Source organism: Curtobacterium sp. ER1/6 (assembly GCF_001742745.1).
GTDB lineage: Bacteria > Actinomycetota > Actinomycetes > Actinomycetales > Microbacteriaceae > Curtobacterium > Curtobacterium citri.
On record NZ_MJAK01000001.1, the window covers coordinates 286460 to 344130 of the forward strand.

The 57671-nt window shown below is 71.2% G+C and carries 52 protein-coding genes and 1 tRNA gene (2 of these 53 running past the window's edge); 36 read left to right on the forward strand and 17 right to left on the reverse strand.

Features of this window, described 5'->3' with window-relative positions:
- Positions 1-335, forward strand: the 3' portion of a protein-coding gene (pyk, locus tag Cus16_RS01280; protein WP_069710813.1) for a pyruvate kinase. It extends 1111 nt beyond the left edge of the window; the window shows 335 of its 1446 coding nt (coding positions 1112-1446); the start codon falls outside the window, past its left edge; it ends in the stop codon at positions 333-335.
- A gap of 310 nt (positions 336-645) precedes the next feature.
- Positions 646-1731, forward strand: a complete 1086-nt coding sequence (locus Cus16_RS01285; protein ID WP_411266599.1) for a VIT1/CCC1 transporter family protein — start codon at positions 646-648, stop codon at positions 1729-1731.
- Positions 1732-1739: 8 nt separating this feature from the next.
- Here Cus16_RS01285 and Cus16_RS01290 read toward each other — a convergent pair whose 3' ends face one another.
- Positions 1740-2279 (reverse strand): HdeD family acid-resistance protein, encoded by a 540-nt coding sequence (locus Cus16_RS01290; RefSeq protein WP_189319503.1) that lies wholly within the window; start codon positions 2277-2279, stop codon positions 1740-1742.
- Positions 2280-2431: 152 nt separating this feature from the next.
- The gene (locus Cus16_RS01295) at positions 2432-2977 is read right to left on the reverse strand and encodes a hypothetical protein (protein WP_069710816.1); all 546 of its coding nucleotides are present in this window, start codon (positions 2975-2977) and stop codon (positions 2432-2434) included.
- A gap of 146 nt (positions 2978-3123) precedes the next feature.
- Between Cus16_RS01295 and Cus16_RS01300 the strand changes: the two genes are divergently transcribed.
- From Cus16_RS01300 to Cus16_RS01330, 7 genes are all read left to right on the forward strand, one after another.
- Complete coding sequence (locus Cus16_RS01300) at positions 3124-3807, forward strand: response regulator transcription factor (RefSeq protein WP_223246479.1); 684 nt, start codon at positions 3124-3126, stop codon at positions 3805-3807.
- Positions 3804-5351 carry a sensor histidine kinase gene (locus tag Cus16_RS01305; protein ID WP_083263605.1) on the forward strand — a complete coding sequence of 516 codons (1548 nt, stop codon included), beginning with the start codon at positions 3804-3806 and terminating at the stop codon, positions 5349-5351. The genes Cus16_RS01300 and Cus16_RS01305 overlap by 4 nt, the downstream gene beginning before the upstream one ends.
- A 60-nt stretch (positions 5352-5411) precedes the next feature.
- Positions 5412-5618 (forward strand): hypothetical protein, encoded by a 207-nt coding sequence (locus Cus16_RS01310; protein WP_069710818.1) that lies wholly within the window; start codon positions 5412-5414, stop codon positions 5616-5618.
- Complete coding sequence (locus Cus16_RS01315) at positions 5602-6159, forward strand: MOSC domain-containing protein (protein ID WP_069710819.1); 558 nt, start codon at positions 5602-5604, stop codon at positions 6157-6159. Before Cus16_RS01310 ends, Cus16_RS01315 begins: the two co-directional genes overlap by 17 nt.
- A 41-nt stretch (positions 6160-6200) precedes the next feature.
- Positions 6201-6281: transfer RNA gene (locus Cus16_RS01320), tRNA-Leu, on the forward strand.
- A gap of 71 nt (positions 6282-6352) precedes the next feature.
- Positions 6353-6958: an ANTAR domain-containing response regulator gene (locus Cus16_RS01325; protein ID WP_022903868.1), complete on the forward strand. Its 606-nt coding sequence runs from the start codon at positions 6353-6355 to the stop codon at positions 6956-6958.
- A gap of 297 nt (positions 6959-7255) precedes the next feature.
- On the forward strand, positions 7256-7726 hold the full coding sequence (locus Cus16_RS01330) for a GNAT family N-acetyltransferase (RefSeq protein ID WP_069711366.1): 471 nt from the start codon (positions 7256-7258) through the stop codon (positions 7724-7726).
- Between the two features lie 4 nt (positions 7727-7730).
- Here the strand turns inward: Cus16_RS01330 and Cus16_RS01335 are convergent, their stop codons facing one another.
- Positions 7731-8156 (reverse strand): PaaI family thioesterase, encoded by a 426-nt coding sequence (locus Cus16_RS01335; protein ID WP_069710820.1) that lies wholly within the window; start codon positions 8154-8156, stop codon positions 7731-7733.
- A gap of 43 nt (positions 8157-8199) precedes the next feature.
- Here Cus16_RS01335 and polA point away from each other — a divergent pair, with 43 nt between their 5' ends.
- The 15 genes from polA to Cus16_RS01410 all read left to right on the forward strand — a co-directional run bounded on the left by polA (position 8200) and on the right by Cus16_RS01410 (position 29408).
- Positions 8200-10872: a DNA polymerase I gene (gene polA, locus Cus16_RS01340; RefSeq protein WP_069710821.1), complete on the forward strand. Its 2673-nt coding sequence runs from the start codon at positions 8200-8202 to the stop codon at positions 10870-10872.
- Between the two features lie 146 nt (positions 10873-11018).
- Positions 11019-12698, forward strand: a complete 1680-nt coding sequence (locus Cus16_RS01345) for a DUF885 domain-containing protein (RefSeq protein WP_069710822.1) — start codon at positions 11019-11021, stop codon at positions 12696-12698.
- 185 nt (positions 12699-12883) lie between these two features.
- On the forward strand, positions 12884-14353 hold the full coding sequence (rpsA, locus tag Cus16_RS01350) for a 30S ribosomal protein S1 (RefSeq protein ID WP_069710823.1): 1470 nt from the start codon (positions 12884-12886) through the stop codon (positions 14351-14353).
- Between the two features lie 90 nt (positions 14354-14443).
- Entirely contained in the window at positions 14444-15046 is a 603-nt protein-coding gene (gene coaE, locus Cus16_RS01355; protein WP_069710824.1) for a dephospho-CoA kinase, read from the forward strand.
- A gap of 55 nt (positions 15047-15101) precedes the next feature.
- Positions 15102-17186 (forward strand): excinuclease ABC subunit UvrB, encoded by a 2085-nt coding sequence (gene uvrB, locus Cus16_RS01360; RefSeq protein ID WP_182047875.1) that lies wholly within the window; start codon positions 15102-15104, stop codon positions 17184-17186.
- Positions 17176-18090 carry an SDR family NAD(P)-dependent oxidoreductase gene (locus tag Cus16_RS01365; protein WP_069710825.1) on the forward strand — a complete coding sequence of 305 codons (915 nt, stop codon included), beginning with the start codon at positions 17176-17178 and terminating at the stop codon, positions 18088-18090. The genes uvrB and Cus16_RS01365 overlap by 11 nt, the downstream gene beginning before the upstream one ends.
- A gap of 59 nt (positions 18091-18149) precedes the next feature.
- A complete protein-coding gene (gene uvrA / locus Cus16_RS01370; protein ID WP_223246480.1) occupies positions 18150-21161 on the forward strand; it encodes an excinuclease ABC subunit UvrA in 3012 nt (1003 codons plus the stop codon).
- On the forward strand, positions 21162-23297 hold the full coding sequence (gene uvrC, locus Cus16_RS01375) for an excinuclease ABC subunit UvrC (protein ID WP_069710826.1): 2136 nt from the start codon (positions 21162-21164) through the stop codon (positions 23295-23297). It abuts the gene before it with no gap.
- Between the two features lie 116 nt (positions 23298-23413).
- On the forward strand, positions 23414-24331 hold the full coding sequence (gene rapZ / locus Cus16_RS01380; RefSeq protein ID WP_069710827.1) for an RNase adapter RapZ: 918 nt from the start codon (positions 23414-23416) through the stop codon (positions 24329-24331).
- Positions 24332-24407: 76 nt separating this feature from the next.
- A complete protein-coding gene (gene whiA / locus Cus16_RS01385) occupies positions 24408-25388 on the forward strand; it encodes a DNA-binding protein WhiA (RefSeq protein WP_069710828.1) in 981 nt (326 codons plus the stop codon).
- A gap of 211 nt (positions 25389-25599) precedes the next feature.
- Positions 25600-26610, forward strand: coding sequence for a type I glyceraldehyde-3-phosphate dehydrogenase (gene gap, locus Cus16_RS01390; RefSeq protein WP_069710829.1), 1011 nt, complete (start codon positions 25600-25602; stop codon positions 26608-26610).
- Entirely contained in the window at positions 26607-27824 is a 1218-nt protein-coding gene (locus Cus16_RS01395) for a phosphoglycerate kinase (protein WP_069710830.1), read from the forward strand. Before gap ends, Cus16_RS01395 begins: the two co-directional genes overlap by 4 nt.
- Positions 27825-27867: 43 nt before the next feature.
- Positions 27868-28647 carry a triose-phosphate isomerase gene (gene tpiA / locus Cus16_RS01400; protein WP_069710831.1) on the forward strand — a complete coding sequence of 260 codons (780 nt, stop codon included), beginning with the start codon at positions 27868-27870 and terminating at the stop codon, positions 28645-28647.
- A 147-nt stretch (positions 28648-28794) separates the two neighbouring features.
- Positions 28795-29046 carry a preprotein translocase subunit SecG gene (gene secG, locus Cus16_RS01405; RefSeq protein WP_058727797.1) on the forward strand — a complete coding sequence of 84 codons (252 nt, stop codon included), beginning with the start codon at positions 28795-28797 and terminating at the stop codon, positions 29044-29046.
- A gap of 2 nt (positions 29047-29048) precedes the next feature.
- On the forward strand, positions 29049-29408 hold the full coding sequence (locus Cus16_RS01410; protein ID WP_069710832.1) for an RNA polymerase-binding protein RbpA: 360 nt from the start codon (positions 29049-29051) through the stop codon (positions 29406-29408).
- Between the two features lie 472 nt (positions 29409-29880).
- Here Cus16_RS01410 and pgl read toward each other — a convergent pair whose 3' ends face one another.
- From pgl to tkt, 5 genes are all read right to left on the reverse strand, one after another.
- A complete protein-coding gene (gene pgl, locus Cus16_RS01415) occupies positions 29881-30651 on the reverse strand; it encodes a 6-phosphogluconolactonase (protein WP_069710833.1) in 771 nt (256 codons plus the stop codon).
- Positions 30652-30717: 66 nt separating this feature from the next.
- Positions 30718-31662, reverse strand: a complete 945-nt coding sequence (locus tag Cus16_RS01420; RefSeq protein WP_069710834.1) for a glucose-6-phosphate dehydrogenase assembly protein OpcA — start codon at positions 31660-31662, stop codon at positions 30718-30720.
- Entirely contained in the window at positions 31659-33197 is a 1539-nt protein-coding gene (zwf, locus tag Cus16_RS01425) for a glucose-6-phosphate dehydrogenase (protein ID WP_069710835.1), read from the reverse strand. The genes Cus16_RS01420 and zwf overlap by 4 nt, the downstream gene beginning before the upstream one ends.
- 196 nt (positions 33198-33393) lie before the next feature.
- The gene (tal, locus tag Cus16_RS01430; protein ID WP_069710836.1) at positions 33394-34506 is read right to left on the reverse strand and encodes a transaldolase; all 1113 of its coding nucleotides are present in this window, start codon (positions 34504-34506) and stop codon (positions 33394-33396) included.
- A 156-nt stretch (positions 34507-34662) separates the two neighbouring features.
- On the reverse strand, positions 34663-36756 hold the full coding sequence (gene tkt / locus Cus16_RS01435) for a transketolase (RefSeq protein ID WP_069710837.1): 2094 nt from the start codon (positions 36754-36756) through the stop codon (positions 34663-34665).
- A 371-nt stretch (positions 36757-37127) separates the two neighbouring features.
- Between tkt and Cus16_RS01440 the strand changes: the two genes are divergently transcribed.
- Positions 37128-38072 carry a heme o synthase gene (locus Cus16_RS01440; protein ID WP_069710838.1) on the forward strand — a complete coding sequence of 315 codons (945 nt, stop codon included), beginning with the start codon at positions 37128-37130 and terminating at the stop codon, positions 38070-38072.
- Between the two features lie 374 nt (positions 38073-38446).
- Here the strand turns inward: Cus16_RS01440 and Cus16_RS01445 are convergent, their stop codons facing one another.
- Entirely contained in the window at positions 38447-39433 is a 987-nt protein-coding gene (locus Cus16_RS01445; protein ID WP_083263606.1) for a COX15/CtaA family protein, read from the reverse strand.
- A 255-nt stretch (positions 39434-39688) separates the two neighbouring features.
- Between Cus16_RS01445 and sufB the strand changes: the two genes are divergently transcribed.
- The 5 genes from sufB to Cus16_RS01470 all read left to right on the forward strand — a co-directional run bounded on the left by sufB (position 39689) and on the right by Cus16_RS01470 (position 43893).
- Entirely contained in the window at positions 39689-41107 is a 1419-nt protein-coding gene (gene sufB, locus Cus16_RS01450; RefSeq protein WP_069710839.1) for a Fe-S cluster assembly protein SufB, read from the forward strand.
- Positions 41108-42409, forward strand: a complete 1302-nt coding sequence (gene sufD / locus Cus16_RS01455; protein WP_083263607.1) for a Fe-S cluster assembly protein SufD — start codon at positions 41108-41110, stop codon at positions 42407-42409.
- Positions 42409-42735 carry a non-heme iron oxygenase ferredoxin subunit gene (locus Cus16_RS01460; RefSeq protein WP_083263608.1) on the forward strand — a complete coding sequence of 109 codons (327 nt, stop codon included), beginning with the start codon at positions 42409-42411 and terminating at the stop codon, positions 42733-42735. The genes sufD and Cus16_RS01460 overlap by 1 nt, the downstream gene beginning before the upstream one ends.
- A gap of 61 nt (positions 42736-42796) precedes the next feature.
- Positions 42797-43564: a Fe-S cluster assembly ATPase SufC gene (sufC, locus tag Cus16_RS01465; protein ID WP_069710841.1), complete on the forward strand. Its 768-nt coding sequence runs from the start codon at positions 42797-42799 to the stop codon at positions 43562-43564.
- Positions 43564-43893, forward strand: coding sequence for a metal-sulfur cluster assembly factor (locus Cus16_RS01470; RefSeq protein WP_069710842.1), 330 nt, complete (start codon positions 43564-43566; stop codon positions 43891-43893). The genes sufC and Cus16_RS01470 overlap by 1 nt, the downstream gene beginning before the upstream one ends.
- 260 nt (positions 43894-44153) lie before the next feature.
- Here Cus16_RS01470 and Cus16_RS01475 read toward each other — a convergent pair whose 3' ends face one another.
- Complete coding sequence (locus Cus16_RS01475; RefSeq protein ID WP_069710843.1) at positions 44154-44753, reverse strand: biotin transporter BioY; 600 nt, start codon at positions 44751-44753, stop codon at positions 44154-44156.
- 116 nt (positions 44754-44869) lie between these two features.
- On the opposite strand from Cus16_RS01475, the gene Cus16_RS01480 reads away from it, so the two are divergent.
- Positions 44870-46468 carry an ABC-F family ATP-binding cassette domain-containing protein gene (locus Cus16_RS01480; protein ID WP_069710844.1) on the forward strand — a complete coding sequence of 533 codons (1599 nt, stop codon included), beginning with the start codon at positions 44870-44872 and terminating at the stop codon, positions 46466-46468.
- A 71-nt stretch (positions 46469-46539) separates the two neighbouring features.
- Here Cus16_RS01480 and Cus16_RS01485 read toward each other — a convergent pair whose 3' ends face one another.
- The 3 genes from Cus16_RS01485 to Cus16_RS01495 are packed head-to-tail and all read right to left on the reverse strand — an operon-like array spanning position 46540 to position 48313.
- The gene (locus Cus16_RS01485) at positions 46540-47532 is read right to left on the reverse strand and encodes an SURF1 family protein (protein WP_083263609.1); all 993 of its coding nucleotides are present in this window, start codon (positions 47530-47532) and stop codon (positions 46540-46542) included.
- On the reverse strand, positions 47529-47837 hold the full coding sequence (locus Cus16_RS01490; protein ID WP_069710845.1) for a hypothetical protein: 309 nt from the start codon (positions 47835-47837) through the stop codon (positions 47529-47531). The genes Cus16_RS01485 and Cus16_RS01490 overlap by 4 nt, the downstream gene beginning before the upstream one ends.
- A complete protein-coding gene (locus Cus16_RS01495) occupies positions 47837-48313 on the reverse strand; it encodes a DUF3099 domain-containing protein (protein ID WP_069710846.1) in 477 nt (158 codons plus the stop codon). Before Cus16_RS01495 ends, Cus16_RS01490 begins: the two co-directional genes overlap by 1 nt.
- A gap of 172 nt (positions 48314-48485) precedes the next feature.
- Between Cus16_RS01495 and fabG the strand changes: the two genes are divergently transcribed.
- Complete coding sequence (gene fabG, locus Cus16_RS01500; protein ID WP_069710847.1) at positions 48486-49199, forward strand: 3-oxoacyl-ACP reductase FabG; 714 nt, start codon at positions 48486-48488, stop codon at positions 49197-49199.
- Between the two features lie 25 nt (positions 49200-49224).
- Here the strand turns inward: fabG and serB are convergent, their stop codons facing one another.
- Both serB and Cus16_RS01510 read right to left on the reverse strand, forming a co-directional pair.
- Complete coding sequence (gene serB, locus Cus16_RS01505; protein ID WP_069710848.1) at positions 49225-49863, reverse strand: phosphoserine phosphatase SerB; 639 nt, start codon at positions 49861-49863, stop codon at positions 49225-49227.
- Between the two features lie 77 nt (positions 49864-49940).
- Entirely contained in the window at positions 49941-51182 is a 1242-nt protein-coding gene (locus Cus16_RS01510) for a glucose-1-phosphate adenylyltransferase (RefSeq protein ID WP_069711372.1), read from the reverse strand.
- A gap of 47 nt (positions 51183-51229) precedes the next feature.
- On the opposite strand from Cus16_RS01510, the gene glgA reads away from it, so the two are divergent.
- The 3 genes from glgA to Cus16_RS01525 all read left to right on the forward strand — a co-directional run bounded on the left by glgA (position 51230) and on the right by Cus16_RS01525 (position 53604).
- Positions 51230-52429, forward strand: coding sequence for a glycogen synthase (gene glgA, locus Cus16_RS01515; RefSeq protein WP_069710849.1), 1200 nt, complete (start codon positions 51230-51232; stop codon positions 52427-52429).
- A gap of 9 nt (positions 52430-52438) precedes the next feature.
- The gene (locus Cus16_RS01520) at positions 52439-53221 is read left to right on the forward strand and encodes an ABC transporter ATP-binding protein (protein ID WP_069710850.1); all 783 of its coding nucleotides are present in this window, start codon (positions 52439-52441) and stop codon (positions 53219-53221) included.
- A 134-nt stretch (positions 53222-53355) separates the two neighbouring features.
- Positions 53356-53604 (forward strand): type B 50S ribosomal protein L31, encoded by a 249-nt coding sequence (locus Cus16_RS01525; RefSeq protein ID WP_022905175.1) that lies wholly within the window; start codon positions 53356-53358, stop codon positions 53602-53604.
- A gap of 415 nt (positions 53605-54019) precedes the next feature.
- Here the strand turns inward: Cus16_RS01525 and Cus16_RS01530 are convergent, their stop codons facing one another.
- Positions 54020-54724 carry a 3'-5' exonuclease gene (locus tag Cus16_RS01530; protein ID WP_069710851.1) on the reverse strand — a complete coding sequence of 235 codons (705 nt, stop codon included), beginning with the start codon at positions 54722-54724 and terminating at the stop codon, positions 54020-54022.
- 160 nt (positions 54725-54884) lie between these two features.
- Positions 54885-56597 carry a maltose alpha-D-glucosyltransferase gene (gene treS, locus Cus16_RS01535; RefSeq protein WP_069710852.1) on the reverse strand — a complete coding sequence of 571 codons (1713 nt, stop codon included), beginning with the start codon at positions 56595-56597 and terminating at the stop codon, positions 54885-54887.
- A gap of 214 nt (positions 56598-56811) precedes the next feature.
- Between treS and Cus16_RS01540 the strand changes: the two genes are divergently transcribed.
- Positions 56812-57671, forward strand: partial view of an alpha/beta fold hydrolase gene (locus Cus16_RS01540; protein WP_083263611.1) — the 5' portion only. It continues 166 nt past the right edge of the window; the window shows 860 of its 1026 coding nt (coding positions 1-860); its start codon is at positions 56812-56814; its stop codon lies off the right edge, out of view.

The following is a 57671-nucleotide window of genomic DNA, read 5'->3' on the forward strand; positions in this document are numbered from 1 at the left end:
GCGTGTTCACCGAGTCCGGCGACTCCGCCCGCCGCATGTCGCGCCTGCGCCACGGCCTGCCGATCATCGCCTTCACGCCGAACGAGGCGACCCGTCGCCGCATGGCGCTCACCTGGGGCGTTCGCTCGTTCCTGGTCGACCGGAAGACGCACACCGACGAGCTGTTCTCGCAGGTCGACGACGTGCTGCTCGCCAACGGCCTCGCCGCTCCCGGCGACCGGGTGATCGTCACCGCGGGTTCCCCTCCCGGCATCGAGGGGTCGACGAACGACCTCCGCGTGCACCGCGTCGGTGACGCGCACGCCGAGGCCGCACCCGCGTACGTCCGGGACTGACACCCGGTCACCACGCCGACGGGGCGCGGACGGGAGGCACGGCGCAGCACCGCGCGCCGCCTCCGGTCCGCGCCCCGTCGCGTCGCGCCCCTGGCCCCGGCCGGCCGTTCGGACCGCGAGACGCCGCCGGCTTCGCGGAACGCCGCTCGCTCCGCGAGACGCACCCGGATCCGGGTGCGTCTCGTGCGCGCCGGGGCGTCTCGCGCGGACGCCCCCGTCTCGGGACCTGCCGCCCCGGCCCGGTCCGCCGGTCGCCGCGGAGCGACCACCGCGCCGTGCCGGTGACCGGCCGTCGGACGGAACGGGCAGGATTGCCGGTGTGAGCCTCCAGGACGACCCCCGCACCGCCCCGACCGCAGCCGACGTCCGTCGCTGGCGCCGCTACCTGGCCGACGAGCGCGCGGAGGCGGCGGTCTACCGGAACCTCGCCGCGCGTCGGACCGGCGAGGAGCGCGAGATCCTCGCGTCCCTCGCCGAGGCCGAGGGCCGCCACGAGCAGCACTGGCTCGACCTGCTCGGCGACGACGTGGGACGACCGCTCCGCGGGAGCCTCCGGACGCGCGTGCTCGCCACCCTGGCGAAGCGGTTCGGCTCGGTCTTCGTGCTCGCGCTCATGCAGCGCGCCGAGGACCGCTCGCCCTACGCCGACGACGACGACGCGACGGCCCGCATGGCGGCGGACGAGCGCATCCACGGCGAGGTCGTGCGCGGGCTCGCGAACCGAGGGCGCATGCGGCTGTCCGGCACCTTCCGCGCGGCGGTGTTCGGGGCGAACGACGGCCTCGTGTCGAACCTCGCGCTCATCATCGGCATCAGCGCCTCCGGGGCGGACCGCCACTTCGTCCTGCTGAGCGGCGTCGCCGGGTTGCTCGCCGGCGCACTCTCGATGGGCGCGGGGGAGTACGTGTCGGTGCGGTCACAGCGCGAGCTGCTCGACGCCTCCGCCCCGCACCCCGAGGCCGGTCGGGCGGTCGCCGACCTCGACGTCGACGCGAACGAGCTCGCGCTGGTCTACCGGGCGCGCGGGATGACCGAGGCGGACGCGCAGGCGCACGCGGACGAGGTCCTCGGCGGTCGGACGATCACCGCGGCCACGGCGGTCGATGACCACGAGGCGGTCGGCAACGGCACGAGTGCGGCGGTCTCGAGCTTCCTGTTCTTCGCCTCGGGCGCGATCATCCCGGTGCTGCCGTACCTGTTCGGACTCGAGGGGTGGCCGGCGATCGTCCTGGCCGCGGTCCTCGTCGGCATCGCGCTCCTCGGCACCGGCGCCGTCGTCGGCGTGCTCAGCGGGGCGTCCCCGCTCCGGCGCGCGCTGCGACAGCTCGGGATCGGGTTCGGCGCCGCGGTCGTGACGTACGGTCTCGGACTGCTGTTCGGGACCGGCTCGGCCTAGCGCGCCCGTCAGCGGCGCATCGCGGCCCGCGGCGGCAGGAGCAGCAGCGTCGCGGACCCGACCACGACGAGCGCGATGCCGGAGAAGACGGTGAAGACCGTCAGGGCGAGGCCGGGAGCCGTGAGGACCACCACGCCGCCGATGAGCGAGAGGACGCCGCTCACCGCCGACGGCAGCCGCGAGGATCCCGGGTGCCCGACGAACGCACCCACCAGGGCGGCGATGCCCTCGATGAGGAAGGCGACCCCGGCGAGCACCGCGTAGACGAGCAGCGGGACCGCCGGGTCGAGCAGCGTGACGAGTCCGGCGAGCCCGACGAGCCCGCCGACCACGCCGGAGGTCCACCGCCACACCGGTGCCGTCCCGTGCCCCCGCACCGAGGCGACGACGCGCAGCACCCCGGCGACCACGAGGTACACGCCGAACACCAGGGCGACGAGGACCAGGGACGGTCGTGGCCAGACGACCGCGACGATGCCGAGGCCGATCGCGACCACGGCCGTCACCACGACGAACACGCGGAACGTGCGCACGGCACGAGAGTCCACGGGCGCTCCTCCCACTCGGTCCCGCGAGGACACCGACGGTACCCGGCGGGACGGGCCGGTGTCCGGCGTCGCACCGGGCAGTGGCCGGGAGGCGCGACACCCGTCGACCGGTCGGCCGACGGACGCGCGCCTCCCGCGCACCATCCCGCGGCTCAGGATCCCGAGGTCGGTGCCGGGGTCGGGATCGGCGAGGCGGTGCCGTCGGCACCGCCGTCCGCCGGCGGCGTGGGCTTCGCACCGTCGGCCGGCGGCGTGGGCTTGGTGCCGTCCTTCGGCGGCGTGGGCTGGGTGCCGTCCTTCGGCGGCGTGGGCTTCGCGCCGTCCTCGGGCGGGATGGGCTTCGCGCCGTCCTCCGGCTGCGGCGGGTGCACGCCGTCGGCCGGGGGCATCGCGACGCAGCCGGGCGCGGGCGCCGCACCCGGTCCGGAGCCGCCGGCAGCCGGCCCGTGCCCGGGTCCTCCGGAGGGCGCTCCGCTCGGCGCGCCGGAGGGTGCGCCGCTCGGAGCACCGGACGGAGCGCTGGTCGGTGCGCTCGTCGGCGCACCCGGCGTGCCGGACCCGTCGGCGACCGCGGCGGTCACCCCGATGCCGCCGAGCAGCAGCGCGGCCGCGGCCGCCGAGCCGATCCCCACGCGGCGGAGGGTGCGGCGGCGGTCGCCCGTGCGGTCCGTGGTCTCGTCGTGTCGTTCGTCCTGCATGGTGGTCCTCCTCTGTCGGTCGCGGAGCCGTCTGCTCCGGCGACGAGGACGACGCTCGGATCCGTACCTGAAGCAGGACTGAAGCACAGCGGTCTTCCAGCCGGCTCCCTGCTCCGTGCATGCACCACCGACCTACGGTGTCCGCCGTGACCGCTCCCGCACGCATCCTCGTGGTCGAGGACGACGACTCCCTCCGCACCTCCGTCGCGGCGACCCTCCGCGCCGAGGGGTTCCTCGTCGCCGAGGCCCCCGACGGTCGGGCGATCGTCGAGGACCTCGACCGGGCCGCCCCCGACCTCGTCCTGCTCGACTGGATGCTGCCCGGTCCGAGCGGCATCCTGCTCGCCGCTCGCATCCGCACGCGTTCCGACGCCGCCGTGGTCATGATGACCGCGCGCGACGAGCTCGACAACCGCCTGCGCGGGTTCGCCGAGGGCGCCGACGACTACGTCGTGAAGCCGTTCGCGATGGCCGAGCTCGTGGCGCGGGTCACCGCGGTGCTCCGCCGACGCGGTCGGGTGCCGTCGGTGATCGAGGTCGCCGACCTGGTCCTCGACCCGGACGCGGCGACCGTCCGACGCGCCGGCGTGCTGCTCGACCTGACCGCGACCGAGTTCCGGTTGCTGCGCTTCCTCGCCGAGAGTCGTGGGCGGACGGTGTCGAAGGGGCAGATCACCACGCAGGTGTGGGGCTACGAGGACATCGCGCCGAACCTCGTCGAGGTGCACCTCAGCGCCCTGCGCCGCAAGATGGAGGCGCACGGTCCGCGGCTCGTGCACACGGTCCGCGGACTCGGCTACCGGCTCGCGGTCGACCGGGGTGCCGCGTGAGCGCCGCGACGGGTCGGCTCCGCACGACCTCCCTGCGGTTGCGGACGGTCGTCGCGGTGCTCGTCCTGCTCGCCGTCCTGCTCGCCGCGCTCGTCGTCGCGGTCGAGGCGGCGCTCGGCGCACGACTCCGCGCCCAGGTCGAGGACCGGCTGCGCGACCGGGCGGCGGCCGCGGCAGCGCTCGTCGGGGTGCTCGACGCGGACGACCTGGCCGACCGGCTGTCGGCGCAGGGGCTCTCGGTGCGCATCGTCCAGCCCGACGGAGCCGCGGTCGAGGCCGGTCCGACACCGGACCAGCTGCGGTCCGGTCCGCCCGACCCGGCCGGGTTGCCCGGTCCGGCGGCACGGGACCGCGACGGTGCCGCGCGCGGGGGATCGTCGGGTGCGTCGGACGCGACGGGGACGCCGTCCGGTGGCGCGGGGTCCGGCGCGACCGTCGTGTCCTCGAGCACGCAGGAGGACGACGGGGTGCTGACGCTGCGGTCCGAGCTCGACGACGGCACGCGGATCACGCTCACCGCCGGCACGCGCGACGTCCAGGAGACCCTGACGCAGCTCGGCTGGGTGATGGGCGGAGCGTCGGCGGCGTTCCTCGGGGTGGCCGTCGTCGGTGTCGTGCTGGTCGTCCGCTGCGCGCTCCGCCCGCTCGACGAGGTCACGGCGACGGCGCGCTCCATCGCCGACGGGGACCGCGGGCGCCGCCTCCGGCCGTCGCGCACCGACACCGAGATCGGTCGGGTGGCCGCCGCGTTCGACCAGATGCTCGACGCCGTCGAGGGCGCCGAGGCCCAGGCCGTGGCCGCGGAGGAGCGCGTCCGCACCTTCCTCTCCGACGCGGCGCACGAACTGCGGACGCCCGTCGCCGGGGTACGGGCCGCGGCGGACACGCTCGTCCGGAGCGGCGGCGACGACCGGGCGACCGACGAGGTCCTCGCCGTGCACGTCGTGCGGCAGGCCGACCGGGCGGCACGGCTCGTCGACGACATGCTCACCATGGCGCGCCTGGACCGGGGCATCGCGCTCGACCGGCACCGGACCGACCTGGTCGCGTGGCTCCGGACGGAGGTCGACCGGCTCGAGCTGCGGCTGCCGGGGATCGCCCTGCTGCCCGTCCTGCCTGACGGGCCGGTGCCCGCCGAGGTCGACCCCGACCGTCTGGCGCAGGTCCTCGGCAACCTCGTCGACAACGCCGCCCGGGCGACCGCGGGCACCGGCACCGTCCGGGTCGCCCTGTCGACCGCGTCCGGGTCGGCGGTGCTGACCGTCGAGGACGACGGGCCCGGCATCCCGTCCGCCGAGCGCGAGCGGGTGTTCGACCGGCTCGTGCGACTGGAGGACGCCCGCGACGTGCGCTCCGGTGGGGCGGGCCTCGGGCTCCCCATCGCACGGGGCATCGCCGTCGCGCACGGCGGCACGCTCGTCCACGGCGCAGAGGGTGACCTCGGTGGTGCGGTGTTCGTCCTCGTGGTCCCGCGGTGTGCCGCCGTCGATGCCGGACCGGTGGAGGTCGACCTGCACGAGGTCGTGGTCGGGCGACCCGCCTGAGGCCGGGTCCCGGCGACCGGCCCCCTGGTGCCCGGCCGCCGAGGTCGCTAGCGTCGGACCATGGACCCCGTCATCCTCCTCACGATCGCCGGCATCGTCGTCGCGGTGCTCGGGTGGACCGCGCGCTTCCTCGGCTGGACGTCCGTGGGCCGTCGGCACGACGTCCCGGACCCGAGCGGCACGATGCAGGGGAGCACGACCCCGTCGGACGGCACGACGCACGGGCACCACTCCGGCGCCGACCTCGGGGGTGGGCACCACGGCTGAGGCAGCGCGGGTCGTCGCCGTCGGTCGCGACGACGAGCACCGGTTCAGCAAGCCGGTGGTCGACGAGGTCACCCTGGTCACGGGGTGGGGGATCGAGGGCGACGCGCACGCCGGGACCACCGTGCAGCACCGCTCCCGGGTCGCGCGGGACCCGTCGCAGCCGAACCTCCGGCAGGTGCACCTGCTGCACGCCGAGGTGTTCGACGAGGTCGCCCGGTCGGGGCACCGCGTCGCGCCCGGCGACATGGGCGAGAACGTCACCACCCGCGGCGTCGACCTGCTCGGGCTGCCGACCGGCACGCTGCTGCACCTCGGCGACGACGCCTGCGTCCGGGTCACCGGTCTGCGGAACCCCTGCCAGCAGATCAACGACTTCGAACCCGGGCTGCTCCGCGCCGTGCTCGGACGGGCCGAGGACGGTTCGGTCGAGCGGAAGGGCGGGGTGATGGCGGTCGTGGTGACCGGCGGTGTCGTGCGCGCCGGTGACCTGATCCGCGTCGAGCTCCCGGCGGGCGAGCGGCAGCCGCTCGTGCCGGTGTGACGACCCGGGCGGGGGTGCGTCCCTGCTAGCCTGGTGTCCTCGCGAGTGTGGTGGAACGGTAGACACGGGGCACTCAAAATGCTCTGCCTCACGGCGTGCGGGTTCGAGTCCCGCCACTCGTACGAACGATGCTCACGGCGCGCGGTCCGACACCAGTGCGACCCGTCCTGCTCCGTCTAGTAGGCTCTCGCTCGTGAGTGACACAGAAGCAACCCCAGCAGCACCGCGTCGCGTCGTCGTCGCCGAGGACGAGTCGCTCATCCGTCTCGACATCGTCGAGATCCTCCGCGACAACGGGTTCGACGTGGTCGGCGAGGCCGGCGACGGTGAGACCGCCGTCCAGCTCGCGACCGACCTCCGCCCGGACCTCGTCGTCATGGACGTCAAGATGCCCCAGCTCGACGGCATCTCCGCGGCCGAGAAGCTCTCCAAGAACCACATCGCTCCGGTGGTCCTCCTCACGGCGTTCAGCCAGAAGGACCTCGTCGAGCGTGCGACCGAGGCCGGCGCCCTCGCCTACGTCGTCAAGCCGTTCACCCCGAACGACCTGCTGCCCGCGATCGAGATCGCCCTCTCCCGGCACCAGCAGATCATCACGCTCGAGGCCGAGGTCGCCGACCTGGTCGAGCGCTTCGAGACCCGCAAGCTCGTCGACCGTGCCAAGGGTCTGCTCAACGAGAAGATGGGCCTGACCGAGCCCGAGGCGTTCCGCTGGATCCAGAAGGCCTCGATGGACCGCCGCCTGACCATGCACGACGTCGCGAAGGCGATCATCGAGCAGCTCAGCGCCAAGAAGTAACGAGCACCCGCTCGCTCACGCGGCAGCGCCGTCGGACCTCGTCCGGCGGCGCTGTTGCGTCCCGGCCGCGGACGGCATCGGATGCGCACGAATCGTGCGACAACGCACCGGTCGATCGACGCGCGTGACGTCGGACGATGCGCCGGCATCAGATGCACACGCATCGTGCGACATCGCACCGGTCGATCAACGCGTGTCGTGTCGCAGACTGCGCGCGGCGGCAGTGCCGCGGCAGGTGCCGGACGGGAGGCGCGGGTCGGCCCCGCCGCCGAGCCCGCCACCTGGCAGGGTGGGGGCATGGACGACGTGGTGATCCGTTCCTCCCGGCCGGAGGACATGACGGCGGTGGCCGACCTGCGGTGGCGCTGGAGCGTCGGGGAGGACGGCGCCGTCCCGACGGTGACCCCCGACGAGTACCGCGAGGCGATGTCGGCCTTCGCCGCCGAGCACGCCGACTCGCACCGGTGCGTGGTCGCCGAGCGCGACGGGGAGGTGCTGGGGATGGCGTGGCTCGCCGTGCACCCGCGGCCGCCGGCGCCGCATCGGCCGCGCGGACGCGTGACCGCCGAGTTGCAGACCGTCTACGTGCACCCCGACCTGCGCGGCGGGGGCGTCGCCGGGCGTCTCGTCACGGCCCTGCTCGACCTCGCCGACGAGCTCGGCGCGGAGCGCACCGCGGTGCACTCGAGCGTCGTCGGCGAGACGCTCTACCGGCGGCTCGGCTTCGGGGACGCGCGCCTGCTGCTGCAGCGACCGCCCGAGGACTGAACCGTCAGCGCCGCTCGCGGATCATGTTCGTGATGCGGACGGTCGAGCAGCGGCGGCCCTCGTCGTCGGTCAGCACGATCTCGTGCGTCGTGAGCGTGCCGCCCAGGTGGATCGCGGTGCAGGTGCCGGTGACCCGGCCGCTCGTCGCGCTGCGCGAGTGCGAGGCGCTGAGCTCGATGCCGACGGCGTAGCGGCCCGGTCCGGCGTGCACGTTCGCGGCCATGGACCCGAGGCTCTCGGCGAGGACCACGTAGGCGCCGCCGTGCAGGAGTCCGACCGGCTGACGGTTGCCCTCGACGGGGATCGACCCGACGGCACGCTCGGCCGTGAGCTCGGTGACGACCATGCCCATCTTCTCGGCGAGCTCCCCGAGACCCCGGTCCGCGAGGCGGGGGTCGACGGCGTCGGTCGTGGTCGCTTCGTCGGTCACGCTCGAGGACTCCCGTGTCGGATCGCGTCGGTAGGCTGTCCTGGTGTCGGACTCCGCAAAGCCTACCCTCATGGTCATCGACGGCCACTCGCTCGCGTTCCGGGCGTTCTACGCGCTCCCGGTCGACAGCTTCGTGAACCGCGAGGGGCAGCACACGAACGCCATCCACGGCTTCATCTCGATGCTGCTCATGCTCCTCCAGCGCGAGAAGCCGACCCACCTCGCGGTCGCGTTCGACATCTCCCGGTTCTCCTTCCGCACGCGGGAGTACGAGGACTACAAGGGCACCCGGTCCGAGACCCCGGCGGAGTTCAAGGGCCAGATCCCGCTCCTGCAGCAGGCGCTCGAGGCGATGGGCATCACGACGGTGACCAAGGAGGACTACGAGGCCGACGACATCCTCGCGACCCTCGCCCGGCAGGGTTCCGAGCAGGGCTACCAGGTGTACGTGGTGTCCGGCGACCGTGACTCGATCCAGCTCGTGAACGACGACGTCACGCTGCTCTACCCGTCGGTCCGCGGTGTCTCCGAGCTCACCCGCTACGACCGCGACAAGGTGTACGAGCGGTACGGCATCGAGCCGCACCAGTACCCCGACATCGCGGCGCTCGTGGGGGAGACGAGCGACAACCTGGTCGGCATCGACAAGGTCGGCGAGAAGACCGCCGTCAAGTGGATCACCGCGTACGGCTCGCTCGACGGGGTGCTCGAGCACGCCGACGAGATCAAGGGCGTCGTCGGCAACAACCTCCGCGAGCAGCGGGACCGCGCCATCCGGAACCGGAAGCTCAACCGGCTCGTCAACGACGTCGAGCTGCCGGTCGGTCCGGGCGACGTCGCCCTGCGACCGCTCGACGAACAGGCCGTGCGCGACCTCTTCGCGAAGCTGCAGTTCCGCACCCTGCTCGACCGTGTCTTCAAGGTCGCGGGCACCGGGGAGCCGAGCGAGGCGGGTGACGCTCCCGGCACGGTCGACAGCGGCGCCCCGACCCCGCCGAAGGTCACGACGATCATCGACGAAGAGCTCGGCCACTGGCTCGAGCGCAAGGGCGCGAACGACGCCGAGAACGGCTTCGGGGTCGCGGTCGAGGTCATCGACGGTCGGCTCAGCGCGATCGGCATCGCCACCCACGACGACGCCGTGCTCGTGCCGGGCGGGAGCGGCGCGAAGGACTACGAGCAGCTCGCCGCGTGGTTCGCCTCCGACGCCCCGAAGCACTTCCACGACGCCAAGACCGCGATCAAGGCACTCGCCACCGTCGACATCACGGTGCGCGGGATCGCGGGCGATGCCCGACTCACCGGGTGGCTCGCGCAGCCCGGCAAGCAGGGCCAGCCCCTCGCCGACCTCGTGTACCAGGAGCTCGGCGAGGAACTCCCCACCGCCGACCCGAACCAGCTCGTCCCCGAGACCGACCCGGTGAACATCGGCGTGCACGCCTGGTACGTGCTCCGGGTCGACACCGCGCTGCGCGCCCGGGTCGACGAGTCCTCGCTCCGGGTGCTCGACACCATCGAGCTCCCGCTGGTCCCGGTCCTCGCGGGCATGGAGACCGTCGGCGTCGGCATCGACCGGCCGGTGCTCACCGGGCTGTCGCACGACCTGGGGGAGCGTGCCGCCGAGCTCGCGCAGCAGGCCTTCGCGGAGATCGGGCACGAGGTGAACCTGGGGTCGCCGAAGCAGCTGCAGGAGGTCCTGTTCACCGAGCTCGCGATGCCGAAGACCCGCAAGACGAAGACCGGCTTCTCCACCGACGCCGCGAGCCTGGCGGACCTGCAGGAGCAGCACCCGCACCCGTTCCTCGGTCTGCTGCTGCAGCACCGCGACGCCACGAAGCTCCGGCAGATCGTCGACACCCTCGACGCCGCGGTCGTCGAGGGCCGCATCCACACGAGCTACGAGCAGACCGGCAGCAGCACGGGCCGCATCTCGTCGAACGACCCGAACCTGCAGAACATCCCCGTCAAGACCGCGGTCGGGCGGCGGGTCCGCTCGGCCTTCGCGGTCGCGGAGCCGTACACGACGCTCGTCACCGCCGACTACTCGCAGATCGAGATGCGCATCATGGCGCACCTGTCCGGCGACCCGGGGCTCATCCAGGCGTTCAACGAGGGCGAGGACCTGCACCGCTTCGTCGGCGCGCGCGTCTTCGGTGTCGAGCCGGCGGACGTCAGCCCCGAGATGCGCACGAAGGTCAAGGCCATGTCCTACGGCCTGGCGTACGGCCTGAGCCCGTTCGGGCTGTCAAAGCAGCTCCGGATCGAGCAGTCCGAGGCTCGGACGCTGATGAACGAGTACTTCGCCCGCTTCGGCTCGGTCCGCGACTACCTGCGCGGTGTCGTCGAGCAGGCGCGCGAGGACGGCTACACCGAGACGATCTTCGGTCGCCGGCGCCCCTTCCCAGACCTCAAGAGCCCGAACCGCGTGCTCCGCGAGAACGCCGAGCGCGCGGCGCTGAACGCGCCGATCCAGGGCTCGGCGGCGGACATCATGAAGATCGCGATGCTCGGTGTCGACGAGGACCTCCGCGAGGGCGGCATGGCGTCGCGCCTGCTGCTGCAGGTGCACGACGAGCTCATCCTCGAGGTCGCGCCCGGCGAACAGGAGCGGGTCGAGGAGGTCCTGCGGACCCGGATGGGCGGAGCCGCCGATCTGAGCGTGCCGCTCGACGTGTCCGTCGGCGTCGGTCCGAACTGGGAGGCCGCGGCGCACTGACGCGCGCGGACCCGCGACGCGGCCACGTCACGGACGGGAGGCACGGTGCCGGCCGGCACCGTGCCTCCCGTCCGTGCCGTGGTGCCGCCGGCCCCGACGCGCGGGACCGCACCGGCGCACGCCCGACCCGTGGGTAGGGTCGGGGCATGAGCGACAACCGACCCGTCCGCCAGCCCTCCGCCGTCGACCGCGTCGCCGAGGACTGGGTCACCACCCTCGTCGACCTCGACCCGACCGTCGCGACGTACATCGGCGCTCCGGGTCGCACCGACGGGTACGGCGACACGTCCCCCGCGGGTGCCGACGCCCTCGCCGACGCGGCCCGTGCAGCGCGCCGGACGCTCGACGCGACGGACGCCGTGGACGCCGTCGACCGCGTGACGAAGACCGACCTCGGCGCCGAGCTCGACCTCGTCGTGGAGTCGTACGACCGTCGACTGCACCTGCGCGACCTCAACGTCATCCAGAGCCCCGCCCAGGAGCTCCGCGACGTGCTCGACCTCATGCCGACGGCGACGACGGACGACTGGCAGGACGTCGCCGGACGGCTGCACGCGCTGCCCGAGGCACTGGAAGGACACCGCGAGACCCTGCTGCAGGGCACCCGCGAGCAGGTCACGCCGGCACGTCGCCAGGTCGCGCTCGTCGCCGAGCAGGCCGCCCGCAACGGCGCCGAGGACGGCTTCTTCCGGCAGCTCGTCGACGGCGCGACGCTCGAGGGCGGTGGTCCGCTGCCCGAGTCGCTCCGCTCCGAGCTCGCCCGGGGCGCCGAGGCCGCGGCGGCCGCGTACCGCTCGTTCGGCGGGTTCCTCGAGCACGAGCTCCTGCCGCTGGCCACACCGGTCGACGCCGTCGGGCGCGAGGACTACGAGCTGCACTCCCGCCGCTTCCTCGGTGCCGTCGTGGACCTCGACGAGACGTACGAGTGGGGGATCGAGGAGCTCGCCCGGATGCGCGACGAGCAGGAGCGCATCGCCGACCGCATCGAGTCCGGCGCGTCGGTGGCCCGGGCGATCGAGGTCCTCGACGCCGACCCGGCCCGGATCCTGCACGGCACGGACGCCCTGCAGCGGTGGATGCAGGAGACGAGCGACGCCTCGATCCGCGCGATGGACGGCACCTACTTCGACATCGCCGACCCGATCAAGCGCCTCGAGTGCCGGATCGCCCCCACCCAGGAAGGCGGCATCTACTACACCGGCCCGTCCGACGACTTCTCGCGTGCCGGCCGGATGTGGTGGTCGGTGCCGCAGGGCGTGACCGAGTTCGGCACGTGGCGCGAGAAGACCACGGTCTACCACGAGGGCGTCCCGGGTCACCACCTGCAGATCAGCCAGGCGGTGCACAACCGCGGGGAGCTCAACACCTGGCGGCGTCAGCTCGCCGGACCGTCCGGTCACGTGGAGGGCTGGGCGCTCTACGCCGAGCGACTCATGGAGCAGCTCGGGTTCCTCGACGACGACGGCGACCGGCTCGGCATGCTCGACGGACAGCGCATGCGAGCCGCCCGCGTCGTGCTCGACATCGGTGTGCACCTGCAGAAGACGAACCCGGACGGCGGCGGCTGGACGTGGGAGTACGCGCTCGACTTCATGGGGCAGAACGTCAACATGGCGCCCGAGTTCGTGCAGTTCGAGGTCGCCCGGTACTTCGGGTGGCCGGGGCAGGCGCCGTCCTACAAGGTCGGGCAGCGCGTCTGGGAGTCGATCCGCGACGAGCTCGCCGCCCGCGAGGGTGCCGCGTTCGACCTCAAGGCCTTCCACCACCGCGCACTCGCGCTCGGTGGCGTCGGACTCGACACGCTGCGGAGTGCGCTGCTGGCCTGACACGCTGACCCCCGACACGCGACACGCCCGGTTGTGGGGCCGACGGCCCTGCGGCTAGACTCAATCGGCGCAATCCGCGCCAACCAACCACTGCCATGACGGCTCGCACCGACGTTCGGTGCGGACCAGGGGGTCGCTCCCTCGCCGTCACGGCCCGACTCATGTCCGTTCGGAGCAATCTCTACATGACAACCACCACGACCAAGGCTCCCAAGCAGGTCGCCATCAACGACATCGGCTCGGCTGATGACTTCCTGGCCGAGGTCGAGAAGACCCTCAAGTTCTTCAACGACGGCGATCTGATCTCCGGAACCGTCGTGAAGATCGACCGCGACGAGGTCCTCCTCGACGTCGGCTACAAGACCGAGGGTGTCATCCCCTCGCGCGAACTCTCGATCAAGCACGACGTCGACCCCAACGAGGTCGTCGAGGTCGGCGACGAGGTCGAGGCCCTGGTCCTCCAGAAGGAGGACAAGGAAGGTCGCCTCATCCTGTCGAAGAAGCGTGCGCAGTACGAGCGCGCGTGGGGCGACGTCGAGAAGATCAAGGAGTCCGACGGCGTCGTGACCGGCACGGTCATCGAGGTCGTCAAGGGCGGCCTGATCGTCGACATCGGTCTCCGCGGCTTCCTCCCCGCCTCGCTCATCGAGCTGCGTCGCGTCCGCGACCTGACCCCGTACCTGGGCCAGGAGCTCGAGGCGAAGATCCTCGAACTCGACAAGAACCGCAACAACGTGGTCCTCTCGCGCCGCGCCCTGCTCGAGCAGACGCAGTCCGAGTCGCGCACCACCTTCCTCAACAACCTCCACAAGGGCCAGGTCCGCAAGGGCATCGTGTCGTCGATCGTCAACTTCGGTGCGTTCGTCGACCTGGGTGGCGTCGACGGTCTCGTCCACGTCTCCGAGCTCTCCTGGAAGCACATCGAGCACGCCAGCGAGGTCGTCGAGGTCGGTCAGGAAGTCACCGTCGAGATCCTCGAGGTGGACCTGGACCGCGAGCGCGTGTCGCTCTCGCTCAAGGCCACGCAGGAGGACCCGTGGCAGGTCTTCGCCCGCACCCACGCGATCGGTCAGATCGCGCCGGGCAAGGTCACGAAGCTCGTGCCGTTCGGTGCCTTCGTCCGCGTCGCGGACGGCATCGAGGGTCTCGTCCACATCTCGGAGCTCTCGAACAAGCACGTCGAGCTCGCCGAGCAGGTCGTCTCCGTCGGTGACGAGGTCTTCGTCAAGATCATCGACATCGACCTCGACCGTCGCCGCATCTCGCTCAGCCTCAAGCAGGCGAACGAGGGCGTGGACCCGGAGGGCACCGAGTTCGACCCGGCGCTCTACGGCATGCCGACCGAGTACGACGACCAGGGCAACTACAAGTACCCGGACGGCTTCGACCCGGAGACGAACGAGTGGCTCGAGGGCTACGACACCCAGCGCACCGAGTGGGAGGGCCAGTACGCGGCCGCCCAGTCGCGCTGGGAGGCCCACAAGGCGCAGGTCGCGAAGACCATCGCCGACGAGGCGCAGGGCAACTTCGACCTGCCGGCCAGCGCGTCGACCTCCTCGTCGTCGTCGTTCACGAGCGAGACGAACGGTCAGGGCACCCTGGCCGACGACGCTTCGCTCGCGGCGCTCCGCGAGAAGCTCAGCTCGAACAACTGATCGAGCGGGTCGCACCGTCCCGGAAGCCCGGCACCCCTCACGGGGTGCCGGGCTTCCGGCGTTCCACGGCGTGCTGGGTAGCCTGGGGCGGTGCGCATCATCGGTCTGACAGGCGGCATCGCCGCGGGCAAGTCCACCGTCTCCCGTCGTTGGGCGGAGCACGGTGCCGTCGTGGTCGACGCGGACCGGCTGGCGCGGGAGGCGGTCGCACCCGGCAGCCCCGGGCTCGCCCGTGTGGCGGAGCGGTTCGGGCCGGGCGTGCTCGCAGCCGACGGCTCGCTCGACCGCCCGGCGCTCGGCAGCATCGTGTTCGCGGACGCCGACGCCCGGCGGGACCTCGAGGCGATCACGCACCCGGAGGTCTGGCGGCTGGCGCAGCAGGCCTTCGACGCGGCCGAGGCCGCAGACCCGGAGGCGCTCGTCGTCTACGACGTCCCGCTGCTGGCCGAGGCCCGCGGCCGGCGTCCGATCGCCTTCGACGCCGTCGTCGTGGTGGACGCACCGGCCGCGCAGCGGGTCGAGCGGCTGGTGGCGTTCCGCGGCGCCACGCGGGACGAGGCCGAGCGGCGGGTCGGGGCACAGGCGTCCGACGCCGAGCGGCTGGCCCTCGCCGACCACGTCGTCGACGCCTCGGGGACGGTCGACGAGACGATCCGGTCCGCCGACGACGTCTGGGCACGCCTGACCCGCTGACGCTGTGGGCGATCAGGGCCGTCCGGTGTCGGCGGCGCCGACTACCGTTGCAGGCATGGCAGTGTCGATCGAGCCCACGCGGGCGATCCGTCCGTTCGAGGTCATCAGCGAGTACTCGCCGAGCGGCGACCAGCCGGCGGCGATCGCCGAACTCGCCGGCCGCATCAACGCCGGTGAGACCGACGTCGTGCTGCTCGGTGCCACCGGTACCGGCAAGTCCGCCACGACGGCCTGGCTCATCGAGCAGGTCCAGCGCCCGACGCTCGTCCTCGCGCACAACAAGACCCTCGCGGCGCAGCTCGCGAACGAGTTCCGTGGTCTGCTGCCGAACAACGCCGTCGAGTACTTCGTCTCGTACTACGACTACTACCAGCCCGAGGCCTACGTCCCGCAGACGGACACGTTCATCGAGAAGGACTCCTCGGTCAACGCCGAGGTCGAGCGCCTCCGGCACTCGACGACCAACTCGCTGCTGAGTCGCCGCGACGTCGTCGTGGTCTCGACCGTGTCCTGCATCTACGGCCTCGGGACGCCGGAGCAGTACATGAACGCGTCGATCGCGTTGCACGTCGGCCAGACCATCTCGCGCGATCAGCTCGTCCGGAAGTTCGTCGGGATGCAGTACCAGCGCAACGACGTCGACTTCGCGCGCGGCACCTTCCGGGTGCGCGGCGACACCATCGAGATCATCCCGATGTACGAGGAGCACGCGATCCGCATCGAGATGTTCGGTGACGAGATCGAGGCGCTCTCGTCACTGCACCCGCTCACCGGCAACGTGATCGCCGACCTGCCGGGCGTCTCGATCTTCCCGGCGTCGCACTACGTCGCCGACACCGACGTCATGCACCGCGCGATCGAGCGGATCAAGGACGAACTGGCCGACCGTCTCGCCGAGCTGGAGGGCCAGGGCAAGCTGCTCGAGGCCCAGCGGCTCCGGATGCGCACGACCTTCGACATCGAGATGATGGAGCAGATCGGCTTCTGCTCGGGCATCGAGAACTACTCGCGCCACATGGACGGCCGCGACGCCGGCGAGGCCCCGCACTGCCTCATCGACTACTTCCCGGACGACTTCCTCATCGTCATCGACGAGTCGCACGTCACGGTGCCGCAGATCGGCGCGATGTACGAGGGCGACGCCTCGCGCAAGCGCACCCTCGTCGAGCACGGCTTCCGCCTGCCGAGCGCCCTCGACAACCGCCCGCTGACGTGGGAGGAGTTCCTCGAGCGCGTCGGGCAGAAGGTGTACCTGTCCGCCACCCCCGGCAAGTACGAGCTCGGGGTCACGGACAGCGTCGTCGAGCAGATCATCCGCCCGACGGGCCTGGTCGACCCCGAGATCGTCGTCAAGCCGAGCGACGGCCAGATCGATGACCTGCTCGAGGAGATCAAGCTGCGCTCCGAGCGTGACGAGCGCGTGCTCGTCACGACGCTCACGAAGCGCATGGCCGAGGAGCTCACCGACTTCCTCGGCAACGCGGGGGTGCGGGTCCGGTACCTCCACTCCGACGTCGACACCCTCAAGCGCGTCGAGCTCCTCACCGAGCTGCGGCAGGGCGTGTACGACGTGCTGATCGGCATCAACCTGCTCCGCGAGGGGCTCGACCTGCCCGAGGTCTCGCTCGTCGCGATCCTCGACGCCGACAAGGAGGGCTTCCTGCGGTCCTCGACGTCGCTCATCCAGACCATCGGTCGCGCCGCCCGCAACGTGTCCGGCCAGGTGCTCATGTACGCGGACAAGATCACGGACTCGATGCGGCAGGCGATCGACGAGACCGACCGGCGTCGCGAGAAGCAGGTCGCGTACAACCTGGAGCACGGCATCGACCCGCAGCCGCTCCGCAAGAAGATCGCGGACATCACCGAGGTCCTACAGCGCGAGAGCGACGACACCAAGGCGCTGCTCCAGGGTCGCCCGGGTGCCGACGGACGTCGCTCGCCGACGCCGAACCTGCGACGCGAGGGCATCGCCGGCGAGGGCGCGACCCAGCTCGAGGCGACCATCGGCGACCTCAACGACCAGATGCTCCAGGCGGCGGCGGAGCTGAAGTTCGAGCTCGCGGCCCGCCTGCGCGACGAGGTCCAGGACCTCAAGAAGGCCCTGCGGCAGATGGAGTCGGCCGGCCATGTCCGGTGACGCCGGCCGTCGCACCGTCGTCGTCACCGGCGCCAGTGCGGGCCTGGGGTACCACGCCGCGGAGCAGCTCGCGGCGCAGGGTCACCGCGTCGTGCTGGCGACCCGGAACCCCGAGCGCGGTCTCGCGGCCGAGCGGAGCATCCGGGCGCACGTGGACGACGCCGACCTGGTGCACCTCCACCTCGACCTCGCCGACCTGGACAGCGTCCACGCCGCCGCCGCGACCCTCGCGGAGCTCGGACCGGTGCACGCGCTGCTCAACAACGCGGGTGTCGTGGGGTCGTCCGAGCAGCGGTCGACCGCTCAGGGACTCGAACTGCAGGTCGGCACGAACCACCTCGGGCACTTCGCCTGGACCGCGCTGGTGCTGCCCCTGCTCGACCAGGACGACGGCCGCGTGGTGCACCTCGGGTCGATCGCGCACCGCTTCGTCACCCTCGACCGGCGCGACCCCCTGGCGGTCGGTCGGTACGACGGCCACCGGCAGTACGCCCGGAGCAAGCTCGCCGTGATGCTGTTCGGCTTCGAGCTCGCGCAGCGGCTCGGCGACGCGGGTTCTGCGGTCCGGAGCGTCGTCGCGCACCCGGGGCTCGCGCTCGAAGCCGCCGGGCCCGCGCGTCCGGACGTCGCGCCGACCCGGTCCGAGCCCGCTTGGATGCGCGCCGGATCCGGGTGGATCGCCCAGGGCAAGGACGCCGGTGCCCGCCCGCTCGTGCACGCGGCCGTCGGCGACGGGGTCCGGTCGGGGGAGTACTGGGGACCGGACGGGCCGCTGCAGCTCGCGGGTGCGCCGGCGATCGTGCCGGCGCGGTCGCGGGCGCACGACCGCACGACGGCGGCACGGCTCTGGACCGCGAGCGAGCGGGCCACGGGCGTCGCGTTCGCTCTCGACGCACTCGTCTGAGTCGATCCGGTCCGCCACGCCGGGACGGATGTCGGTCGGGCTTCGTACAATCGTCTGCGATGACCATCACTTCTGACCGCGGAACCGCGACCCCGGGCGGGAGCGCCTTCGGCGAGCCCGCCGACCTCCACCTCCCCGGCGGGACCGCGCCGCACAGCACCTCGACGCTCAGCGTGCGCGGTGCCCGTGTCCACAACCTCCGCGACGTCGACCTCGAGATCCCCCGCGACTCGCTCGTGGTCTTCACCGGGCTCTCGGGCTCCGGCAAGTCCTCGCTCGCGTTCGACACGATCTTCGCCGAGGGCCAGCGCCGCTACGTCGAGTCGCTGTCCGCGTACGCGCGGCAGTTCCTCGGTCAGGTGGACCGTCCGGACGTCGACTTCATCGAGGGCCTGTCGCCCGCGGTGTCGATCGACCAGAAGTCGACGAACCGCAACCCGCGGTCGACCGTGGGCACGATCACCGAGGTCTACGACTACATGCGCCTGCTGTGGGCGCGCATCGGCGTCCCGCACTGCCCCGTCTGCGGCGAGGTGATCAGCAAGCAGAGCGTGCAGCAGATCGCCGACCAGCTCATGGCGTTCGAGTCGGGCACGCGGTTCCAGGTCCTGGCGCCCGTCGTCTCAAAGAAGAAGGGCGAGTTCGTCGACCTCTTCCAAGAGCTCGCAGCGTCCGGCTACGCCCGCGCGATCGTCGACGGGGAGCGCGTGCAGCTGAGCGACCCGCCGAAGCTCAAGAAGCAGGTCAAGCACGACATCGCGGTGATCGTCGACCGGCTCGTGGCGAGCGACGACATCCTCGGCCGGCTGACGGACTCGCTCGAGACCGCGCTGCGCCTGACGAACGGCACGGTGGCGATCGACCTCGTCGACCACGAGGGCCCCGGCGCGGTCCGGACGTACTCCGAGAACCTGTCCTGCCCGAACAACCACCCGCTCGCGCTGACCGAGATCGAGCCCCGCACGTTCTCGTTCAACGCGCCCTTCGGCGCGTGCCCCGAGTGCTCCGGCCTCGGGACCCGGATGTCCGTCGACCCGGACCTCGTGCTCGGCGACCCCGAGGCATCGCTCCGCGACGGCGTGCTGCTGCCGTGGACGGGCACGAGCGGGCTGTACTCGTACTTCGAGAAGCTCCTCTCCGGTCTGGGCAAGGACCTCGGGTTCGACCTGGACACCCCGTGGAACCGGCTCGACCCGACCGTGCAGGCGGCGATCCTGACCGGCAAGGACTTCCAGGTGTCGGTCTCGTGGAAGAACCGCTTCGGACGCGAGATGCGCTACACGAGCGGGTTCGAGGGCGTCATGCCCTACATCGAGCGCAAGTTCGCCGAGGCCGAGTCGGACTCGCAGCGACAGCGGTTCCAGGGCTACCTGCGCGAGGTCCCGTGCCCGGTGTGCGACGGCACGCGGCTGAAGCCCGAGGTCCTGGCCGTGACGGTCGACGGCCGCAGCATCGCCGACGTCACCGATATGTCCCTCGACCAGGCCTACGGGTTCATGGACGAGCTGACGCTCACCGACCGCGAGGCCCACATCGCCGCCGCGGTGCTCCGCGAGATCCGCGCCCGCCTCGAGTTCCTGCTCGAGGTCGGGCTCAACTACCTGACGCTGGCCCGCGGCGCGGGCGGCCTCTCCGGCGGCGAGGCCCAGCGCATCCGGCTCGCGACGCAGATCGGCTCCGGTCTGACCGGCGTGCTCTACGTCCTCGACGAGCCGAGCATCGGCCTCCACCAGCGGGACAACCGTCGGCTCATCGACACGCTCGTCAAGCTGAAGGACCTCGGCAACACGCTCATCGTCGTCGAGCACGACGAGGACACCATCCGCACGGCCGACTGGGTCGTCGACATCGGACCGGGCGCCGGCGTGAACGGCGGCAAGGTCGTGCACTCCGGGTCGTACGAGGGGATCATCGCCAACCACGAGTCCGTGACCGGTGACTACCTCGCCGGCCGCCGTGCGATCGAGGTGCCGTCCGAGCGTCGGAAGATCAACCCGAAGCGCGTCATCAGCGTGCAGGGCGCCCGCGCGAACAACCTCAAGCAGGTGGACGTCGACTTCCCGCTCGGCGTCTTCACCGCGGTCACCGGCGTCAGCGGGTCGGGCAAGTCGACGCTGGTCAACGACATCCTCTACAAGGTGCTCGCCAACCAGCTCAACGGCGCCCGGCACATCGCGGGCAAGCACACGCGTGTGAAGGGCCTCGACCAGCTCGACAAGGTCGTGCACGTCGACCAGGCGCCGATCGGCCGCACCCCGCGGTCCAACCCGGCGACCTACACCGGCGTCTTCGACCGCATCCGACAGCTCTTCGCCGAGACGCCCGAGGCGCAGGCACGCGGCTACCAGCCCGGGCGATTCAGCTTCAACGTCAAGGGCGGCCGCTGCGAGAACTGCTCGGGCGACGGCACGATCAAGATCGAGATGAACTTCCTGCCCGACGTCTACGTGGCGTGCGAGGTCTGCGGTGGTGCCCGGTACAACCGCGAGACGCTGCAGGTGCACTACAAGGGCAAGGACATCTCCGAGGTCCTCGACATGCCCATCAGCGAGGCAGCCGAGTTCTTCGAGCCGATCTCCGCCATCCACCGCTACATGGCGACGCTCGTCGACGTCGGGCTCGGCTACGTCCGGCTCGGACAGAGCGCCACCACGCTCTCCGGTGGCGAGGCGCAGCGCGTCAAGCTCGCGACCGAGCTCCAGCGTCGGTCGAACGGCCGCACGGTCTACGTGCTCGACGAGCCGACGACCGGTCTGCACTTCGAGGACGTCCGGAAGCTCCTGCTCGTCCTGCAGAGCCTGGTCGACAAGGGCAACACCGTCATCACCATCGAGCACAACCTCGACGTCATCAAGTCGGCCGACTGGCTCGTCGACATGGGTCCCGAGGGCGGCGCGGGCGGCGGCACGGTCCTGGCGGTCGGCACCCCCGAGCACGTCGCCGACGTGCCGGAGAGCCACACGGGCGTGTTCCTGCGCGAGATCTTCGACGCCCAGGACGCCCGCGTCGGCAAGCAGCAGGCCGTCGGTGCGCGCCAGGCGACGCAGCAGCAGAAGGCGGGTGCTCGGTAGGTGGCGGACACCGTCTCCTGGCGGCCGAAGGCGGGGGAGATCCCGACCGACCCCGGTGTGTACCGGTGGCGTGACGAGGCCGGTCGGGTGCTCTACGTCGGCAAGGCGAAGAACCTCCGTGCGCGGCTGAGCAACTACTTCGCACCGCTGCCGACGCTGCACGAGCGCACGCGCCGCATGGTCCTGACGGCGCGCAGCGTCGAGTGGACCACGGTCGGCTCCGAGATCGAGGCGCTCCAGCTCGAGTACACGTGGATCAAGGAGTTCGACCCGCCCTTCAACGTCAAGTTCCGGGACGACAAGTCGTACCCGTACATGGCGATCACCCTGGGCGAGGAGGCGCCCCGGGTGATGGTGACGCGGAACCGGAAGATCAAGGGCGCCAAGTACTTCGGGCCGTACCCGAAGATCTGGGCGGTGCACGACACCATCGACCTGATGATCAAGGTCTTCCCGATCCGGACCTGTTCGGACTCTTCGTACAAGAAGGCCATGCAGACCGGCAAGCCGTGCTTCCCGGGGCAGATCGGCAAGTGCGGCGGCCCCTGCTCGCAGAAGGTCACGATCGCCGAGCACCGTGCGGTGGTCGAGGAGTTCGTGCGGTTCATGGGCAGCTACGACCGGCGTGTGATCACCACGCTGCGGCAGCGCATGGGGGCCGCGGCCGACGCCATGGACTACGAGCAGGCCGCGAAGTACCGCGACCAGGTCGGTGCGCTCGAGGCGGTCCTCGAGAAGTCCGCGGTCGTGCTGCGCGACTCGGTCGACCTCGACCTGTTCGGTGTCGCGGAGGACGAGCTCGCGGCCGCGGTGCAGCTGTTCTCCGTGCGGGGCGGGCGCATCCGCGGTGTGCGGGGCTGGGTGGTCGACAAGGAGCTCGACATCAGCACCGGCGACCTCGTCGAGCAGATCGTGCAGGGCCAGTACGCCACGAGCGACGACGTCCCGCGCGAGATCGTCGTGCCGGAGCTCCCGGAGGACGCCGAGGCGCTGCAGCAGTGGCTCAGCGAACGCCGGGGCGGCCGCGGGACGAAGCTGAGCACCGCGCAGCGCGGGGACCGTGCCGGACTCGCCCGCACCGCCGCCCAGAACGCGGCGCAGGCGCTGATGCTCTACAAGACGAAGCGGAGTGCCGACTACACGACCCGCTCGGCGGCGCTGGCCGACATCCAGGACGCCCTCGGCATGACCGAGGCACCCCTGCGCATGGAGTGCTACGACATCTCGCACCTCCAGGGCACGAACGTCGTCGCCTCGATGGTGGTGTTCGAGGACGGGCTCCCGCGGAAGGACCAGTACCGGCGGTACACGATCGCGGAGACGACCGACGACACCGACAGCATGTACCAGGTGCTCTCACGGCGGCTGGCGCGTCTCGACGAGGACGCCGCCGCACCCGACGTCCCGAATGCGACGAGCGACGAGGTCGTCGAGGGGACGAAGCCGACGAAGCGGTTCGCCTACCGTCCGCAGTTGCTCATCGTCGACGGCGGGCAACCGCAGGTGCAGGCGGCGAAGCGGGCGATGGACGAGGCCGGCGTGCACGACATCGCGCTCGTCGGCATCGCGAAGCGCCTCGAGGAGCTCTGGCTGCCCGACGACGACTTCCCGGTGATCATGCCGCGGAACTCGGAGGCGCTGTTCCTGATCCAGCGGATCCGCGACGAGGCGCACCGGTTCGCGATCACGCACCAGCGGACGCGACGGAAGCGCGACGTGCGGTCGCAGCTGTCGGAGATCCCGGGCCTCGGCCCGACGCGGGTCAACGCGCTGCTGAAGCACTTCGGGTCGGTGGCGCGCCTCCGCGAGGCGACGGCCGACCAGATCGCCGAGGTGAACGGCGTCGGACCGGCGACGGCCGCCGCGGTCGTCACGAAGCTGGCGCAGACGCCGCAGAGCGCCCCGACCGGGAGCGCACCGACCGGGAGCGCACCGACGGCCAGCGCCCCGACCGCCAGTGCCCGAACCGCCGGCGACCCGACCGACGCGGCCCCGCCGACCGACGCGGCCCCGCCGACCGACGCGACCCCGCCGACCGACGTGACCGGCGGGACGGACCCGACCGGTGCCTCCCGTCCGACCGGTCCCGTCCGCGTCCCCGACGTCACGGCGGACGGTCCGCACCGCCCGCTGTGACCGTCTCCGGGACGACCGGGCCCCGGCCCGGCCCGCGCCGCGGGCGATAGCCTGGACCAGCAGCCGAGACCTCCCCGGGCCGACGCCCGGGCCGCCACGACGGAGCCCTCCCACACATGAGCGACACGAGCGACACGAGCACCCCGACCGAGACGGCCCGCGCGCAGCAGCAGCACGACATCCTGATCGTCACCGGCATGTCCGGCGCCGGCCGGTCGACGGTCGGCAAGGCGCTCGAGGACCTCGGCTGGTACGTCGTCGACAACCTGCCCACGCAGATGCTCGGTCCGCTCACCGAGCTCGCCGACCGCGCGGGCGAGAAGATCCCGAAGATCGCCACGGTGGTCGACGTCCGCGGCGGCCGGTTCTTCACCGACCCCGAGCAGGCCGTCGAGCAGGTCCGGACGAGTGCGTCGGCGCGGGTCCGGGTGCTCTTCCTCGAGGCGACCGACGCCGTGCTCGTCCGCCGCTTCGAGCAGGTCCGGCGACCGCACCCGCTGCAGGGGGACGGCACGCTCCTCGACGGCATCGGGCTCGAACGGTCGCGGCTGTCCGGGCTCCGCGAGGCCGCCGACGTCGTCATCGACACCTCGGACCTCAACATCCACCAGCTCGCGAACACCGTGACCGACCGGTTCGCCGACGACCACTTCGTCGGCGTCCAGGTCACGCTGATGAGCTTCGGCTTCAAGTACGGACTCCCGGCCGACGCCGACATGGTGGCCGACGTGCGCTTCATCCCGAATCCCTACTGGGTGCCGGAACTCCGCCCGCACACCGGCCTCGACGCGCCCGTCTCGGAGTACGTCCTGGCGCAGCCGGGAGCCCGGTCGTTCGTCGAGCGGTACGCCGCCGTGCTCGAGCCGGTGCTGGCCGGCTACCAGCGCGAGAACAAAAGACACGCTACGATCGCCATCGGCTGTACCGGCGGCAAGCACCGCTCGGTCGCCGTCGTCGCCGAGTTGGCGAACCTCCTCCGCGGGATGCCCGACGTCGCCGTGCGTGTGAAGAACCGAGATCTCGGCCGGGAGTGACCGTCCCTCCGGCCGCTCCACACGGACGTGCGCCGGAGCCGCGGACCCCACCAGAAGAAACGTTAGGAATGATGCTGTGCCGTTGACTGCCGAGGTCAAGGACGAACTGGCCAGGGTCGTCGTGAACCGCAACACGGTCCGCGCCGCCGAACTCGCGACCATCCTGCGGTTCGCGGGCGGCCTGCACGTCATCTCGGGCAGGATCGCGGTCGAGGTCGAACTCGACACCCGGATCATCGTCCACCGCGTGCGCAAGGACCTGGCGGAGCTGTACGGCGTGCGGAGCGAGGCGTCGGTGGGGTCGTCCGCCTCCTCCCGTCGCGGCACCCGCTACCTGGTCCGCGTGCTCGAGGCGGGGGAGACGCTCGCCCGCCAGACCGGTCTGATGGACGCCCGTCGTCGCCCCGTCCGCGGGCTGCCGAACCGGCTCACCACGGGCAACCGCGAGGACCTCGCCGCCATCTGGCGCGGCGCCTTCCTCGCCTCCGGCACGCTGACCGACCCGGGTCGTGCCGCGGCCCTGGAGGTCACGTGCCCCGGGAACGAGGCCGCCATGGCACTCGTCGGCGCCGCGTCGCGACTCGGCATCGCGGCGAAGGGTCGCGAGGTCCGGGGCGTCCACCGCGTCGTCATCCGCGACGGCGAGGCGATCGGGCAGATGCTCACCGTGATGGGTGCCGCCCGCACCACCGCCGAGTGGGAGGAGATGCGCCAGCGCCGCGAGGTCCGCGCCACCGCCAACCGCCTCGTGAACTTCGACGACGCGAACCTCCGTCGTTCGGCGCAGGCCGCCGTCGCCGCGTGTGCCCGGGTCGAGCGCGCGCTCGAGATCCTCGGCGACGAGGTCCCGGACCACCTGAAGTACGCCGGCTCCCTGCGCCTCGAGCACCGCGACGCGTCGCTCGACGAGCTCGGCCAGCACGCCGACCCGCCCATGACGAAGGACGCCATCGCCGGTCGCATCCGCCGACTCCTCGCGATGGCCGACAAGAAGGCCGTCGACGACGGCATCCCGGGTACCGAGGCGAGCGTGCCGGAGGAGCTCGAGGGCGTCTGATCGCGGCTCTGACGACCGGTGCGGACGGGAGGCGCGGTGCCAGCTGGCACCGCGCCTCCCGTCCGTCACACGGCGGTGGTCCGCAGCGTCCGACTGCTAGGGTCGTTACGGCGACGTTACGGGGCGTATCGTCCACCACACGTGGGCCCGACGGGCCCACGACCTCCGAAAGCAGCGCCCCCGGGGCGCTCCACACCCACCAGGAGATCCATTGACCGTCAAGATCGGCATCAACGGCTTCGGCCGCATCGGCCGTAACTTCTTCCGGGCCGCCCTCGCGAAGGGCTCCGACCTCGAGATCGTGGCGGTGAACGACCTCACCGACAACGCGGCCCTCGCGAACCTCCTGAAGTTCGACTCCGTCACCGGTCGTCTCGGCGTCTCCGTCGAGCTCGACGGCGACAGCATCGTCGTCGACGGCAAGCCGATCAAGGTCCTCGCGGAGCGCGACCCCGCCAACCTCCCCTGGGGCGAGCTGGGCGTCGACATCGTCATCGAGTCGACCGGCTTCTTCACCAAGGCCGCCGACGCGCAGAAGCACATCGACGCCGGCGCCAAGAAGGTCATCATCTCGGCCCCCGCCACCGGCGACGACGTCACCATCGTCCTCGGCGTGAACGAGGGCGAGTACGACCCGGCGAACCACAACATCATCTCGAACGCCTCGTGCACCACGAACAGCCTCGCGCCGCTCGCCAAGGTGTTCCACGACAAGTTCGGCATCGAGCGCGGTCTCATGACGACGGTGCACGCCTACACCGCCGACCAGAACCTGCAGGACGGCCCGCACAAGGACCCGCGTCGTGCCCGTGCCGCCGCGCTGAACATCGTCCCGACCTCGACCGGCGCCGCGAAGGCCATCGGCCAGGTCATGCCGGAGCTCGCCGGCAAGCTCGACGGCTACGCCCTGCGCGTGCCGGTCCCGACCGGTTCGATCACCGACCTCACCCTCGAGACGAAGTCCCCGGTCACGGTCGACGAGATCAACGCCGCGTACAAGGAGGCCGCCGAGGGCCCGCTCAAGGGCATCCTGCTCTACAGCGAGGACCCGCTGGTGTCGACCGACATCACGACGGACCCGCACTCCTCGATCTACGACTCCGGTCTCACCAAGGTCATCGGTGGCCTCGTGAAGATCACCTCGTGGTACGACAACGAGTGGGGCTACTCGAACCGCCTCGTCGACCTCACCGAGTACGTGGGCGAGCGACTCTCGGCATGAGCCTCCGCACCCTCGAGGACCTCGGCGACCTCGCCGGCAAGCGCGTCGTCGTCCGCTGCGACCTGAACGTCCCGCTCAAGGACGGCCGGATCACGGACGACGGACGCGTACGGGCGTCGCTCGGCACGCTGAACACCCTGGTCAACGCCGGCGCGCGGGTCATCGTGATCTCGCACCTCGGTCGGCCCGACGGGTCGCCGGCACCGGAGTACTCGCTCGCCCCCGTGGCGCAGCGCCTCTCCGAGCTGCTGGGCAAGGAGGTCACCTTCGTCGGCGAGACCGTCGGCGACGAGGCGACCGCCGCTGCCGAGGCCCTCGGGGACGGCGACGTCCTGCTGCTCGAGAACCTCCGGTTCAACCCGGAGGAGACCTCGAAGGACGCGTCGGAACGCCAGGCGTTCGCGGAGCGCATCGCGACGCTGGGCGACGCGTTCGTGTCCGACGGCTTCGGTGTCGTGCACCGCAAGCAGGCCTCGGTGTACGAGCTGGCCGCGGCGCTCCCCAGCGCCGCCGGCTCGCTCATCGAGTCCGAGCTCACGGTGCTCGAGCGCCTGACGAAGGACCCGGAGCGGCCGTACACGGTCGTGCTCGGCGGGTCGAAGGTCAGCGACAAGCTCGGCGTCATCGAGCACCTGCTCCCGCAGGTCGACACGCTCTGCATCGGCGGCGGCATGCTCTTCACCTTCCTCGCGGCCCAGGGCCACGGGGTGGCGAAGTCGCTGCTCGAGCAGGACCAGCTCGACACCGTCCGCGCCTACCTGTCGAAGGCCGACGAGCTCGGCGTCACGATCGACCTGCCGACCGACGTCGTGGTGGCCTCCGGGTTCGCCGCGGACGCGCAGCACGAGACGGTGGCGGCCGACGCGATCGAGTCCTCGTCGTTCGGCACGGACGGCATCGGTCTCGACATCGGCCCGGAGACGGCGACGCGCTTCGCGTCGGCGGTGTCCGGTTCGAAGACCGTGTTCTGGAACGGCCCGATGGGCGTGTTCGAGTTCCCGGCGTTCGCGGCCGGCACGAAGACCGTCGCGCAGGCCCTGACCGAGGTCGACGGCCTCGGCGTGGTCGGCGGTGGTGACTCCGCGGCGGCCGTCCGGTCGCTCGGGTTCTCGGACGACCGGTTCGGGCACATCTCGACCGGCGGCGGTGCCAGCCTCGAGTTCCTCGAGGGCAAGTCGCTGCCCGGTCTCGAAGCACTGGGGTGGTCCCGATGAGCCGTACGCCCTTCATCGCCGGCAACTCCGGGAAGGACGCAGCATGAACCGCCGTCCGTTCATCGCCGGCAACTGGAAGATGAACCTGGACCACCTCCAGGCCATCGCCACCGTGCAGAAGCTTGCGTGGACGTTGAAGGACGCCCGCCACGACCACGACGACGTCGAGGTCGCGGTGTTCCCGCCCTTCACCGACCTCCGCAGCGTGCAGACGCTCATCTCGGCGGACAAGCTGTCGATCCGCTTCGGCGCGCAGGACCTCTCGCAGTACGACTCCGGCGCCTACACCGGTGACGTCTCGGGGGCCTTCCTCGCCGCGCTCGACGCGCAGTACGTCATCGTCGGGCACTCCGAGCGTCGCACGATGCACGGGGAGACCGACGAGGTCGTCGCCGCGAAGACCGCCGCCGCCGTCAAGCACGGCATCGTGCCGGTCGTCTGCGTCGGGGAGACCGGCGAGGAGCGCGAGCAGCGCGGGGCGGGCGTCGTCCCGGTCGAGCAGCTGAACGTGGTCCTCGGTGCGGTGAAGCCGTCCGAGATCGTCGTGGCGTACGAGCCCGTCTGGGCCATCGGCTCCGGCCAGGCCGCCACGCCCGAGCAGGCGCAGGACGACTGCGCCGCCCTCCGTCGGGCCGTCGCCGCGGCGTGGGGCGACGAGGCCGCTGCGGCCACGCGGGTGCTCTACGGCGGTTCGGTGAAGTCGGGCAACATCGCCGGCTTCCTCCGCGAGCCCGACATCGACGGCGCGCTCGTCGGTGGTGCCTCGCTCGACGTGCAGGAGTTCGCGGCCATCGCGCGCTTCCGACAGCACGTCGGACTCTGATCCACCCCGTCCAGGCCGGTCGCGTCCGCGTGACCGGCCTGGACCACGTCCGGCCCGCGTCGACTGCGGGCCACACCCGTGCCGGTGGCCCCGGTCGCTCCGGCGGCCCGGTACACTTGCAAGGCTGACTGACACGAAAGGTACGTCGTGGCGATTCTCTCCGTCGTGCTGCAGGTCCTGCTCGCGATCACGAGCCTCCTGCTCACGCTCCTCATCCTCCTGCACAAGGGCCGCGGTGGCGGCCTCTCCGACATGTTCGGCGGCGGCGTGACGAGCAACCTCGGGGCGTCCGGCGTCGCCGAGCGCAACCTCAACCGCATCACGGTGATCCTCGGTCTGGTCTGGATCGTGTCGATCATCGTGCTCGGTCTCATCAACAAGTTCACAGCGGGGAGCTGAACATGGCATCCGGAGGCAGTGCAATCCGAGGGTCGCGCGTCGGCGCAGGCCCCATGGGGGAGCAGGACCGCGGGGTCCAGGCAGAGCGTGTGGCGGTCTCGTACTGGGACGCACTCGGCAACGAGGTCGTGCGGTACTTCGCCGCGAACCTGCCCGACGACGAGATCCCGGAGACGGTTGACTCGCCGTCCACGGGCCTCCCGGCCGGTCGCGACAAGGAGAACCCTCCCGTCGTCGCGAAGACCGAGCCGTACAAGACGCACCTCGCGTACGTGAAGGAGCGCCGCACCGAGGAAGAGGCAGCGCAGCTCCTCGAGGACGCGCTGCAGCAGCTCCGCCAGCGTCGCGGTACCGCGAAGTAGCACCAGACGTCACGAAGGCCCCCGCACCGATCGGTGCGGGGGCCTTCGTCGTCCGCGGGAGGCGGCGCCGCGCTCGGCGCTGCGCCCGCTCGGACGCACCCGATCCCGCGCCCGAGCGGGCAGGACACGCCGTGCGTCGTCCGTCGGGCGGGCACGATCCGTCGTCGGTCGGCTGCGACCGTGACGGATACGGCCCGCTCGGCGGGGGCTCGGCGGAGGCTCGGCGGGGGCGCGACGGGCGTCCGGCGGGCGCACGCCCGGGCGACCGCCCCGGCCTGCCGGGCGGCCGCGAAGCGGCCGAGCGGGCAGGACATGCCGTGCGTCGTCCGTCGAGCGGGCACGACCCGTCGTCGGACGGCGCCGACCGTGACGGATCCGGCCCGCTCGGCGGGCGGGCACTGCCGGCACCGACGACGGACGGGAGGCGCGGTGCCAGCCGGCACCGCGCCTCCCGTCCGTCAGGGGGTCGCGATCAGTAGGTCGACGCGATGAGGTTCTCGGGGACCTCGCGCGCGGCGTCCTGGTCGACGAAGAACACCGTGCGCTTGCGGCCCTGCACGCCGCCGACGGGGACCTCGTCCACCGCGGCGCCGGCCAGGGCGAGCCCGAGGACGGAGGCCTTCTCGGCGCCGGACAGGATCACCCAGACGCGCTGCGAGGCGTTGATCACCGGGAACGAGAGCGTAAGGCGCTGCGGCGGCGGCTTGGGGGAGTCGTCGACCGTCAGGACGGCACGGTCCGTGACGGACAGCTGCGGGAACTCCGGGAAGAGCGACGCCGTGTGGCCGTCCGGCCCGACACCGAGCAGCGAGATGTCGAAGCGCGGCGCGACGGCACCCTCGGGGGCGGCGTCCTGCAGTTCGCGCTCGTACTGCGCGGCGGCCTCGTCGATGGTGAGGCCGGCGTCCGACGGCGCCATCGGGTGGATGTTCGCCTGCGGGATGTCGACGTGGTCGAAGAAGTCGGTCTGCGTGCCCGTGACGTTGCGGTCCGCGTCGCCCTCGGCGACCCAGCGCTCGTCGACCCACCAGACGTGGACCTTCGACCAGTCGACGCTCTCGCGAGCCGGCGACTGACCGATGGCGGCGAGCACCAGGGACGACACCGAGCCACCGCTGATCGCGATGTCGGCACGCTCCTGCTCGTCGAGCACGTCGATGATCTTCGTGATGAAGCGAGCGGCGACCGATGCGCCGAGGGCCTGCTTGTCCGGGTGTACGAGCACCCGTCGTTCGTTGGTCACGTGACTCCCGTGTTGGTGGGCCGGCCGGTCGGACGCCGGGTGACGTCCGACCGGCCGGGAGGGTGGTCAGCCCGCGATCGACTCGCGGATCTGGGGCACCCCGTGCTTGACGACGTCTCCGAAGAGGACGTCCGGGTCGAGTCTACGGAGTTCCTCTGCGAGGCAGTCACGCAGGTTGCGCCGCGGGAGCGACAGGTCGTGCGTGGGCTGCCCCGGCATCGACAGCGTGGCGACGTCGACGAGCGAGCGCTCGAGGTCGATCGGACCCGACGCCCGCTCGAGCTTCACGCCGTGGATGCCGCTCGAGCCCGTCGCACGGGGCGACGTGACGACGGCGACGGGGACCTGCAGCTGCAGCCGGAGCCACGCGGCGAGGAGGATCGTGGACGGGCTGTCGCTCGCCCCCGAGACCTCGACGGACGTGATCGACTCGTACGGCGGCTGGTCGAGCGCCGCGGCGAGCTGGTTCCGCCAGAGCGTCAGACGGGTCCAGGCGAAGTCGGTGTCGCCGGGGACGTACGAGCGGCCGAGCGCCTCGATCGCGCCGTTCGGGTCCTTCTGCGCGGCGGCGTCGGTGATGCGGCGCTGCGCGATCCGGCCCAGCGCGGACGCCGCGGGCTGCTCGGGCGCGGTCTGCGGCCACCACGCGACGACGGGCGCGTCGGGGAGGAGCAGGCCGGTGACCAGGCTCTCCTCGTCCGTGGCGGTCTCGCCGTAGGCGCGGAGGACGATGACCTCGCTGGCGCCCGCGTCGCTGCCGACGCGGATCTGCGCGTCGAGGCGACCGGGGGACTTCGTGTCGCCGTCGTTCTTCGACACGATGATCACGCGCATCGGGTGCTCGCGCGAGGCCTCGTTCGCCGCCGAGATCGCCTCTTCCTCGTGGCCGAGGCCGGTCGAGATGATCAGCGTCAGGACGCGACCGAGGGCGACGGCGCCGCCCTCCTCGCGGATGTGGACGAGCTTCTTCTGGATCTTCGAGACCGTGGTGTTCGGCAGGTCGATCTTCATGGACGCCTCCAGGTACGGCCGTCGCGGGCGAGGAGGTCGTCGGCGGACGACGGCCCCCACGTGCCGGGACGGTACTGCTCGGGCTGGCCCTGCGTGGCCCAGAACTCCTCGATCGGGTCGAGGATCTTCCACGACAGTTCCACCTCTTGGTGACGGGGGAACAGGGGCGGGTCGCCGAGGAGCACGTCGAGGATGAGTCGCTCGTACGCCTCCGGCGATGCCTCGGTGAACGCGTGGCCGTAGCCGAAGTCCATCGTCACGTCGCGCACCTGCGTGCCGACGCCGGGGACCTTGGAGCCGAACCGGAGCGTGACGCCCTCGTCCGGCTGCACGCGGATGACGAGCGCGTTCTGCCCGAGCGGCGCCTGCGTGTTGCCGTAGACGTCCTCGGGGACGCGCTTGAACACGATCGCGATCTCGGTGACACGACGGCCCAGGCGCTTGCCGGCGCGCAGGTAGAACGGCACGCCCTGCCAGCGTCGGGTCGCGATGTCGAGCTTGATCGCCGCGTAGGTCTCGGTCGTCGACTCGGGGTTCATCCCCGCCTCGTCGAGGAAGCCGAGCACCTTCTCGCCGCCCTGCCACCCACCGGCGTACTGGCCGCGGGCCGTCGCCGTGGCGAGGTCCTCCGGCAGCCGCACGGCCGAGAGCACCTTCTCCTTCTCGGCGCGGAGGTCCGCGGCCTTGAACGAGACGGGCTCCTCCATCGCCGTGAGGGCGAGGAGCTGCAGCAGGTGGTTCTGGATGACGTCGCGGGCCGCGCCGATGCCGTCGTAGTAGGCGGCACGTCCGGCGACGCCGATGTCCTCGGCCATCGTGATCTGCACGTGGTCGACGTAGTTCGAGTTCCAGATGGGTTCGTACATCTGGTTGGCGAAGCGGAGCGTCAGGAGGTTCTGGACGGTCTCCTTGCCGAGGTAGTGGTCGATGCGGAAGACGTCGTCGGGCGCGAAGACGCTCTCGACGATCGCGTTCAGCTCGCGCGCGGTGCGGAGGTCGGAGCCGAACGGCTTCTCGACGACCACACGGCTCCAGGAGCCCTCGCGCTTCTCGGTCAGCCCGGACAGCTTGAGCTGCTCGGTGACGACCGGGAACATCTTCGGCGGGATCGACAGGTAGAACGCGTGGTTCCCGAGCGTGCCGCGCTGCGCGTCGAGCTCGTCGACGGTGCGCTTCAGCTCGCGGAACGCCTCGGGGTCGTCGAACGAGCCCTGGACGAAGCGGATGCCCTGTTCGAGCTGCTTCCAGACGGCCTCGTCGAACGGGGTGCGGGAGTGCTCCTGGACCGCGTCGTGCACGAGCTGGGAGAAGTCCTGGTCCTCCCAGTCGCGGCGGGCGAACCCGACGAGTGCGAACCCGGGCGGCAGGAGCCCCCGGTTCGCCAGGTCGTAGACCGCGGGCATCAGCTTCTTGCGGGACAGGTCGCCCGTCACACCGAAGATGATGAGGGTGCTGGGTCCCGCGATCCGGTTCAGACGGCGATCGGTCGGCAGTCGGAGCGGGTTGTGCTCCGGGGTGACAGCCACCGGTGACATGAGTCGGTGAACTCCTTGTAGGTCGAACGGAGACGGCGGAGCGCTGCGCTGCTGTGGCAGCGGCGACTCCGCCGTCGTGGTGGTCGGGTCCGGCCGGGAGGCGCGCATCGCGCCCGGCGGGCAGGTCCTGACCGAGGGTGCCCGCGTCAGGGGGACGGTGGTGCCGTCCCCGCGACACGAAGGCTCCGGTTCCTGCTTACTTCGCGTTCTCGAGCGCGGTCTTCACCGTGTCGACGAGCTCGCCCCAGGAGACGTTGAACTTGTCCACGCCCTCCTTCTCGAGCAGCGCCACGACGTCGTCGTAGTCGACACCCTGGGCGGCGATCTGGTCCATGACCTGCTGGGCGCCGTCGAACGAGCCGGCGATGGCGTCGCCGTGGATCTCGCCGTGGTCGAACGTGGCGTCGAGCGTCTTGCCCGGCATGGTGTTGACGGTGTTCGGCGCGGCGAGCTCGGTCACGTAGAGCGTGTCGGGCAGCGACGGGTCCTTGACACCGGTCGACGCCCAGAGCGGACGCTGCGTGTTGGCACCGGACTCGAGCAGGCCCAGGGCGCGCTCGGTGGCGAACTGCTCGGTCCAGACCTGGTACGCGAGCTGCGCGTTGGCGATGCCGGCCTTCGACTTGAGGGCCTTCGCCTCGTCGGTGCCGACGGCGTCGAGGCGCTTGTCGATCTCGGAGTCGACGCGCGACACGAAGAACGAGGCGACCGAGTGGATCTTTGAGAGGTCGTGGCCGGCGGCCTTGGCCTTCTCGAGGCCACCGAGGTAGGCGTCGATGACGGCGCGGTAGCGCTCGAGCGAGAAGATCAGCGTGACGTTGACCGAGATGCCGGCACCGATGACCTCGGTGATGGCCTCGAGGCCCTCGAGGGTCGCGGGGATCTTGATGAGGACGTTCTCGCGACCGACCTTGTCGAACAGGAACTTCGCCTGCTCGATGGTCTTCTGCGTGTCGTGGGCCATGCCCGGCTCGACCTCGATCGAGACGCGGCCGTCGAAGCCCTTGGTCTCGTCGTAGATCGGCTTGAAGACGTCGGAGGCGTTCGCGACGTCCTGCGTGGTGATCTCGAAGATCGCCTCGGTGACGTCGGTGCCCTTCGCCGCGAGCTCCTTGACCTGCGAGTCGTAGCGCTCGCCCTTGGCGAGGGCCGACGCGAAGATCGTCGGGTTCGTGGTGACGCCGACGACGTTCTTCTGCTCGATGAGCTCGGTGAGCTTTCCGGTCTCGAGGAGCTCACGCGACAGGTCGTCGAGCCAGATGCTGACGCCGACCTCGGAGAGGGCGGCGGTGGGGGTGTTCTCAGCCATGGGTTTCTCTTCTTCTTTCGTCGACCGGCCCGGTCTGCGTGACGCGACCGGGGCCGTGGTGTCGTGGTCTGGAGGCCGGGAGGCGCGGGGCGGGCCCGCTGCGTGCCTCCCGGCAGAGGGGCCGGACCCGGCGTACCGGATCCGGCCCCTCGTGGGTCAGGACGCTGCGATCGATTCCTTGGCGGCTGCGACCACGTGCTCCGTGGTGAAGCCGAACTCGGCGAAGAGTCGCTGGTAGTCGGCCGATGCACCGAAGTGCTCGATCGACACGCTGCGGCCCTTGTCGCCGACGATGTCGCGCCAGCTCATCGCGATGCCGGCCTCGACCGAGACGCGCGCGGTGACGGCCTTCGGCAGGACCTGCTCGCGGTAGCTCTCCGACTGCTCGAAGAACCACTCGAGCGACGGGGCGCTCACGACGCGGGCGTTGATGCCCTCGCCCTTGAGCTGCTCGCGGGCGTCGACGGCGATCTGGACCTCGGAGCCGGTCGCGATGAGGATCACGTCCGGGGTGCCGTTCGGCGCCTCGGCCAGCACGTACGCACCCTTGCCGACGTTCTTCGCCGAGGCGAAGGTGTCGCCGGACGCCTCGCCCTCGCCGCGCTCGAACACGGGGAGGTTCTGGCGGCTCAGCGCGATGCCGGCCGGGCGGTCCTTGTGCTTGAGCATCTCGAGCCAGGCGTACGAGACCTCGTTCGCGTCGGCCGGACGGACGACGTCGAGACCCGGGATCGCGCGGAGCGCGGTGATCTGCTCGATCGGCTGGTGCGTCGGGCCGTCCTCGCCGAGGGCGATGGAGTCGTGGGTCCAGACGTAGATCGCCGGCGCCTTCATGAGCGCGGCGAGACGGACCGCCGGACGCATGTAGTCGCTGAAGATCAGGAAGGTGCCGCCGAAGGGGCGGGTGTTCCCGTGCAGGACGATGCCGGACAGGATCGAACCCATCGCGTGCTCGCGGATGCCGAAGTGCAGCACGCGGCCGTACGGGTCGGTGCTCCAGGTCTTCGTCGACGCCTCGGCCGGACCGAAGGACTTCGCGCCCTCGATCGTGGTCAGGTTCGACTCGGCGAGGTCCGCCGAACCGCCCCAGAACTCGGGCATGAGCGGCGCGATGGCGTTGATGACCTTGCCGGAGGCGGCGCGGGTCGAGACGGCCTTCTCGGTCGGGAAGACCGGCAGCGCCTCCTCGAGGCCCTCGGGGAGCTCGCCCGCGTTGATGCGGTCGAGCATGGCCTTCTTCTCCGGGTTGGCAGCAGCCCACGCGTCGAAGGTCTTCGTCCACTCGGCGTGCTCGGCCTGCCCCTTGGTGATCGCACCGCGGGTGTACTCGAGGACCTCGGGGTCGACGTGGAAGGTCTGCTCGGGGTCGAAGCCGAGGACCTCCTTGAGGCCCTTGAGCTCCTCGCCGCCGAGGGCGGAGCCGTGGATCTTGCCGGAGTTCTGCTTGGTCGGCGACGGCCAACCGATGATCGTCTTGAGGACGATGAGCGACGGCTTCGTCGTCTCGGCCTTGGCGGCCTCGACGGCGCGGTACAGCTCCTCGACGTCCTCGGAGTACTCGCCGGTCTTCTTCCAGTCGACGTGCTGCACGTGCCAGCCGAGCGCCTCGTAGCGGGCGGCGACGTCCTCGGAGAACGCGATGTCGGTGTCGTCCTCGATCGAGATCTGGTTCGAGTCGTAGAAGACGACCAGGCGACCGAGCTGCTGGCGGCCCGCGAGGCTCGCGGCCTCGTTCGTGACGCCCTCCTGCATGTCACCGTCACCGGCGATCACGTAGGTGAAGTGGTCGAACGGCGACTCGCCGTCGGCGGTCTCCGGGTCGAACAGGCCGCGCTCGAAGCGCTGCGCGTAGCCGAAGCCGACGGCCGAGGCGAGGCCCTGGCCCAGCGGGCCGGTGGTGATCTCGACACCGTCGGTGTGGCCGTACTCCGGGTGACCCGGGGTCTTCGAGCCCCACTTGCGCAGGTGCTGCAGGTCCTCGAGCTCGAGGCCGTAGCCGTGCAGGTAGAACTGCACGTACTGGAGGATCGAGGCGTGGCCCGCGGAGAGGATGAAGCGGTCGCGGCCGATCCAGGTGGAGTCGCTGGGGTCGCGACGCATCACCTTCTGGAAGAGCAGGTGGGCGACGGGCGCGAGGCTCATCGCGGTGCCGGGGTGACCGTTGCCGGCGGCCTCGACCGAATCGGCGGCGAGGACGCGCGCCGTGTCGACGGCCTTCCTGTCGATGGCGTCCCAGGTGAATTCAGCCACTTGGATGTTGACCCTTCGTTGTTGCGACATGTGCGAGGGCTCGTGCCATCGCACGGACATGATCGCCGTCCCGGGGCCGGATGTCGTGTCGCCGTACGACGGCGGCCGACCGGCTCGATGCGGCCGACGTCATCGGGGCGCGCACTGCGGGAGGCCCCTCCAGCATAGTGACCACGCACACAGAAGGTGTCCAGGTGACGACGGTGCCGTGTCGGGCGTCGGCCCGGGCGGCGGGGCGGGGCAGCATCGCGGCGCCTCGATGGCCTAAACTAGGGACGGCCCGTGTGCATTCCGGGTCGACGCACGCCCCGACGGTGACGGAGCCGCCCACCGAGCGTGCGAGCTGACGCGAACGGACTGAGGTTCCCCTGTTGACTGCCACCGCGACCCGGCCCGACACCGATCGACCCCGCTCGTCGCTGTCCCGCAAGGTCCGGGCGTACGTCTCGCTGACGAAGCCCCGGGTCATGGAGCTGCTGCTCGTGACCACGGCGCCGACGATGTTCCTGGCGGAGCGCGGCGTGCCGGACCTGTGGCTCGTGTTCTGGACGATGCTCGGCGGCGCCATGTCCGCCGGGTCCGCCTCGGCCTTCAACTGCTACATCGACCGCGACATCGACCGGCTGATGAAGCGGACGAGCACGCGCCCCCTCGTCACCGGGGAGCTCTCCGACCGCGAGGCCCTGGTGTTCTCGTGGGTGCTCGCCGTGCTGTCCACCGCGGTGCTCGGGTTCCTCGTGAACTGGCTCGCCGCGGCGCTCAGCGTCATCGCGATCCTCATCTACGTGTGCGTCTACACGCTGTGGCTCAAGCGCCGCACGCCGCAGAACATCGTGTGGGGCGGGTCGGCCGGCTGCATGCCCGTGCTCATCGGGTGGGCCGGGGTCACCGGGTCGCTGACCTGGGCGCCCGTCATCCTGTTCATGGTGATCTTCCTCTGGACGCCGCCGCACTACTGGCCGCTGTCGATGAAGTACCGCGACGACTACGACGCCGCCGACGTCCCGATGCTCGCGGTGGTCCGCGGCCGCACGGTGGTCGGGCTCCAGGTCGTGCTGTACGCCTGGGCGACGCTCGTCTGCTCGCTGCTGCTCATCCCGGTCGCGAACATGGGGCCGCTCTACACGGTCGTCGCGCTGGCCGGCGGGATCTGGTTCGTCGTCGAGTCGCACCGCCTGTACTCGCGGGCGATCCAGCACGTCGAGCAGGTCCACCCGATGCGCGTGTTCCACAGCTCGATCACGTACCTGACGCTGCTGTTCATCGCGGTGGGCATCGACCCGCTGCTGCCGCAGGTCTTCACCTTCTCGCTGTAGCGCGGGTCCGCCCCAGCGCACGAGACGCCGCCGGTCCCCGGCGGCGTCTCGTGCGTCCGGGCACGTGCGGGGGCGAGCTGGCGCTGTCGCTGGTGCGCGTGGGGCGTGCAGGTGCCCGACCACCGGACGGGAGGCGCGGTGCGGGCGGGTGGTGCGCCTCTCCCGTCCGGTGCGTGGTCGCGCGACGGACCCGGACGCGCCGGACGCCGCCCGGGTCGCGAGACGCCGTCGGATGCGGCGTCGTCTCGCCGCGTCGCCGGCGTCTCGCGTGTCCGCTCCGTTGCCACCTCCCGGAACGACGACATCCCACGCGTCGATCGACGTGTGGGATGTCGACGCGTGGGATGTCGGTAGAACGGTGCCGTCGGCGCGGCTCAGGCGGCGACGCGCTCCCGGTGGGCCGAGCGGCCGGCACTCGCGCGCGTCGAGAGCACCAGGACGGTGACGGCGCCGACGAGCAGCCCCGCGAGCACCATGTGCGTGCCCACGAGCCCCACCGGCAGGCCCGTGCGCGCCTGGGTCAGCCCGACGGCGATCTGCACGAACTCGACGACCAGCAGCAGGAGCGCCCACCGGCTCAACGTCCGCAGCAGCACCGCCCCGACGACGAGGACCAGCGTGAGTCCGAACAGGACGTAGGCGGGCACCGCGTGCAGGTGCTCCATGAGCTGTGGGTCGAAGCCCGTGCGGTGCAGTCGACCGCCGTCGACGGCCTCGTCGGCCCCGGCGTGCGGCCCGGACCCCGTGGTGAGGATGCCGACGAGCACCGTGACCGCGGTGGCGGCGACGGTGCCCCGGACGACGCCGGTGTACCAGGCCGGCACCAGTCGGGCGGCGGCACGCGGACCGTTCATCGACCGATGGACGAGGGTCGCGGTGACCGCGACGAGCGTCGTCGAGACGACGAAGTGCAGGCCGACGACGAAAGGGTTGAGGTTCGTCAGCACGCTCAGGCCGCCGATGACGGCCTGCACCGGGATGGCGATGCCCTGGGCGAACGCGAGCCAGAACAGCTCGGGACGCGTCCGGCGCATCCGGACGACCGCGAGGAACATCGCGATCGCGACCACGACGAGCACGAAGGTGAGGAGCCGGTTCCCGAACTCGATGACGCCGTGGACGCCCATCTCGGGCGTCGACACGAGCGACTCGGCGGTGCACTTCGGCCAGGTCGGGCAGCCGAGGCCCGACGCCGTCAGCCGGACGAGGCCGCCCGTGCCGATGAGCACGACCTCGACCACGAACGAGGCCCAGGCCAGCCAGATCACGCGACGGTCGACGGCGCGGGGGAGCGACCACCACCGCGGGTTGCGGGTGTCCGGCTGGACGTCCTGCTCGACGGTGGGTCCGACGCGAGTCACGAGGGTGGTGCCTTCCTGTTGTTCCGTGCGGTGAACCTGTAGGATTCGAGGGTTCAGCGGCAGTCAAGTCTAGGCAGGCGCCGGCTCCGAATGGGCCGTGTTCGCCGGTGGGACCCGAGACTCCGTGGAACCATCGACGTTGCGGGGCAGCAGCGCCGTGGCTCCTCCTGTCGGAGGTCCGCGGTGGAATGGCGTCCGGACGTCCCGGGTTGTCACCCGGAGACGCTGCTTCTGCGAGAAGGAAACGAGGAGACCATGTCCGACGTGCTCATCGACCGTCCCGAACTCGAAGGGCTCGGCCAGTACGAGTTCGGCTGGTCCGACTCCGACAGTGCCGGTGCCTCCGCTCGACGCGGCATCTCCGACGAGGTGGTCAGCGACATCTCCGCCCGCAAGGACGAGCCGGAGTGGATGCGCAAGCTCCGCCTCAAGGCGCTGACGCTGTTCGACCGCAAGCCGATGCCCTCGTGGGGCGCGGACCTGTCGGACATCGACTTCGACAACATCAAGTACTTCGTGAAGTCCACGGAGAAGCAGGCCCAGACCTGGGAAGAGCTGCCCGAGGACATCCGCAACACCTACGAGCGTCTCGGCATCCCCGAGGCCGAGCGCCAGCGCCTCGTCGCCGGCGTCGCCGCGCAGTACGAGTCCGAGGTCGTCTACCACCAGATCCGCGAGGACCTGGAGGAGCAGGGCGTCATCTTCATGGACACCGACACGGCGCTGCGCGAGCACCCCGAGTTCTTCGAGGAGTACTTCGGCTCCGTGATCCCGGCCGGCGACAACAAGTTCGCCGCTCTGAACACCGCCGTCTGGTCCGGCGGGTCGTTCGTCTACGTCCCGAAGGGCGTGCACGTCGAGATCCCGCTGCAGGCCTACTTCCGGATCAACACCGAGAACATGGGACAGTTCGAGCGGACGCTGATCATCGCGGACGAGGACTCCTACGTCCACTACATCGAGGGCTGCACCGCCCCGATCTACAAGTCGGACTCGCTGCACTCGGCCGTGGTCGAGATCATCGTGAAGAAGAACGCCCGCGTGCGCTACACGACGATCCAGAACTGGTCGAGCAACGTCTACAACCTCGTCACCAAGCGTGCGATCGCGCACGAGGGCGCGACGATGGAGTGGATCGACGGCAACATCGGCTCCAAGGTCACGATGAAGTACCCGTCGATCTACCTCGCCGGCGAGCACGCCAAGGGCGAGACGCTCTCCGTCGCGTTCGCCGGCCCCGGCCAGCACCAGGACGCCGGCGCGAAGATGGTCCACATGGCGCCGTACACAACGTCGTCGATCGTCTCGAAGTCGATCGCCCGCGGCGGCGGCCGCGCCGGGTACCGTGGTGAGGTCCGGGTGGACCCGGCCGCGCACCACGCCGCGAACACCGTCCGCTGCGACGCGCTGCTCGTCGACACCATCAGCCGTAGCGACACCTACCCGGCGATCGACATCCGGGTCGACGACGTCCAGCTCGGGCACGAGGCCACGGTCTCGCGCGTGAGCGAGGAGCAGCTCTTCTACCTGATGTCCCGCGGCATGCCGGAGGACGAGGCGATGGCGATGATCGTCCGTGGCTTCATCGAGCCGATCGCCCGCGAGCTCCCGATGGAGTACGCGCTCGAACTCAACAAGCTCATCGAGATGAGCATGGAAGGATCCGTCGGCTAGATGTCGAACACCAGCACCAACCCGACACCGACCGACGGGACCACCCCCGCGCCCCGCATCGACCAGCCGGTCGAGCCCTCGGCGGCGGCGCAGGGCACCGAACAGCACGGCGCTCGCGCGCACTCCGACGGCGGCTGGGACGCGAAGGTCCCCGTGCAGACCCGCTCGGAGCGCCCGCAGTCCGGTGACCTCGACGCCTTCCCGCCGGTGACCGGCCGCGAGGTGAACTGGAAGTTCGCACCGCTGGCGAAGCTCCAGCCGCTGCTCGACGGTGGCCTGGACGGCTCGGCGTACCCGTTCCTCGCCCGGCAGACCGAGGGCGCGGACGTCGAGTGGGGTCGCAGCGACGACCCGGCCGTCGGCTCCGCCGGGCTGCCCGAGGACCGCGCTGCGGCCGCGGCGTGGACCGCACGTGACGCGGTGCTCAAGGTCACCGTCAAGGCGACCGAGGCGCACGAGTCGATCTCGATCACCCGCTCGGACTTCGGCACGCAGCCCCGCGCGGCTCACACGGTCATCACGGCCGAGCAGCACGCGCAGGGCATCGTCGTGATCGACAACCGCGGCTCGGCGCTCCTCAGCGAGAACGTCGAGATCGTCGTCCGCGACGGTGCTCGGCTCACGGTCGTCAGCCTCCAGGACTGGGACGACGACGCCGTGCACGTGTCGACGCAGTTCGCCGAGGTCGGCCGTGACGCCTTCCTCAAGCACGTGGTGGTCTCGCTCGGCGGCGACGTCGTCCGGGTCAACCCCTCGACGCACCTCGGCGCGCAGGGCGCGGACACCGAGATGTACGGCGTGTACTTCGCCGACGCGGGGCAGTACATCGAGCAGCAGGTGTACGTGAACCACGACGCACCGAACACCCGCGGCCGCGTCAACTACAAGGGCGCGCTGCAGGGCGAGGGTGCGCACACCGTGTGGATCGGCGACGTCCTCATCGGCCGCGCCGGTGACGGCACCGACTCGTACGAGCAGAACCGCAACCTCGTCCTCACCGACGGCACGCGTGCGGACAGCATCCCGAACCTCGAGATCGAGACGGGCAACATCGAGGGCGCCGGCCACGCGAGTGCGACCGGTCGCTTCGACGACGAGCAGCTGTTCTACCTGCAGGCCCGCGGCATCCCGGAAGAGGAGGCCCGTCGCCTCGTCGTGCTCGGCTTCCTCGTCGAGGTCATCCAGAAGATCGGCGCGCCCGAGCTCGAGGAGCGCCTCATCGCCGCTGTGGAGCAGGAGCTCGCCGACGGCCGCACCGCGGTCGCGGCGGTCGACCCCGAGGCCGAGCAGGCGGACGCCTGATGGCCGAGAAGGTCTGCGCCGAGTCCGAGATCGCCGTCGACAGCCCGATGCGCGCGGTCGTCGACGGCACGGCCGTCGCGATCGTGAAGGACTCCGCGGGCACGGTGCACGCCATCGGCGACACCTGCACCCACGGGGACATCTCGCTGGCCGAGGGCTTCGTCGAGGGCGACACGCTCGAGTGCTGGGCCCACGGGTCGCGGTTCTCGCTCGCCACCGGCAAGCCGCAGAACTTCCCCGCGTACGAGCCCGTGCCGGTCTTCCGGGTCGAGGTCCGCGACGGCGACGTCTACGTCGACGTGCACGACCCGGTCCCGGTCGACTGACCAGCGCCCCACTGCTTCCGCGGCTGACGCCGCACCTGACGCTTCAACCGAAGGAACGTGAATGTCCACTCTCGAAATCCGTGACCTGCAGGTCTCGATCGACACCGACCAGGGTGTCAAGGAGATCCTCAAGGGCGTCGACCTGACGATCAACGAGGGCGAGATCCACGCGATCATGGGCCCGAACGGCTCCGGCAAGTCGACCCTGGCCTACACGATCGCCGGGCACCCCCGGTACAACGTCGTCGGTGGCTCGATCACGCTCGACGGCGAGGACGTCCTCGCGATGAGCGTCGACGAGCGCGCCCGCGCCGGCATGTTCCTCGCGATGCAGTACCCGGTCGAGATCCCCGGCGTGACGGTGTCGAACTTCCTCCGCACCGCCAAGACGGCGATCGACGGCGAGGCACCGGCGCTGCGCGGCTGGGTCAAGGACCTCCGCCAGTCGATGGCCGACCTCAAGATGGACTCGTCGTTCGCTGAGCGCAACGTCAACGAGGGCTTCTCGGGCGGCGAGAAGAAGCGCCACGAGATCATGCAGCTCGAGCTCCTCAAGCCGAAGTTCGCCGTGCTCGACGAGACCGACTCCGGCCTCGACGTCGACGCGCTCAAGATCGTCTCCGAAGGCGTCAACCGTGCCAAGGTCGCCACCGGCTTGGGCGTGCTGCTCATCACGCACTACACGCGCATCCTCCGCTACATCAAGCCGGACTTCGTGCACGTGTTCGTGGCGGGCAAGGTCGCCGAGCAGGGCGGCCCGGAGCTCGCCGAGCGCCTGGAGAACGAGGGCTACGACCGCTACGTGCAGGCCGCGGCGGCGGGCAACTGATGATCGCCGCACTCACCCCGGAGAAGTTCGACGAGGTCGTCGAGGGCCTCAAGGAGGTCCAGGACCCGGAGCTCGGCGTCAACATCGTCGACCTCGGCCTGATCTACGACCTCGCGATGGACGACGAGGCGAACGCACTCGTGATCAGCATGACGCTGACGAGCGCGGGCTGCCCGCTCACCGACGTCATCGAGGGCGACACCGCGAACGCGCTCGACGGCATCGTCGACGCGTTCCGCATCAACTGGGTGTGGATGCCGCCGTGGGGTCCGGAGCGGATCACCGACGACGGGCGCGAGATGATGCGCGCGCTCGGCTTCTCGATCTAGACGCCACCACGGAGGGACGGGAGGCGCGCTGCCGGCTGGCACCGCGCCTCCCGTCCGTCGTCGGTGGGGCGTCGGGCGCGGCCCGAGTGGGCGAGATCCGTCACGATCGACCGTTCCCGGCGACAGCAACTGCTCGTCCGGCGAGCGACGCACGGCGTGTCCTGCACGCTCGCGTGGCGAGCGGGGCGCGCTGGAGCGTTCGGGCACGGACGACGAGGGGCCCCGCACCGGACGGTGCGGGGCCCCTCGTGTCGGTCGCGTCAGCGGCGGCCGACCAGCTTCCACGCCAGGGGCAGGACGCCGGCGGCGATGAGCGCCTTGGCGACCCCGCCGACGATGAACGGGTACAGGCCGGCGGCGAGCACCGACTGCAGGTCGTTCGGCAGACCGAGTGCGCCGAGTGCGACGGCGAGGTACGGCAGACCGGTCACGAACGGGATCGCGCTGGCGAGCAGCATCGCGACGGTGGCGCGGCCGACCTTCCGGTCCCAGTTGCGACGGGCGAGCCAGCCGATGACGCCCGCGGCCGGGACGAAGCCGATCACGTAGCCGAAGCTCGGGAGCGCGAGGGCCTGCAGGCCGCCCTGCATGTCGGCGAAGAACGGGGCACCGGCGAGGCCGGCGACCGCGTAGACGAGCAGCGCGAGCATGCCGCGGCGGGCGCCGAGCGTCGCGCCGACGAGCACGACCGCCAGGGTCTGGCCCGTGACCGGCACCGGCCACATCGGGACCTCGAGCTGCGCGAGCGCCGCGGTGAAGAGGGCACCGCCGGCCACGAGGGCGGCGTCGGTGGCGAGGCCCGAGGTGCGGATGCGGTCGGCGAGGACTGCGCGGCGAGCGAACCCGGTGGCGTTCGTCATGGATTCTCCTAGAATGGACTGCTGGTCCCGTTCGAGGACCATCGGTCCCGTCAGCGTAGCGGTGCACCTCCCGCACACGTCGTTGTGCACATCACCAACTGATTGGACGTCCTCTAGTGCTTGCCGTGCACGACCTCGAGATCCGTGTCGGGGCCCGCCTCCTCATGGAGAACGTGTCCTTCCGTGTCGAGAAGGGTGACAAGATCGGCCTCGTCGGGCGCAACGGCGCCGGCAAGACCACGATGACCAAGGCGCTGGCGGGTGAGTCGCAGCCGACCGACGGCAAGATCGACCGCTCCGGCGAGATCGGCTACCTGCCGCAGGACCCGCGGTCGGGCAACCCGGAGGACACCGCGCGGAAGCGGATCCTCGACGCCCGCGGTCTCGGCGAGCTCGTCGAGGGCATCCGTCAGGCGACGCTCGACATGGCGAGCGAGGACGCCGACGTCGCCGAGAAGGCCATGCGCCGCTACAGCCGGCTCGACGACCAGTTCAACGCGCTCGGCGGCTACGCGGCCGAGGCCGAGGCCGCCTCCATCGCGTCGAACCTCAAGCTGCCGGACCGCATCCTCGACCAGCCGCTCGGGACGCTCTCCGGTGGTCAGCGCCGCCGCATCGAGCTCGCGCGCATCCTGTTCTCGGACGCCGAGACGATGATCCTCGACGAGCCGACGAACCACCTCGACGCCGACTCGATCGTCTGGCTGCGGGAGCACCTCAAGACATACCCGGGCGGCGTCATCGTCATCTCCCACGACGTCGAGCTGGTCGACGAGGTCGTCAACCGCGTGTTCTACCTCGACGCCAACCGGCAGACCATCGACGTCTACAACATGGGGTGGAAGCTGTACCAGCGGCAGCGTGCCGCCGACGAGGAGCGCCGCCGCAAGGAGCGCGCGAACGCCGAGAAGAAGGCCGCCACGCTCAAGGACCAGGCCGCCCGCTTCGGCGCGAAGGCCACGAAGGCCGCGGCGGCGCACCAGATGGTCGCGCGCGCCGAGAAGCTCCTCGCGGGCCTCGAGGACGAGCGCGCCGTCGACCGCGTCGCGAAGCTGCGGTTCCCGACGCCCGCGGCATGCGGCCGCACCCCGCTCATGGCCGAGGGGCTGTCGAAGTCGTACGGCTCGCTCGAGATCTTCGCCGGCCTCGACCTGGCGATCGACCGCGGCTCGCGCGTCGTCATCCTCGGCTTCAACGGCGCCGGCAAGACGACGCTGCTCCGGATCCTCGCGGGCGCCGACCAGCCGGACACGGGCGAGATCCTGCCCGGGCACGGCCTGCGCATCGGGTACTACGCGCAGGAGCACGAGAACATCGACGTGAACCGCTCGGTCATCGAGAACATGGTGTCGGCGTCGCCGAACCTCACCGAGACCGAGGCACGACGGGTGCTCGGGTCGTTCCTCTTCACCGGCGACGACGGCTACAAGAAGGCAGGCGTCCTCTCCGGCGGTGAGAAGACGCGCCTGTCGCTCGCGATGATCGTCGTCTCGGGCGCGAACGTGCTGCTCCTCGACGAGCCCACGAACAACCTGGACCCCGCGTCCCGCGAGGAGATCCTCGGCGCGCTGGCCGGGTACGAGGGCGCGGTCGTCCTCGTGTCGCACGACGCCGGCGCGGTCGAGGCGCTGAACCCGGAGCGCGTGCTCCTGCTGCCGGACGGCACCGAGGACCACTGGAACAAGGACTACGCGGAGCTCATCGAGCTGGCGTAGCCGGAGACGGACGGGAGGCCCGTGGCGGAGTCCGCCACGGGCCTCCCGTCCGTCCGGCGGTCGCCGTGCGGTCAGCGACCCGCGTTCAGCAGTTCGTCCTCGACCTCGTCGTCGGACCGCGGCTTGGCGTCCTTGCGCCGCTGCCGCTCCAGCGCGCGCTCGCGCTCCTCGGGGTCGTCCTGGTTGAGGTTCCGGTACTCCTGCACCATCAGGTACGCCAGGAAGCCAAAGCCGCCGGCCGCGAACAGGAACCACTGGATGAAGTAGCTGAGGTGGAGCCCGGTGTCGGCACTCGGGCGGTCCCACCCCAGCGGGCGGGCTTCGTCCGGCGCGGGGGACTCCGCGGCGAGCTGCCCGTAGGCGCCCGTCCAGATCGGGGTGTCGACCTTCGCCGCGACGTCGGCGAGCGTCACGGACTGCACCTGGTCGGTGTGGGCGGGATCGGTGCGGCCGGGGATGCGGGGCTCGCTCTGCTGCAGGCGCGCGGTGACCGTCACCTCGCCGCTCGGCGGGGCGGGCACGTGGTCCGGGGCGTCCTGCCGGTTCCCCGTCGGCACCCAGCCGCGGTCCACGACGAACGCCCGACCGTCGGCGGTGACGAGCGGGGTGAGGACCTCGAAGCCCGGCTGGCCGTTGTGCACGCGGTTGCGCACCAGGAGCTGGTCGGTGACGTCGTAGCGGCCCGTCACCTCGACCCGCAGCCACTGCTGGTCGTCGCTCCAACTCGACGCCCGGGGGAGCGCCTGGTCGACGGGCACGGGGGTGTGGTCGTAGTTCTGCGCGATCTGCTCGTTCTGGCGGACGGCCTCGTTGCGGCGGTCCCACTGCCACATGCCGAACAGGGTGCAGACGATCGCGAAGGCGACCGCGATCGCGAAGTAGCCGAGCCAGCGACGGCTGCGGACGAAGCCCCAGCCGACGAACGGGTCCGGTGCGCCTCCGGGCGCCGGAGCGTCGTCGTGGTCGAGCACCGCCGTCGGACCGCGGTGGCCGGCCGCCGCACGCTGGATCTTCGCCGCGTGCTTCCGGCCGTAGCGGGCGCTCGGGTCGAACTCCTCCGTCATCGTCCGGTGCCGCTGGAGCGCACCCCGACGTCGTTCTTCGGGGCGTCCTCGCGGGCACGGACGTCGTCGAGGTGGTCGACGTCCTCGTGCATGCCGGTCACGCGGACCGGGAACGAGCGGGAGCGCAGGTAGTCGGCGAGGAAGTCGCAGTGCTCCTCGCAGGCGGCCCAGATCTTCACGCGGTCGATGGCGTGGATGCGCGGGTTCCGCCAGTTCACACGCCACTCGGCGGTGTTCGTGCAGCCGGCGCGTGAGCAGACCGGCGTCGAACCGGGCTCGGTGAACAGGTCGAACGTCGCCCCCATCAGCGGCGTGCCCGGGGCTTGGCGGACCAGACGCGGGAGCGGTCACCGTTCCGCTGCCACTCCTCCTGCGCGTGCTGCGCCTGCTCGCGGAGGCGCTCCTGCTCGGCGCGGTACGCCTCGGCACGGGCGTCCTCCTGCCGTTCGCGGAGGCGCGGGTCGACGGCGTCGTACAGCTCGATGGCGCCCGCCGGGGACACGATGTCGCTCTCGGCGTGGCTGCCGGCGTTCGCGAGGATGACCGCGACCCACGGGATGACGGCGGCGAGGACGATCGGGATCACCGCGAGCCACGAGTGCCAGGTCGTCCAGATGAGCACGGCGCCGATGAAGCACACGACGCGGACGGCCATCTGCCAGACGTACTTCGACAGCCGGTGTGCGCGATCGAGTTCGGGGGAGTCCGGCAGTGACGTGATGCTCTGCGTGGAACCCGAGGTGGTGTGCGTCGCGTGGAACCGGCGCTGCGTCGACTTCATACGGTGTTCTTCCATTCGCCCGGATCCCAGCCTAAGCCCGCACCACCGACAGTGGGCCCGCCGCGCGGGGGACAGCTGCGGGGACCGGCTCCGGTACGCTCGTCCGGGCGTGTCCGGCGGTCCTCGCGACCGTGGTGCGCCGTGTCACCACCACTCGAACGGAAGCGCGATCATGACCACCTCTCGTACCGTCCTCGTCACCGGCGGCAACCGCGGCATCGGCCACGCCCTCGCGGCCCGCTTCGTCGCCGCCGGACACCGCGTCGCCGTCACGTCCCGCAGCGGCCAGGGCGGCCCCGAGGGCGCGCTCACCGTCGCCGCCGACATCACGGACTCGGCCTCGGTCGACGCCGCGTTCACGCAGGTCGAGGCCGAGCTCGGCCCGATCGAGGTGCTCGTCGCCAACGCCGGCATCACGAACGACCAGCTGCTGCTCCGCATGTCCGAGGAGGACTTCACGAGCGTGGTCGACACGAACCTGACCGGCACCTTCCGGGTCGTCAAGCGCGCCACGAAGGGCATGATGAAGGCGAGGTTCGGCCGGATCGTGCTGATGTCGAGCGTCGTCGGTGCCTACGGCCAGGTCGGCCAGGTCAACTACGCGTCGTCGAAGGCCGCGCTCGTCGGCATGGCCCGGTCGATCACCCGTGAGCTCGGCTCGCGGGGCATCACGGCGAACGTCGTGGCGCCGGGCTTCATCCAGACGGACATGACCGCGGCGCTGCCGGAGGAGCTGCAGGCCGAGTTCAAGAAGCAGATCCCGGCGGCGCGCTACGGCACCGTGGACGACGTCGCCGACGCCACGCTGTTCCTGGCGAGCGACGGCGCGGGGTACGTCTCCGGGGCGGTCATCCCGGTCGACGGCGGTCTCGGGATGGGCCACTAGGCCGAGACTCGGGGCGCGCGGCGGCTCAGCCGCGCAGCCCCAGCGCGGCGAGCACCGGCGAGAGGTCGCGGTCGACCACCGCCACGTCGGCCTCGGCGCGGACGCGCGGCTTCGCGTCGAAGGCGACCGACAGCGCCGCGACGCGCATCATCTCGAGGTCGTTCGCCCCGTCGCCGACCGCGACGGTGTGCGCCGCTCCGACCCCGTCGGCACCGGCCCACTCGTGGAGCGCGGCCGCCTTGGCGTGCGCGTCGACGACCTCGCCGAGCACCCGCCCGGTGAGGACGCCGTCGACCACCTCGAGCCGGTTCGCCCGGCAGTGGTCGAGGCCGAGCCGCTCGGCGAACGGGTCGAGGACCTCGTGGAAGCCGCCGGACACCACGCCGACGGTCCCGCCCGCGGCGTGGACGCCGCGGACCAGCTCGTCGGCTCCCCGTGTGACGCGGACCGCCTCCTGCGCGCGCGCGGTGACGTCGGCCGGGAGGCCCGCCAGGGTCGCGACCCGCTCCCGGAGGCTCTCGGCGAAGTCGATCTCCCCGCGCATGGCGCGCTCCGTCACCGCCTGCACCTGTGGCCGGGTCCCGGCATGGTCGGCGAGCAGTTCGATGACCTCGTCCTCGAGCAGCGTGGAGTCGGCATCGAGGACGACGAGGAAGCGTGGCACGGACCAACGGTACCGACAGCAGGAGGCGCGGCCGACGTCCGTGACGTCAGCCGCGCCTCCAGGCCGGTTCCGAGGTGTCAGGCCTCGACGCGGACCCCCTTGCCCACGACCGTGATGCCCGACTCGGTCACCGTGAAGCCGCGGCCCTCGTCCGTCTCGCGGTCGACGCCGACCTGCGCGCCCGGGGCGATCACCACGTCCTTGTCGAGGATGGCGCGGTTGACGACGGCGCCGGCCCCGATCGAGGCGCGTTCGAACACGATCGAGTCGAGGACCTTCGCGCCCGAGTCGATCCCGCACCAGGGGCCGATGACGCTGCGCTCGACCTGGGCGCCGGACAGCAAGCAGCCGAGCGCAACGATCGAGTCGACGGTCGAACCGGTGTTGCCGTTCGCGTCGCGCACGAACTTCGCCGGCGGCAGGTTCGTCTGCTGGTTGAAGATCGGCCAGTCCTGGTTGTACAGATTGAAGACCGGCACCGGGGCGATGAGGTCCATGTGCGCGTCGAAGAACGAGTCGATCGTGCCGACGTCGCGCCAGTAGTAGCGGTCGCGCTCGTTCGAACCGGGGACGTCGTTGCGCTGCAGGTCGTACACGCCGGCGTCGCCGCGGGCCACGAAGTCCGGCACGATGTCGCCGCCCATGTCGTGCGCGCTCGACTCGATCTGGCCGTCACGGAGCACGGCGTCGACGAGGGCGTCGGCGTCGAAGACGTAGTTGCCCATCGACGCGAGGATCTCGCCGGGGGAGTCCGCGAGGCCGACGGCGTCCTTCGGCTTCTCGAGGAAGGCGTCGATCTTGGTGGGGTCGTCCTGGTCGACCTGGATGACACCGAACTGGTCGGCGAGCCCGATCGGCTGACGGATCGCCGCGACCGTGGCACTGCGGCCGGAGGCGATGTGGGCCTCGATCATCTGGTGGAAGTCCATGCGGTAGACGTGGTCGGCACCGACCACGACCACGATGTCGGGGCGCTCGTCGCGCAGCAGGTTGAGCGACTGCAGGATGGCGTCCGCCGAACCGGCGAACCACCGCTTGCCGAGTCGCTGCTGCGCCGGCACCGACGCGACGTAGGACCCGAGCAGCCCCTCCATGCGCCAGGTCTCGGCGACGTGGCGGTCGAGACTGTGCGACTTGTACTGCGTCAGGACGACGATCTTCTGCAACCCGGAGTTGACCAGGTTCGAGAGCGCGAAGTCGATGAGGCGGAAGTTCCCACCGAACGGGACAGCGGGCTTCGCGCGGTCGGCCGTGAGCGGCATGAGCCGCTTGCCCTCGCCTCCGGCGAGCACGATGCCGAATACCTTCTTTGGTGCCATGTGGTTCACAGTAGGCGTCCGGACAGTGAACCCGTTACGTTGAGTCCGTGCGAGTCGATCTACTGACCAGGGAGTATCCGCCGGAGGTCTACGGCGGAGCGGGTGTCCACGTGGCCGAGCTCACGGCTGCGCTGCGGTCGGGGACGGACACGGACGTGCGGGTGCGGGCCTTCGGTGGCCACCGCGACGAGCAGGGCGTGACGGCGTACGGCACGCCCGCCGGGCTCGAGGGCGCGAACGGCGCCCTGCAGGCGCTGGGCACCGACGTGGCCATCGCCGCCGACGTCGCGGGTGCCGATCTCGTGCACTCGCACACCTGGTACACGAACGCCGCCGGGCGGATCGCGCAGCTCACGCACGGCATCCCGCACGTGGTGACCGCGCACAGCCTCGAGCCGCTGCGCCCATGGAAGGCCGAGCAGCTGGGCGGCGGCTACCGCCTGTCGAGCTGGATGGAGCGCGAGGCGTTCGAGCAGTCCGACGGCGTCATCGCGGTGTCGAAGGCGATGCGCGCCGACATCCTCCGTTCCTACCCGTCGATCGACCCGGCCAAGGTGCACGTCGTCTACAACGGCATCGACATCGACGAGTGGAAGCCCACCGTCGACGAGGACGCCGTCCGCGCCCTCGGGATCGACCCGACGCGCCGCTCGGTCGTCTTCGTCGGACGCATCACCCGGCAGAAGGGCCTGCCCTACCTGCTCCGCGCCGTGGCGTCCCTGCCGTCGGACGTGCAGATCGTCCTGTGCGCCGGCGCGCCCGACACCCCGGAGATCATGGCCGAGGTCACCGGGCTCGTCGAGTCGCTGCGGCAGCAGCGCGACGGCGTCGTGTGGATCGACCGGATGCTCGAGCACCGCGAGATCGTCAACGTGCTCTCGTCCGGGACGGTCTTCGTCTGCCCGTCGATCTACGAGCCCCTCGGCATCGTGAACCTCGAGGCCATGGCGTGCGGCATCCCCGTCGTCGGCACGCGCACCGGCGGCATCCCCGAGGTCGTGGCCGACGGCCTGACCGGACGCATCGTGCCGATCGACCAGGCGCAGGACGGTACCGGCACGCCGAACGACCCGGACCGGTTCGTCGCGGACCTCGCGGCCGGGCTCGAGGAGGTCCTCGCCGACGAGGGGCTCGCGAAGCTCATGGGACGCGCCGGACGCATGCGCGTCGAGAGCGAGTTCACGTGGGACGCGATCGCACGGCGGACACGGCAGGTCTACGACGGGGTGCTCGCCCGGAAGCCGTAGGCTGGGGCCATGCCCTCGGTCGTGCGCTTGTCAGACGTCTCCGTGGTCCGCAACGGGGCCACCATCCTCGACGGGATCTCGTGGGAGGTGCAGGACGACGAACGCTGGGTGGTGCTCGGCGCGAACGGCGCCGGCAAGACGACGCTGCTCCAGGTCGCGGGCGCCCAGACCTTCCCGACGTCGGGTGATGTCGAGGTGCTCGGCACCGAGCTCGGCGGGGCCGACCTGTTCGAGCTGCGGCCGCGCATCGGCTTCGCCTCGACGGCGCTCGCCCGGCGCATCCCGGTGACCGAGAAGGTCCTCGACGTCGTCCTCACCGCCGCGTACTCGGTCACCGGCCGCTGGAACGAGGAGTACGAGGAGCTCGACGTCCGTCGTGCCCAGCGCGTGCTCGACGAGTGGGGCCTCGGCGACTTCACCGAGCGGACGTTCGGCGAGCTGAGCGACGGCGAGCAGAAGCGGGTGCAGATCGCCCGCGCCGTGATGACCGACCCCGAGGTGCTCTTCCTCGACGAGCCGGCGGCGTCGCTCGATCTCGGCGCCCGCGAGAGCCTCGTCCGGACGCTCGGCGGCTACGCCCAGAGCAGCGACTCGCCGGCGATCGTCATCGTGACCCACCACGTCGAGGAGATCCCCGCCGGCTTCACGCACGCCCTCGTGCTCGCCGACGGCCGCATCCAGGCCGCCGGTCCCGTCGACGAGGTCCTGACCGCCGCCACGCTCTCCGAGGCGTTCGGGATCGAACTGACCGTGTCGAAGGACGCCGGTCGGTACACGGCACGCGCCGTCTGACGCTCCCGATCACGGCCGTCGTCTGGTAACGTGGACGGCTGGCGCACGCCGCAGACTTCCCGCGCGGTGGCCACCCGGGTCCGCCCGGACCGGGCATCCGCGCACCTCCCACCATCTCCAACCGAGGAATCTCCATGAAGACCGACACCCACCCCGAGTACAACGCCATCGTCTTCCGCGACCTGGCCTCCGGTGAGACGTTCCTGACGCGTTCGACCGCGACCAGCGACAAGACCATCGAGCTCGACGGTGCGACCTACCCGGTCATCGACGTCGAGATCTCGTCGGCGTCGCACCCGTTCTACACGGGCAAGCAGCGCATCCTCGACTCGGCCGGTCGCGTCGAGAAGTTCAACCAGCGCTTCAAGGGCTTCAGCAAGTAGGCAGCCCCCGCGCTCGAACGGGCGGTCCTCCTGCGGGAGGGCCGCCCGTTCTGCGTCGCGGGCGCGACGCGTGCGCCGGGTCGCCGGGCGGGCGCGGCGCCGGGCGCGCGCGGCGCCGGGCGCGCGCGACGCCGGGCGCGCGCGACGCTGGGCGGACGCGGTGTCGAACCACGTGTGCGACGTCGAACCCGAGTGTCGGCCTAGTTCGATGTCGCATCCGTGGTTCCGCACGTGCGGCGCCGCCGCGTTCCGGAAGCGCGCGCCGCTCCGGCATCACGGAAGGCACGTCGCGCCATGCGATCGCGTGGTGCGACGTGTTCTCCGTTGTGCGGACGACACGGCAGCGGCGGCCGGGAGGCGCGGTGCCACCCCGCCACGCCGCTCGCGCGGGCAGAACGCGGCGTCGCCGACGCGCTCAGGCGTTGCGGTGCGGCCAGCGCCCGTCGGCGGTGAAGGACGGGTCGCGCTGCTTGCGCATGTACTCCTGGAACGAGGTCGCCTGGTCGGAGCACCAGCCGACCTGCTTGCGGTGGAGCTCCTCGGCGGAGATGCCGAGCTCCTCCGGGTACTTCGCGGCGAGGGCCTGCGCGACGCGTCCGGCAGCGACGGCGTCGGCCTGGGCGTCGTGCGCGTCGGAGAGGGTGACGCCGTACAGCTCGGACGCGGCCTCGAGCGTGCGCTTGCCCTTCCGGTACGTGTCGAGCGCCTTGTCCATCACGAGCGGGTCCACGACGTTGCCGATGACGGGGGAGGCGAAGCCGTGCCGCTTGGCCTCGCGGTCGAGCACGGTGAGGTCGTACGGGGCGTTGTAGATGACGAGCGGGATCCCGCGGGCGAACACGGCCTCGACCGCGGCGATGACCTCGGCGACGACCTCGCTCGCGGGGCGACCCTCGGCCTGGGCGCGCTCGGTCGTGTAGCCGTGCACGGCCGCGGCCCCCTCGGGGATCGCGATGCCCGGGTCGGCGACCCACGCGCCGCCGACGATGGAGCGGCCCGTCATGTCGATCAGGCCGACGTGGGCGGTGACGATGCGCGCAGTCTCGACGTCGACGCCGGTGGTCTCGAGGTCGAACACGCCGAGGGCGTGCCACCACGGGCGTCCGCTGAGGTCCTGCATCCCGGGGGAGGCTGGTGCGGGCGTGTCGAGCGTGGTTCCGGTGTACGTCACGTCCCGAGGCTAACGGGACGCACCGACACGGTCCACGCGACCCGCCTCGTCGGCGGTGAGCCGCGCCTCCCGTCCGGCCACGACGACCACGCCGGACGGCGCGACCGCCCTACTGGGCGACCGGCCGTCCGACGTGCAGCCAGTAGAAGGACTGCGTCCCCATCGTCAGCGTGACGGTCCCGTCCTCGTCGAACGACGGGAAGGACCCACCGCCGAACAGGTCGTACAGCGGCCGCCCGGCGAACTCCGGCGCCGTGATCGTGACCGACGTCGGGTTCGTGGCGAACGAGAACACGCAGAGGACGTCCTCGGCGGACGGGCCGAACTGCTGCCCGGACCCCTCCCACGAGCGCACGAACGCCAGCACCGAGTCGTTGTCGGTGTCCTGCACGTGCAGCGACCCCATGCCGAAGACCGGGTGCGCCTTGCGGACGTGGATCACGTTGCGGACCCAGTGCAGCAGGGACCGGGACTGGGCGAGCTGCGCCTCGACGTTCACCTGTGCGTAGTTGTAGACGAGCGACTGCACGACGGGCAGGTACAGCTTGCCCGGGTCCGCGGTCGAGAAGCCCGCGTTGCGGTCCGGCGTCCACTGCATCGGCGTGCGCGAGGAGTCGCGGTCCGGCAGCCAGATGTTGTCGCCCATGCCGATCTCGTCCCCGTAGTAGAGGAACGGCGACCCGGGCAGCGAGAACAGCAGGGCGTGGATGAGCTCGAGCTCGGCGCGGGAGTTGTCGAGCAACGGCGCGAGGCGACGGCGAATGCCGATGTTCGACCGCATCCGCGGGTCGTAGCCGTACCAGCCGTACATCGCCTGCCGGTACTCCTCGCTCACCATCTCGAGCGTCAGCTCGTCGTGGTTGCGGAGGAAGACGCCCCACGCGGCCTTCTCGGGCACGTCGAGGGTCTCGGACAGGATCGCCTTGAGCTCGGCGGCGTGCTGGGCGCGGAGCGAGTAGAAGATGCGCGGCATCACCGGGAAGTCGAACGCCATGTGGCACTCGGGCTCCTCGTCGGTGCCGAAGAACGCCGCCGTCTCGCGCGGCCACTGGTTCGCCTCCGCGAGCAGGACGCGACCGGGGTACTCGTCGTCGACCATCGACCGGAGCTTCTTGATGAACTCGTGGGTCTCCGGCTCGCCCTCGCCGTTGCCCTCCTCGGACTCGAAGAGGTACGGGATCGCGTCGAGCCGCAGCCCGTCGACCCCGAGGTCGAGCCAGTGCCGGACGACGTCGTACACGGCCTCGACCACGGCCGGGTTCTCGAAGTTGAGGTCGGGCTGGTGCGAGAAGAACCGGTGGAAGAAGAACTGCCGGCGCACCGGGTCGAACGTCCAATTCGACTCCTCGGTGTCGACGAAGATGATGCGGATGTTCTCGTAGTGCTCGTCGGTGTCGCGCCACACGTAGAAGTCGCCGTAGGGGCCGTCCGGGTCCTCGCGGGACTGCTGGAACCACTCGTGCTGGTCCGAGGTGTGGTTGATCACCATGTCGATCACGATGCGCATGTTGCGCTCGTGCGACTTCGTGACGAGTTCGCGGAAGTCGTCGAGCGTGCCGAACTCCGGCAGGATCGCGCGGTAGTCCGAGATGTCGTAGCCGCCGTCGCGCATCGGCGACTGGAAGAACGGCGGCAGCCAGATGGCGTCGACGCCGAGCCACTGGAGGTAGTCCAGCTTGCCGATGACGCCCTGGATGTCCCCGATGCCGTCGCCGTTCGAGTCGACGAACGAGCGGATCATGCACTCGTAGAAGACCGAACGCTTGTACCACTGCGGGTCCAGCGTGAGTCCGGGCAGCTGGATCGGGGCCGTGAAGGTCAAGCGTGCTCCTCAGTCGTCGGCGGGCCGGTGGCGTGGCCCGACCCGACCAACAGTAGGCGCGTCCCGCTGCTGCTGTCCGCGGGTTGCGGTCACGACCGCGCCCGGTGGCCGGACGGGAGGCGCGCACTGCTCCACAGGGCGCCTCCCGCCCGTCATCGTCCACCGCCGGGCGCGGGGCGCGGCCGCCGCGGTGCGGCTTCGTAGACTGGCCGCGATGCAACCACCCGTGATCTCCCCGTACCAGTCGCTCGTGGCCGCGACCCCCGTCGTGCACCGCGCCGTCGCGGTCGACGGCCGCACGACCCACTACTGGGAGTACGGCCCCGCCGACGCCACCGCGACGGTGCTGGCGGTGCACGGGTTCCGCGGCGACCACCACGGGCTCGAGACGATCGCGGCACACCTCCGCGGGGTGCGGGTCATCGTGCCCGACCTGCCCGGCTTCGGCGTCTCGGACCCGCTCCCGGTGTCGGACGTCGACGCGTACGTCGGCTGGCTCACCGGGTTCCACCGCGCGCTCGGACTCGGCGTCGACACCGTCGTGCTCGGACACTCGTTCGGGTCGATCGTGACCGCGGCGACCGTCGCCGCCGGACTCGCGACCCGGCTGCTCGTGCTCGTGAACCCGATCGCCGCCCCGGCACTGCAGGGTCCCCGGGGCATCGCCACCGCCATCGCGGTCGGCTACTACCGCGCCGGGGCCGTGCTGCCGCGCCCGCTCGGCCTCGGACTGCTCCGGAACCCGGCCATCGTGCGGGGCATGAGCGTCGCGATGCTCAAGACGCGTGACCGCGACACGCGCCGGTGGGTGCACGACCAGCACGACCGGTACTTCTCGGCCTTCGCCGATCGGACGAGCGTGCTCGAGGCGTTCCGGACCTCGGTGTCCCACGACGTGTCCGAGTACGCGGACCGGATCGACGTGCCCGTGCTGCTCGTCGCGGCCGAGCACGACGACATCACGGCGGTGCCGGAGCAGCGCCGACTGGCTGAGCGGCTGGCGGACGCCGAGCTCGTCGTGGTGCCGGGCGTGGGGCACCTGGTGCACTACGAGACGCCCGGAGCAGCGGCCGA

Coding starts and splice junctions, on each gene's coding strand:
- Cus16_RS01295 (WP_069710816.1), bottom strand. CDS start 2,977: ATGCAGGACGAACGACACGACGAGACCACGGACCGCACGGGCGACCGC.
- Cus16_RS01310 (WP_069710818.1), top strand. CDS start 5,412: ATGGACCCCGTCATCCTCCTCACGATCGCCGGCATCGTCGTCGCGGTG.
- Cus16_RS01330 (WP_069711366.1), top strand. CDS start 7,256: ATGGACGACGTGGTGATCCGTTCCTCCCGGCCGGAGGACATGACGGCG.
- Cus16_RS01345 (WP_069710822.1), top strand. CDS start 11,019: ATGAGCGACAACCGACCCGTCCGCCAGCCCTCCGCCGTCGACCGCGTC.
- rpsA (WP_069710823.1), top strand. CDS start 12,884: ATGACAACCACCACGACCAAGGCTCCCAAGCAGGTCGCCATCAACGAC.
- uvrB (WP_182047875.1), top strand. CDS start 15,102: ATGGCAGTGTCGATCGAGCCCACGCGGGCGATCCGTCCGTTCGAGGTC.
- Cus16_RS01365 (WP_069710825.1), top strand. CDS start 17,176: ATGTCCGGTGACGCCGGCCGTCGCACCGTCGTCGTCACCGGCGCCAGT.
- uvrA (WP_223246480.1), top strand. CDS start 18,150: ATGACCATCACTTCTGACCGCGGAACCGCGACCCCGGGCGGGAGCGCC.
- rapZ (WP_069710827.1), top strand. CDS start 23,414: ATGAGCGACACGAGCGACACGAGCACCCCGACCGAGACGGCCCGCGCG.
- Cus16_RS01395 (WP_069710830.1), top strand. CDS start 26,607: ATGAGCCTCCGCACCCTCGAGGACCTCGGCGACCTCGCCGGCAAGCGC.
- tpiA (WP_069710831.1), top strand. CDS start 27,868: ATGAACCGCCGTCCGTTCATCGCCGGCAACTGGAAGATGAACCTGGAC.
- Cus16_RS01410 (WP_069710832.1), top strand. CDS start 29,049: ATGGCATCCGGAGGCAGTGCAATCCGAGGGTCGCGCGTCGGCGCAGGC.
- Cus16_RS01420 (WP_069710834.1), bottom strand. CDS start 31,662: ATGAAGATCGACCTGCCGAACACCACGGTCTCGAAGATCCAGAAGAAG.
- zwf (WP_069710835.1), bottom strand. CDS start 33,197: ATGTCACCGGTGGCTGTCACCCCGGAGCACAACCCGCTCCGACTGCCG.
- tal (WP_069710836.1), bottom strand. CDS start 34,506: ATGGCTGAGAACACCCCCACCGCCGCCCTCTCCGAGGTCGGCGTCAGC.
- sufB (WP_069710839.1), top strand. CDS start 39,689: ATGTCCGACGTGCTCATCGACCGTCCCGAACTCGAAGGGCTCGGCCAG.
- sufD (WP_083263607.1), top strand. CDS start 41,108: ATGTCGAACACCAGCACCAACCCGACACCGACCGACGGGACCACCCCC.
- Cus16_RS01460 (WP_083263608.1), top strand. CDS start 42,409: ATGGCCGAGAAGGTCTGCGCCGAGTCCGAGATCGCCGTCGACAGCCCG.
- sufC (WP_069710841.1), top strand. CDS start 42,797: ATGTCCACTCTCGAAATCCGTGACCTGCAGGTCTCGATCGACACCGAC.
- Cus16_RS01470 (WP_069710842.1), top strand. CDS start 43,564: ATGATCGCCGCACTCACCCCGGAGAAGTTCGACGAGGTCGTCGAGGGC.
- Cus16_RS01475 (WP_069710843.1), bottom strand. CDS start 44,753: ATGACGAACGCCACCGGGTTCGCTCGCCGCGCAGTCCTCGCCGACCGC.
- Cus16_RS01485 (WP_083263609.1), bottom strand. CDS start 47,532: ATGACGGAGGAGTTCGACCCGAGCGCCCGCTACGGCCGGAAGCACGCG.
- Cus16_RS01490 (WP_069710845.1), bottom strand. CDS start 47,837: ATGGGGGCGACGTTCGACCTGTTCACCGAGCCCGGTTCGACGCCGGTC.
- Cus16_RS01495 (WP_069710846.1), bottom strand. CDS start 48,313: ATGAAGTCGACGCAGCGCCGGTTCCACGCGACGCACACCACCTCGGGT.
- fabG (WP_069710847.1), top strand. CDS start 48,486: ATGACCACCTCTCGTACCGTCCTCGTCACCGGCGGCAACCGCGGCATC.
- Cus16_RS01510 (WP_069711372.1), bottom strand. CDS start 51,182: ATGGCACCAAAGAAGGTATTCGGCATCGTGCTCGCCGGAGGCGAGGGC.
- Cus16_RS01520 (WP_069710850.1), top strand. CDS start 52,439: ATGCCCTCGGTCGTGCGCTTGTCAGACGTCTCCGTGGTCCGCAACGGG.
- Cus16_RS01525 (WP_022905175.1), top strand. CDS start 53,356: ATGAAGACCGACACCCACCCCGAGTACAACGCCATCGTCTTCCGCGAC.
- Cus16_RS01530 (WP_069710851.1), bottom strand. CDS start 54,724: ATGCAGGACCTCAGCGGACGCCCGTGGTGGCACGCCCTCGGCGTGTTC.